Here is a 57,489-nt window from a genome sequence, read left to right on the forward strand (position 1 = left end):
GCTCGTGGACCAGGACCAGTGCCGCGGCTGGCGCATGTGCGTCACCGGCTGCCCCTACAAGAAGGTCTACTTCAACCACAAGACCGGCAAGGCCGAGAAGTGCACCCTGTGCTACCCCCGCATCGAGGTCGGCCTGCCCACCGTGTGCTCCGAGACCTGCGTCGGACGCCTGCGCTACCTCGGCCTCGTCCTCTACGACGCGGACAAGGTCACCGAAGCCGCCGCCGTCCAGGACGAGCACGACCTCCTCGCCTCCCAACGCGCCGTCTTCCTCGACCCGAACGACCCCCAAGTGATCGCCGCCGCACGCGCCGAGGGCATCCCCGAGGACTGGATCACCGCCGCCCAACGCTCCCCCATCTGGGACCTCATCACCCGCTACGAGGTCGCCCTGCCCCTGCACCCCGAGTACCGCACCCTGCCCATGGTCTGGTACATCCCACCCCTGTCCCCCGTCGTCGACGTCGTCGCGGCGTCGGGCAACGACGGCGAAGACGGACGCACCCTGTTCGCCGCGATCTCGAAGCTGCGCATCCCGCTCGAATACCTCGCGGGCCTGTTCACCGCCGGGGACACCGCCCCCGTCGAACGCGTCCTGCGCCGCCTGGCCGCCATGCGCTCCTACATGCGCGACCTCAACCTCGGCCGCGACCCCGACGAACGCACCGCCGCCGCCGTCGGCATGACCGGGCAACAAGTCCAAGACATGTACCGCCTCCTGGCCATCGCGAAGTACGAAGACCGGTACGTCATCCCCACCGCCCACACCGAGATCGCCCGCGAGCTCACGGACATGGCGTGCTCGCTGGACTACGACGGCGGCCCGGGGATGGGTGGCGCGGGACCGACGACGGGCGAGTCGTTCCACGCGGTCGGCGCGCAGGAGCGCGCCACGAGCCCGTACACGCCGTCCACGTCGGGCCGGGTCAACCTGCTCACCTGGGACGGCAGCGGCGCGCCGGGCGGGCTCTTCCCGCCGTCGCGACCAGCGGGCGGCCCCGAGCCCTCGGGGGGTGCGGCATGAGGCGCGCGGCCCGGTCCCGGCCGCCGTCCTCGACGAGCGCGGCGGCGCCCGGTCCCCTGCCGGACGACCAGCGCCGCGCCGCGCACACCGCGATCGCGCTCCTGCTCGACTACCCCACCGCGGAGGCCGCCGCCCACCGGGCGGACGTCGAGGACGTCGTCGCCGGGCTGCCCCCGGACGTGCGGCGACCCCTGCGCGCGTTCCTCGACGCCACGGCGTCCGTGCCCCTCCGCGAGCTCCAGGCCGCCTACGTCACGACGTTCGACCTCAAGCGCAAGTGCTCGCTCTACCTGTCGTACTACGCGGCCGGGGACACCCGGAAGCGCGGGGCCGCGCTCGTCACGTTCGTCGAGGCGTTCCGCGCGGCCGGATGGGAGACGGACGGCTCCGAGCTGCCGGACCACCTGCCCACGGTGCTCGAGCTCTCCGCGCGCACGGACGGCGAGATCGCCGGCATGGTGCTCGACGCGCACCGCGACGGCATCGAGGTCCTGCGCGCCGCGCTCGAGACCGTCCGCAGCCCGTACGCGCACGTGGTCGCGGCTCTCGTCGCGACGCTCCCGGCGATGCAGTCCGCGACCGCCGCACGCTTCCGCGACCTCGTCGCCGCGGGACCGCCCACCGAGCTCGTCGGCCTGAGCGACCTGTCCCACCTCACGCCCTTCGCCACGATCCCGAGCCTGACCGAGGAGACCCGACGATGAGCCCGCTCGACGTCCTGCTGTGGGTCGCCGTCCCGTACGCGGTGGCGGCCGTGTTCGTCGTCGGCCACGTGTGGCGGTACCGCTACGACCAGTTCGGCTGGACCACGCGCTCGTCGCAGCTCTACGAGAACCGCTGGCTCCGCCTCGGCTCGCCTCTCTTCCACGTCGGCATCCTCATGGTCATCGGCGGGCACGTCGTCGGCATCCTCGTGCCGCGCCCGTGGCTCGAGGCCGTCGGCGTGGACGAGCACGCCTACCACCTCGTCGCGACGATCGCCGGGACGTTCGCGGCCGTGCTCACGGTGGTCGGGCTCGTGATCCTCGTCCTGCGCCGGAGGCTCTCCGGCGCGGTGTTCCGCGTGACCACGCGCACGGACAAGCTCATGTACGTCGTGCTCGGCGCCGCGATCGGGTTCGGCACGCTCGCGACGGTGCAGCACCAGATCTTCGGCGGCGGGTACGACTACCGCGGGTCGATCTCGCCGTGGTTCCGTTCGCTGCTCACGTTCCAGCCAGACCCGTCGCTCATGGCCGACGTCCCGCTCGCGTTCCAGCTCCACGTCCTGTGCGGCCTGGCGCTGTTCGCCCTGTGGCCGTTCACGCGCCTCGTGCACGTGTTCTCCGCGCCGCTCGGGTACCTCACGCGCCCGTACGTCGTCTACCGGCGCCGCGCGGCCACGACGACGTCGCGCGCACCGCGCCGCGGCTGGGAGCCCCCGACGGCCCCCTAGCGAGCACCGCCCTCACCCCACGATGCGTCCGCGCCCGAGTGCTGCGTCCCGACACGCAGCGCCCGGGCGCCGGCGCATCGCTCGATCCGGTGAGCGCACGACGACGCCCGGCGGCCATCCCCGTGCCGCCGGGCGTCGTCGCGTGCCAGGGCTTGCCGGCCCCGCTGCTCAGCCCTGCGCGGGCACCGGCCGGCGCGTGAGGCGGATGCTCACCTCGGTCGCCTCGCGCGACAGGTACTCGCGGTCGAACGCGCCGGGCTCCCGTCCCTCGAGCTGTGCGAGCAGCGGGAGCGGGTCGTGCGGCGCGACGAGCACGAGCCCGTCGCCGGGCGCGAGCGCCTCGAGGGCCCCGAAGACGACTCCGTGGCGCACGGCGTGCGGGATCGTGCGGACGTCGAGCACGATCTCGCCGTCGTCGTGGGCGCACCCGCACGTGTGCCCCTCCTCGGGCTCCTCCCCGTGCGCGGCCGCGTGCTGCGGGGGCTCGGTGATCTCGATCGGTTCTGCTGCCATGTGGTCCTCCTGGGTCGTGGCGCGAGCGCCGGGTGGGGTGCGGGGTCTGCGGGCCTGACGGCGCGGGGACGTCGCCGACGGGCGGGCCTGTCAGGGCGTCACGGCGAACGCCCCGGACGCGCCGCGCTCGGCGTCGGACATGGAGTGCGTGACGAACGGGTAGGTCCCGGCCTCGGGGAACGTGAGCTCGACGAACCCGCCCTGCGCGGGCAGCAGGCCGAGCACCTGGCTGCCGCCGGAGCTCCCGGCCGGGAGCGAGTACGCGCCCTCCTGGTAGACGGTGTCGAACTGGCCGCCGACGACGTGGAACGCGCTCGGGCGGTTCGGGCCGGCGTCGAGCACCCACACGCGGACGCGCTCGCCGACGCGGGCCTCGAGCGGGTCGTGCCGGTACTGGTTCGCGTAGCCGTTGAACGCGAGCAGGTCGGGCTCGCCGGCCGCGACCTTCGCGTCGTCTGCGGACGCGCCCTGCGCGCCGAGGTAGAGCTCGGACTGCACGACGACGTACTCGTGGTCCACGGGAGCGAGGTCCGGCGGGTCGACGATCACCGCGCCGAACATGCCGTTCGCGATGTGCAGCGACATGGGCATGGTCGAGCAGTGGTACATCCAGATCCCGGCGCGGGTCGCCGTGAAGCGGTAGACGAGCGACTCCCCGGGCGCGATCGTCCGCATCGGCTCGTCGGGCGCGAGCGCGCCCGCGTGGAAGTCGATCGAGTGCCCGATCGTGCCGTCGTTGACGAGCGTGATCTCGAAGACGTCACCCACCTTCCCGCGCAGCACGGGCCCCGGCGCGGTCCCGCCGAACGTCCACACCGTCTGCTCGACCGCGGGTGCGACCTCCTGGACGGTCTCCGTCACGGTGAGGGTGCGCCGGTGCACGACCGGCTCGCCCGACGGGTCCGTCTCGGCCGGTGCGAGCGTCGCGTCACGCGCGGTGAACCCGTCGCCCGGGTGCGTCATGAGGTCGACGTCGGACGCGGTCAGCGAGGCCGCCCCGCCCGAGCCCGTGCTCGCGTGCCCGCCGTGCGCGTCGTGCACGTCGCGGCCACCGTCGTCCGCCGTGACCGTCCCGCCGGAGCCGTCCGAGCCGCCGGTGCCCTCGACGTCGATCGTGAGCGTCATGCCCATGAGCCGGTGCCCGGCGACGGAGCACCAGCCGTCGAGCGGACCGCTCACGACGCCGACGTCGACCGTGGCGGTCTCCCCCGGTGCGACGCGGCCCGACGTCGTGCTGTCCTCGAGGACGAGGTCGTGCACGTCGTCGTCGGTGTTGGTCAGCTCGACGACGAGCCGGTCGCCCGCGGGCACGGTGATCGTGTCCGGGACGAACCGCATGTCGGTGGCCTCGACCTGCACGGTCGTCGTGCGGCCGGTCGTCGCGACCGGCACGCCGGCCCCTCCGGTCCCGGCGACAGCGCCACCCCCGACGACGCCCGACCCGACGCCGGCCGCCACCGGGTCGGCGGCGATGCCGCCCACGACCGCGAGCGCCAGCGTCGCGACGGCGGCCGTCACCGCGCCCGCGAGGGGTCGGCGCGCCTGCGCGTCCCGGCGTGCGGCGACGGCGCGAGCGGCGTCGCCGCGGCGCGTGCCCGACGGCGGAGCCTCCGTCGTGAGGCTCGTCGCGCCCGGGGCGGGCGGCTGGGCCGGGGATACCGTCGGCTGCGACGCGTCCTCGCGCGAGACCGTGTCGCCCCGCGAGACGATCACGGCGCGCAGCGCGAGGACGAGGAAGGCGAGGAAGGTCGCGAAGACGACGAGCGACAGCCCGACGCGCACCCACGACGGCAGCGGCAGGAGGTACAGCGCGAGACCGCCGTTCGCGACGAGCACGCGGTACGCCCCGCCCGCGCCGACGACGGACTCGGTGCGCCGCCGTCGTGCCGGGCCGCCGCCGAGCACGACGGGGACGAGGTACGTGAGCGCGCCGAGGAGCACCTGCGCGGCGAACCCGACGACGAACGGGAGCAGCAGCCCGCCGATCGCGTCCTGCGCCGCGGCCCACGACGGCGCCGTCGCGACCCGCACCCCGAACGCGGCCACGCTCCCGGCGAACCACGCCACGGACGCGGCGAGGCTCCACGCGGCGAACCCCCAGGCGCCGCGCTGGGCGGCCCGACCCTGCGCCGCGAGGTGCCGACCGACCAGCACGACACCGCCCAGCACGACGGCCGCCCCGGCCGCGACGAGGGGCCGCCAGCCGACCGCGCACGCCGCGACGACGAGCAGGATCCCGGCGGTGAGGACCGGCAGCGCGCGGCGGGCCGCGACGTCGGCGTCGGGCTGGATGCGCGTGCGCAGCACGGTCGGCCACAGCAGCACGAGCGTGCCGAGCACCGTGAGGCCGACCCACCCGAGGACGTTGAGCGTCACGTGCGCCACGTAGAGGCGGCCGTACGCCTCCGTCCCCGCGCCGCCGCGGGCCATGAGGACGCCGAGCGTCACGCCGACGGGCAGGCACGCGGCAGCGACGACGTAGTAGCGGACGAGCCGGCCGAAGCGCGACGGCAGCGCGCCCCGGCCCTGGAGCACGAGCACCGTCGCGTGCGTCACCGCCCCCGCGCCCACGAGCACCCCGCCCGCGACCACGAGGGACCAGACGTCGGTCAGCAGCCCCGCGACGACGAGCAGCGCACCGACCGTGTGCGCGGCGAGCCGCGCGACGTGCAGCGGGCGCCCGCCCGGCGCCTGGCGGCGCAGCATCGTGTCGGCGAAGTGCTGGCTCCACACGAGGACGGCCGTGCTCACGGCACCGAGCATGAGGACGTGGACCATGAGCCACACGGCCTCGGGCACGAACCGGTGCACGACGACGAGCACCGCCTCGGCGACGAACCACCCGAGGACGAGGGCATGGAGCCACAGGTTCCGACCGGTGCCTCCGACCTTCTGCGTACCCGGGAGCGGCCCGACGGGCCGGGCGGTCAGGAGCGAGGGTCGCTCGGGCGAGGCGGGCACGGTCACCTTCCGGGGACGATCGGGAGCACGGCGGACGGGGCCGAAACAGAACCCTGGTCGCGCGAGGTAGAGCCGTGGTCGCGCGAGGTAGAGCCGTGGTCGGCGGCTGCGGCCGCCCGCTCCCCGCGCAGCGCCGACCACAGCGCGACCCCGACGAACCCGAGGACGGCGACGACGTTCCCCGCGCCGCCGACGCGGACGGCCGCCACCGCTCCGGGCCCGTCGCCCGCGAGGTCACCGGCGACCCGGACGGCGAGCGACGCGTGCAGCAGCGCGAGCGGCGCCCACATCGCGGCGCGGTATGGGAGCGGACGGCGCAGCACGGCCGGGAGGATGAGCGGCGCGTGCGCCATGATCATCGACACCCCGAACCCGAGGAACACGGCGTGCACGACGGCGTCGTACGTCGTCCCCGAGCGCAGCGTCACCGCCGGGCCGAGCCCGGAGGGACCGGCCCCCGCCGCGAGGAACACCCAGGCCGCGCCCGCGACGACGAGCCACGCGTAGCCCGCGAGCATCGCCGCCGCAGCGAAGCGCGGCAGGCCTCGGCCACGGACGGTGCGGCGCGCGACGTCGTGCCGCAGCAGCACGAGAGCCGACACCGCGAGCGCCGCCCCGGCCATGGCGTACCCGGGTGCGGGGGCGAGCAGGGCGACGCACGCCGCGCCGACGGAGACCAGCGACCCGGCGAGGACGGTGCGCTCGGTCCGGGCGTCGATCTCGAGCCGTGCGAGCTCGACGCGCTCGCCGAGCACGGTCCAGGCGACGAACCCGACGAGCCACGGAAGAAGGTCCGGCACCGCGACGCCCGCAGCCCAGAGCGCGGCACCCCCGACGGCGAGCACGGCGCCCGTGGCCTGGATCGCCGTCGCGACGGCGGGCTGGCGCCGCCAGAGCGCGGCGTAGATCGCGACGAGTCCGAGCGTCCCCGCGACGAGCAGCCCCTGCCCGACCGCGCGGGGCGCGGGCGAGAGGAGCGCGAGCGCGCCGAGCCCGAGCGCGGCGGGTGCGAGGTAGGCGACCGGGCGCCGCACGGCGACGGCGCGTTCGAGGGTGACGAGCGTGCCGACGAACCCGAGCACCATGAGCATGCCGTGCGCGTCCTGGACCCGCTCGGCAGGGACGGGCGACGGGAGCCCGAGCAGGGCGAGCCCGGTCGCGAGCCCCGTGAGCAGCGCGATCCCGGCGGGGAGCACGAGGAGCGCGCGGAACGGCGTCCGGCTCGTCACGCCCCGAGGGTTTTCCACGGTCCCGACCGTAGGAATCCAGCAGTACGCCCGGACAGGGCCGAAGGTCCCGCCGGGACGCGCCGGTCACGTGGGCTGGGTCACGCCGGCGGTCACGCGGACGAGAGCCCCAGCGCGGGTACGTGGCGGCTCACTCGCGCGCCCGGACGAGGTCGCGCACGGCGGGGCCGACCGTCTCGCCGTACGCGCGCAGGGTCTCGTCCTTGGCGTCGTGCTGGAGGTAGACGGCGAACTGGTCGACGCCGAGCGCGGCGAGCTCGCGCAGCCGCTCGACGTGCCGCTCGGCCGGCCCGACGAGGCAGAACCGGTCGACGATCTCGTCCGTGACGAACGCCGTGTGGGTGTTCCCCGCGCGCCCGTGCTCGTTGTAGTCGTAGCCCTGGCGCCCCGCGACGAAGTCGGTGAGCGCGTGCGGGATCGTCACACCCGCACCCGCCTCCGACCCGCCGGGCCCGTACCGCGCGACGATCTCCGCGACGTGGTTGCCGACCATCCCCCCGGAACCAGCGGCACTGGTCGTAGGCGTGCGCGAGCGCACGACGTCCCGCCTCGCCGTCCGACGGCGCGTGGTCGGTCACGTACGCGGGCGCGGCGACGCAGATGCGCACCGCGTCCGGGTCGCGACCCGCGCGCTCGGCCGCGGCGCGCACCGCGGCGACGGACCACGCGACGACGTCGGGGTCGGCGAGCTGGAGGATGAAGCCGTCGCCGACCTCGCCCGTGAGGGCGAGCGCCTTCGGCCCGTACGCCGCGACCCACACCGGCAGCCGGGAGTCCGGGTTCCACGGCAGGCGCAGCGTCGAGCCGCGGTACTCGACGGCCTCCCCCGACGCGAGGCCGCGGATGACGCCGATCGCCTCGCGGAGCTCGGCGAGCGTGACGGGCCGCCCGTTGATGACGCGTACCGCCGAGTCGCCGCGGCCGATGCCGCAGATCGTCCGGTTGCCGAACATCTCGTTGAGGGTCGCGAAGAGCGAGGCGGTGACGGTCACGTCGCGCGTCGCGGGGTTGGTGACCATGGGGCCGACCGTCACCCGGTGCGTCGCCGCGAGGATCTGGGAGTAGACGACGAACGGCTCCTCCCACAACAGGTGCGAGTCGAACGTCCACACGTGCGAGAAGCCGTACGTCTCCGCCTGCCGCGCGAGGTCGACGACCCGCCACGCGGGCGGGTCGTTCTGCAGCACCACCCCGAGGTCCATGCGCCCTCCCGATCCGGTCCGTGCCCGTCCTTCGCAGCTCGCCGCTCAGCGCAGGTACGCCGACAGCCCGCGGCGCAGGAACTGCCCGTGCCCAGGGCTGCCGTGGTACGTGCCGTCCTCGACGACCACGCGCCCGCGCGACATGACGACATCCACGTGCCCGTCGACCTCGAACCCCTCCCACGCCGAGTGGTCCATGTTCATGTGGTGCGTCTTCCCGTACCCGATCGACGTGCGCCCGGCAGGGTCGTAGACGACGACGTCGGCGTCCGCGCCCGGGGCGAGCACGCCCTTGCGGCCGTCGAGCCCGAACATGCGGGCCGGCGTCGTGCAGCACAGCTCGACCCACCGCTCGCGCGTGATGCGCCCGTCGACGACGCCCTGGTAGAGCAGGTCGAGGCGGTGCTCGACGCCGCCGATCCCGTTGGGGATCTTCGAGAAGTCGCCGCGCCCGAGCTCCTTCTGCTCCTTCATGCAGAACGGGCAGTGGTCGGTGCTGACGACCGACAGGTCGCCGGTGCGCAGGTACCGCCACAGCTCGTCCTGGTGGCCCTCGGCGCGCGAGCGCAGCGGCGTCGAGCACACCCACTTGGCGCCCTCGAAGTCGCCCCACTCGTCGCTGCGCGCGGCGAGCTGTTCCTCCAGCGACAGGTAGAGGTACTGCGGGCACGTCTCGCCGAACACGTTGTGCCCCTCGTCGCGCGCCTGCGCGAGCGTCGCGACGGCCTGCTTCGCGGACATGTGCACCACGTACAGCGGCGCACCGGTCAGGCGCGCGAGCATGATCGCGCGGTGCGTCGCCTCCTCCTCGGTCTCCCACGGTCGGCTCGTGCCATGGAAGTACGGGGCGGTGTCGCCCCGGTGGAGCGCCTCGCGCACGAGCACGTCGATCGCGATGCCGTTCTCGGCGTGCATCATGATCACCGACCCGTTGTCGCGCGCCTTGCGCATCGCGCGCAGGATCTGCCCGTCGTCGCTGTAGAACACGCCCGGGTAGGCCATGAACAGCTTGAAGCTCGTGATGCCCTCGCTGACGAGCTCGTCCATGGCCTTGAGCGAGTCGTCGTCGACGCCCCCGAGGATCTGGTGGAACCCGTAGTCGATCGCGCACTGCCCGTCCGCCTTCGCGTGCCACGCGGCGAGCCCGTCCTGGACGCGCTCGCCGGTGCGCTGGACGGCGAAGTCGACGATCGTCGTCGTGCCGCCCCACGCCGCCGCACGCGTCCCGGTCTCGAACGTGTCGGACGCGTTCGTCCCGCCGAACGGCAGCTCCATGTGGGTGTGGCAGTCGACGGCGCCCGGGATGACGTACATGCCGGTCGCGTCGATGACGCGCTCGGCGGACGCGGCGAGGTCGGCGCCCAGGCTCGTGTCCCCGGGCCGCAGGAGCGCGGCGACCTGCTCGCCGTCGACCAGCACGTCGGCGGGCGTCGAGCCCGTGGGCCCGACGACGGTCCCTCCCCGGATCAGCGTGTGCGGCATCGCGTGCTCCCCTCTCGGGTCCTCAGGTCACGGCCGGGTGAGGTCGTCGTAGGCGTCGGGCCGGCGGTCGCGGTAGAACTGCCACCGGTCGCGCACGACGCGCAGGAGGTCCAGGTCGAGGTCGCGCACGACGAGCTCCTCCTCGTGGTCGTCGGCGGGGTCGCCGACGAACGCGCCCTCCGGGTCGACGAAGTACGACGTGCCGTAGAAGTCGTCGTCGCCGAGGTCCTCGACGCCCACGCGGTTGATCGCGCCGACGTAGTACTCGTTGGCGACCGCCGCCGCCGGCTGCTCGAGCCTCCACAGGTAGTTCGACAGCCCGCGGCTGGTCGCGCTGGGGTTGAGCACGATCTCCGCGCCGTTCAGGCCGAGCGCGCGCCAGCCCTCCGGGAAGTGCCGGTCGTAGCAGATGTAGACGCCCACGCGCCCGACGGCGGTGTCGAACACCGGGTAGCCCAGGTTGCCGGGGCGGAAGTAGAACTTCTCCCAGAACCCGCGCACGTGCGGGATGTGCGTCTTGCGGTACTTGCCGAGATAGCGCCCGTCCGCGTCGATCACCGCCGCGGTGTTGTACAGGACGCCCGGCTGCTCCTCCTCGTAGACCGGCAGCACGACGACGGTGCCCAGCTCGGCCGCGAGCGCCGAGAACCGCTCGACCGTGGGCCCGGGGACCGACTCGGCGTAGGCGTAGTACGCGGCGTCCTGCACCTGGCAGAAGTACGGCCCGTAGAACAGCTCCTGGAAGCACACGAGCTTCGCGCCCTGGTCGGCGGCGTCGCGCAGGTGCTTCTCGTGGACGTCGATCATCGACTCCTTGTCGCCCGTCCAGCGGACCTGGGTGAGCGCGGCACGCACGGTGGTCATGACCCCTCCTCAGTTGTGGGCATGAAATGGGCCTGGTCTGGGGGCGCGAACCGGGCCCTTCTCATGCCCGCACCGCCTCGGCCTGCTCGTCGGCGACGTCGAGAGCCGCGTCGATCGCGGCGAGGCCGTGCTCGAGGTCGGCGGCAGACGTGACGAGCGGCGGCGCGACGTGCATGCGGTTGAAGTGCACGAACGGCCACACGCCGCGCTCCTTCACCGCGGCGACGACGGCGGCCATCGGCGCGGCCGCAGGCCCGCTCGCGTTGAACGGGACGAGCGGTTCGCGCGTCTCCCGGTCGCGCACGAGCTCGACCGCCCAGAAGAACCCGAGCCCGCGGACCTCCCCGACGCTCGGGTGCCGGTCCGCGATCTCGCGCAGCCGCTTCCCGATGACGTCCGCGCCGAGCGTCCGCACCCGCTCCAGGATCCGGTCGTCCTCGAACGTGCGGACCGACTCGACCCCCACCGCGCACGCGAGCGGGTGGCCGGAGTAGGTGAGGCCCCCGGGAAAGACGCGGTCGTCGAACGTCCGCGCGACGTGCTCCCCCAGGACGACGCCGCCCAGCGGCACGTAGCCCGAGTTCACGCCCTTGGCGAAGGTCACGAGGTCGGGCACGACGCCCCACCGGTCCACCGCGAACCACTCGCCCACCCGGCCGAACCCGACCATGACCTCGTCGGTCACCAGGAGGATGCCGTGCTCGTCGCACAGCGCGCGCACGCCCTCGAGGTAGCCGTCGGGCGGGATGAGCACGCCGTTGGTCCCGACGATCGTCTCGAGCAGGATCGCCGCGATCGTCCCCGGCCCCTCGAGCTGCACCACCTCGCGCAGGTGGGCGAGCGCACGCACGCCCTCCTCCGCGTCGTCTCGCGCCCCGAACGCGGAGCGGTACGCGTACGGGCCGAGGAAGTGCCGCACGTGCGGGTCGGGCGAGACCTCGTTGGGCCAGCGCCGCGGGTCGCCCGTGAGGGAGATCGCCGTCGTCGTGTTGCCGTGGTACGACCGGTACGCGGCGAGCACCTTCGCGCGCCCGGTGTGCAGGCGCGCGAGCCGGACCGCGTTCTCGACGGCGTCGGCCCCGCCGTTCGTGAAGAAGACGCGCCACCGTCGCTCGTCGCCGGTCGCCGGCCCGCCGTCCCGCGCGCCCGGGGCGCGCTCCGCGATCAGCCGGGCGAGCTCGCCCCGCACGTCGTTGGCGAACGTCGGGCCGACGGTCGCGAGCCGGCCCGCCTGCGCCTGGAGCGCCGCGACGAGCCGCGGGTGCTGGTGGCCCAGGTTGAGGTTCACGAGCTGGGACGCGAAGTCGAGGTAGCGGTTGCCGTCCTCGTCCCAGAACCACGCGCCCTCCCCGCCGGCGACGGGCAGCGGGTCGATCGCGCCCTGCGCGGACCACGAGTGGAAGACGTAGCGGTCGTCTGCGCGCGTGGTCGACGTGCGCCGGGCGAGCTCCTCCGTCGTCATCGGGCGCTCACCGGGTCCGGGGGAAGCCGAGGTCCACGCCCGCCGTGGACGGGTCGGGCCAGCGCGTCGTGACGACCTTGGTGCGCGTGTAGAACTGCACGCTCTCCGGGCCGTAGACGTGCAGGTCCCCGAAGAGCGAGCTCTTCCAGCCGCCGAACGAGTAGTAGCCGACCGGCACGGGGATGGGGACGTTGACGCCGATCATGCCCGCCCGGGCGTCGACCTCGAACGCGCGCGCGGCGCCGCCGTCGCGCGTGAAGATCGCGGCGCCGTTGCCGTAGGGGTTGTCGTTCACCAGCCCGACGGCCTCGTCGTAGGATTCCGCGCGCACGACCGACAGCACCGGCCCGAAGATCTCCTCGCGGTACACCGTGTGCTCGGGGCGCACGTGGTCGACGAGCGTGGGGTGCAGGAAGAACCCCTCCCCGAGATCCCCCGCACCGTCGGGGGCCTCGCGCCCGTCGACGACGAGCGTCGCGCCCTCCTCGGCGGCGGTGCCCACGCGTGCCGCGACCCGGTCGCGGTGCTCGGCCGTGATGAGCGGGCCCATCTGCGACGCGGGGTCGGAGCCCGGCCCGACGACGAGGCGCGCCACACGCTCGCGGATCGCCTCGACGAGCGAGTCGGCCACCGCTCCGACGGCCACGAGCACGGAGACCGCCATGCAGCGCTCGCCCGCCGACCCGTACGCCGCGGAGACCGCCGCGTCCGCCGCGACGTCCACGTCGGCGTCGGGCAGCACGACCATGTGGTTCTTCGCCCCGCCGAGCGCCTGGACGCGCTTGCCGTGCCGGGTCCCCGTCTCGTAGACGTGGCGCGCGACGGGCGTCGAGCCGACGAAGCTCACGGCCTCGACGTCGGGGTGCTCCAGCAGGCGTTCGACCGCGACGCGGTCGCCCTGCACGACGTTCACCACGCCGTCCGGCACGCCGGCCTCCTGGAGCAGGCGCGCGACGACGAGCGACGCCGAGGGGTCGCGCTCGCTCGGCTTGAGCACGACCGTGTTCCCGCACGCGATCGCGTTGGGGATCATCCACAGCGGCACCATGGCCGGGAAGTTGAACGGCGTGATGCAGGCGACGACGCCGAGGGCCTGCTTCACCTCGTGCACGTCCACGCCCGACGACGCCTGCTCGGTGTACCCGCCCTTGAGGAGCTGGCCGATGCCGCACGCGAACTCGACGCACTCGAGCGCGCGGGCGACCTCGCCCGCCGCGTCGGAGAGCACCTTGCCGTGCTCGGCGCTCACGACCGCCGCGATCTCGTCGCGGTGGTCGACGAGGAGCTGGTGGAACGCGAAGAGGATCGCGACGCGACGCGACACGCTCGTCGCGCGCCACGCGGGGAACGCGTCCCGCGCCGCGGCGACCGCGGCGTCGACGTCCGCGGCGGACGCGAGCGCCACCCGCCCCGTGACGGCGCCCGTCGCCGGGTCGTGGACCGGTCCGTACCGCTCCGCGTCGGGCCGCGCGCGACCCGCGACCCAGTGCCCGATGCGCGCCTCCCCGGCGCGCCCCTGCTCGTCGTCCGTCGCGGTCGGGGCGCTCGTGGCGCCCTGCGCGTGCGGGGAGATCCCAGCGGTCGTCTCCACGTCCTCGCCTCCTCGCGCGCCGAGGTGGTGGCGCGCCGTCGCAGCCGATCCCTCAGTCTGGCACGGAAGACCCGATCGTGTGGTGCGGATCACAGCGCCCGCCCGGTAGCGTCGTGCCTCGTGAGCGCAGCGCAGCCCCCGCCCGTCCGGCCCGTTCCCCGGCCCGCCACCCGGTTCGACCGCGCGGCCCTCCTCCCGCTCCTGCTCGTCGTGACGGTCACCGCGATCGTCGTCGAGCTCGTCCGGTCGAGCGGCCCCCTGCTCGACCACGCGTTCTCCGCCGGCGTCGTCACCGTGGCCCTCACGGCGCTCGCGACGTACGCCGCCCCCGGCGTCCTCGTCGTGATGATCGCGGCACGCCTCGAGCTCACGGGGAGGGTCGTGCTGCTCGCCGTGGCCGCGCTCGTCGTGGCCCGCCTCGCGCTCCAGGGGCTCGGCGCGGCGATCACCGCGGGCGTCGACCTCGGGCTCGTGCGGTACGGCGTCGGGCTCGCGACCGTCGCGCTCGGGATCGGCGTGCTCGTGCTCGTGGCCGCGTTCGCGAGCGGGACGCCGGCCCGCGACGGCACGGACCTCGACGCCGCGCGCGCTCCCGAGGGCGTGCCGGAACCTGTGCCGGCCCGGCCGGACGGGCGCCTCGCGCGCGGGTCCCTCGTCGCCCTCGGCGTCGTGCTCGGCGCCCTGCTCGCCGGGGCGGTGAGCGCCGCCCTCGGCACGTGGGACGCCTACTGGCGGTCCGACGTCGCGGCGTGGGTCGTGACGGTCGCCGTCGCCGCCGCCGCGGTCGCGTGCGCGTGGGTTCTGCGGGGCCGCGCCGCGTGGCCGGGCGCGCGCGGGCTGTGGGTGCTCGGCCCGTTCGTCGCGCTCGCGGTGCAGGTGCTCGCCAACCCGGCGTTCGCCGCGTCCCAGGCGGGCGTCGCGCTGCCGTTCGCCGTCGCCGCCCTGGCCGTCGCGGCCGTGCTCGCCGCGTGGTTCGTCCCATGGGCGGGCCGGTCGACCCGGCCCGGGTCGCCATGGCTGTCCCCCGCCGTGCTCGTCGCCGGCGTCGCGGTGGTGTTCCTCGCCGTGCCGCGCCTCGACGGTCCCGGAACCGTGGGCGGCTGGGCGCTGCTCGCGCTGCTCGTGCTCCTGGTCCCCGCGGCCGCGCGGACGCTCGCCCTCGCCCTGACGAAGACAGCGCGCCCGCTCACATGGCTGCGGCTCGCGGGCGCGGCGAGCGTCGCCGGGCTCACGACCGCCGTGCCCCTGCTCGGGTACCAGCTGGAGTACGACGTCCCGCTCCCCGTCCCCCACACGCTCGTCCCCGTCGCGGCCGCGCTCGCGCTCGCCGTGCCGGCGGTCGCCGCCGGGCTCCGCGCCCGCGGTGCGTCGACGGCCCCGGCCGACCCCGCGGGGTCGGGGACGACGACCGCCGCCGAGGGCACCGGCGTCCCGGCGCTCGCCGTCGGCGGGGCGGTCGCGGTGCTCGCGCTCGTCGGGGTCACCCAGGTCCACGTGCCGACGACGACGTCGGCCGTCGCCGACTACCCGGTCGGTGAGCTGCGCGTGCTCGACTGGAACCTGCACTACGGCGTGAGCGCCGACCCGTCGGTCCGGCTCGACGAGATGGTCGCGACCATCGAGGACTCCGGCGCCGACGTCGTCACCCTTCAGGAGGTCTCCCGCGGCTGGGTGCTCGGCGGGGGCGCCGACATGGCGACCTACCTCGCGCGCGAGACCGGGATGCGCGTCGCCTTCGTCCCCGCGGCCGACCGGCAGTTCGGCAACGCGCTCCTGTGGGACCCGCTGCGCGGCGACCTCGCCGACGTCGTCCGCCACGCCCTGCCGTACGGCGCCGGGCCGCAGGAGCGCTCGGCGATCTCGGCCACGCTCGACGCCGGGGGCGTCCCCGTGCGCGTCACGTCGGTGCACCTCCAGCACCGCCAGGAGAACACGCCGACCCGCCTCGACCAGCTCGAGACCCTCCTCGCCGACGAGCCGGTGGAGGGCGCGTCCGTCCTCGCGGGAGACCTCAACGCCGAGCCCGGCTGGGACGAGATCACCTTCCTCGAGGAGCAGGGCCTCGAGAGCGGTCAGGACGCCGCCGGCGACCCGGACGCGCTCACGTCGCCCTCCATTGCGCCAGCCCATCGCATCGACTGGGTCTTCGGCTCCGACGACGTGACCTTCCGCTCCTTCGAGGTCCTCGACGACACCGCCTCCGACCACCGCCCACTGCTCGCCGAGCTCCGCGCCCGCGACTGACTCGCGGGACCGGCCGCTAGGGTCGAGGGATGCGCATCGAGCTGACCGTGACCGAGGCCGTGGAGATCGCGCGCGCGACGGGCGGGCTGCCGCCGTACGTGCGCTCGGTGACGAGCGAGGGCGACGACGTGCGGGTCGTCGTCGACCTGCGCGAGGTGCCCGACCCGCCGTCGGCGCTCAAGCTCGCCGCCCGGCTGGTCCCCGTGGTGCGGGCGACGCTGCACGTCGAGTCGGTCGTGGCAGGCACCGCCGTGCTCGCGGTCGAGGCCAACGCCGCCGGACTGCCCGCGCACAAGCTGCTCGGGTTCGTCGAGGCGCCGCTCCAGGGCGCGCTCCGCTCGCACGGGCTGCCGCCCCAGGCGGTGCGCGTGCTGCCCGACGCGCGGGTCGCGGTCGACGTGCAGGCGCTGCTCGGCGGCGTGCTCGAGCACACCTTCCCGGGGTTCCAGCTCACCGAGCTCGCCTTCGCGGACGGGACGCTGCGCCTGGACGGCCGGCTCTGAGGTGTCGCGCCAGCAGGCGGACGGCCGGGCCGTCGCGCCGCTCCTCGTCCTGCTCGGCCCCGCGGCCACCGGCAAGTCCACGATCGGCGAGCTCGTGGCCGGGCTGCTCGGGGTCCCGTTCGTCGACCTCGACGCCGTCGCGGACGACTACTACCCGGAGGTCGGGTGGAGCGTCGACCGGCTCGTCGAGCGCATCGCGGTCATCGGCCGGGTCGCGGCGGAGCGGGAGTGGGAACCGGCGCGGGCGCACGCCGTCCAGCGTGCGGTCGCCGAGCACCCCGGCGCGGTGCTCGCGCTCGGTGCGGGGCACGCGTCGTACACGGACCCGGCGTGCGTGGAGCGCGTCCGCACGGCGCTCGCGCCCGTGCCGCACGTCGTCCTCGTCCTGCCCGGCACCGACCGCGAGCACGCCCTGACGGTGCTGCGGGCCCGGTCGGTCGCGTCAAAGGGCACGGACTGGGTCCGCGACGGCCACGACTTCCTCGCCGAGTGGTTCGACGACGTCGGCACGCGCGACCTGGCGCACCGCACGTTCGTCACCGGGGCGGAGGAGCCGGGCGCGAGCGCGCGGAGGCTCGTCGCCCTGCTCGGCTGAGGAGCTCGCTTGAGGCGGGCGCTGTCAGTCCTCGCGGTGGTGCAGCATGCGCGCCACCTCGGCGATGGACCCCGAGAGCGACGGGTAGACGGTGAAGGCCGACGCGACGTCGTCGACCGTCAGCCGGTGGGACACGGCGAGCGTGATGGGGAAGACGAGCTCGCTCGCGCGCGGCGCGACGACGACCCCGCCGAGGACGACCCCCGCCTCGGGGTGCGCGAAGAGCTTGACGAAGCCGTCGCGCATGCCGAGCATCTTGGCGCGCGGGTTGCGCGCGAGCGGCAGCACGGTCGTGACGTACTTGCTGCTCTGCGCCTTGAGCTGCTCCTCGCTGTACCCGACGGTCGCGATCTCGGGCGCGGTGAAGATGTTCGCCGCGACGGTGCGCAGCTTGATCGGCACGACCGCGTCGCCGAGCGCGTGCGACATGGCGACCCGGCCCTGCATCGCGGCGACCGACGCGAGCGGCAGCACGCCGGTGCAGTCGCCGGCCGCGTAGACGCCGCGCACGGACGTGCGCGACACCTTGTCCACCTCCACGTGGCCGCTCGGCGTGAGCCGGACCCCGGCCTCCTCGAGGCCGATGCCGCTCGTCGACGGGATGGCGCCGACGGCGATGAGGACGTGCGAGCCCTCGACGACGCGGCCGTCGGAGAGCGTGACGCGCACGCCGTCCTCGGTGCGCTCGGCGGACTCGGCACGGGACCGCGACATGACGGTCATGCCGCGGGAGCGGAACACACCCTCGAGCAGCTCCGCGGCGTCGGCGTCCTCCCCCGGGAGCACGCGGTCGCGGCTCGACACGAGCACGACGTCGGACCCCAGCGCGTTGTACGCGCCCGCGAACTCGGCGCCCGTGACGCCCGACCCGACGACGATCAGCCGCTCCGGCAGCTCGGACAGGTTGTAGAGCTGCGTCCACGTGAGGATGCGCTCGCCGTCGGGCTGCGCCGTCGGCAGGACGCGCGGCGTCGCACCGACCGCGAGGAGGATCACGTCGGCGTCGAGCACGACGGGCCCGTCCGCGCCGTCGGGCGAGTCGACGACGACGCGCTCGGGGCCGTCGAGGCGACCCGCGCCGATGACGACGCGCACGCCCTCGCGCTCGAGGCGCGCGTGGATGTCCGCCGACTGCGCGGCCGCGAGCGCCATGACGCGCGTGTTCACGGCCTCGAGGTCGACGATGTGGCGGCGCATCGCGGGGTGCTGCGCCTTGGCGGTGTCGACGGGCAGGCGGATCCCGAGCTCGGCGGCGCGCTCGGCGATGGTCATCCAGTCGGCGGTCGCGATGAGGGTCTTGGAGGGGACGACGTCGGTCAGCACGGCCGCGCCGCCGAGGCCGTGGCGCTCGACGACGGTCACGTCGGCGCCGAGCCGGCGGGCGACGAGAGCGGCCTCGTACCCTCCGGGCCCGCCTCCGAGGACGACGATGCGGGTGGCCTGGTGGTCGATGCTCGCGTGCGTCACGCCGGACATTCTGTCAGGCCGTCGCGTCCCGCGGTGTCAGCATGCGAGACGCCGACGCCGGTGAGGGGCGCGCGGTGGCGCCGACCCTCGTCGGGTCGCGTGCCCGGGGACGGACTAGCCTTGCGACCATGACGACGACGCCTGCGAGCACACCCCCGCTCGACGACCCCGCGACCGACCCGTTCCTCGTGGCACGGGCCGCCGCCGACCACATCGCGCAGGCCACGGGGGTCGACGGCCACGACATGGCCCTCGTGCTCGGCTCGGGCTGGGGCGGGGCCGCGGAGCTCCTGGGCGAGGTCGTCGCGGAGGTCCCGACGCACGAGATCCCCGGCTTCTCCGCCCCTGCGGTCGCGGGCCACCTCTCGGTGACCCGGTCGATCCGGGTCGAGCGCGCGGACGGCTCGGTGCGCCACGCGCTCGTGCTCGGCTCGCGCACGCACCTGTACGAGGGCAAGGGCGTGCGCGCCGTCGTGCACGGAGTGCGCACGGCCGCGGCGACGGGCGCGGAGACGCTCATCCTCACGAACGGGTGCGGCGGGCTCAACCAGGAGTGGGGCGCGGGCACGCCCGTGCTGCTCTCGGACCACATCAACCTCACGGCCCGCAGCCCGCTCGAGGGACCGACTTTCGTCGACCTCACCGACGTCTACTCGCCGCGCCTGCGCGAGCTCGCGCACCGCGTCGACCCGACCCTCCCGGAGGGCGTGTACGCGCAGTTCCCCGGGCCGCACTACGAGACCCCGGCCGAGGTGCGCATGGCCGGGATCCTCGGCGCCGACCTGGTGGGCATGTCCACGACGCTCGAGGCCATCGCGGCCCGCCACTGCGGACTCGAGGTGCTCGGCGTCTCGCTCGTGACGAACCTCGCCGCCGGGATCAGCCCGACGCCGCTCTCCCACGCCGAGGTCATCGAGGCCGGCCAGGCCGCGGGACCCCGGATCAGCGCCCTCCTGGCCGACATCGCGAAGCTGGTGTGACATGACGGACCGCACCGCGGGATACCGGACCGACCCTGCCGACGACCCGACGTTCGACCCGGGGACCGACCGCGGCGCCTTCCTCGAGCGCGTCGCCGCGTGGGTCGACGACGACGTCGACGCGGGCGACCAGGACGAGCTGCGGCACCTGCTCGACCTCGCGGACTCACCCGACCCGCGCAAGCACGACGTGCGCGTCGCCGCTCTCGCCGAGCTCCAGGACCGGTTCTCGGGACCGCTCGAGTTCGGCACCGCCGGCCTCCGTGGCCGCATGGCCGCCGGGCCGCACCGCATGAACCGCGCCGTCGTGATCCGCGCGGCGGCGGGCCTCGGGGCCTTCCTCCTCGACACGCTCGGCCCCGCGGGCGCCGGCGGCGGGGCCCGCCCGCGCGTCGTCGTCGGGTTCGACGCGCGGCACCGCTCGCGCGCGTTCGCCGTCGACAGCGCGGCCGTGCTCACGGCGGCCGGTCTCGACGTGCTCGTGCTGCCGTCCGCCCTGCCGACGCCGGTGCTCGCGTTCGCGGTGCGCCACCTCGGCGCGGACGCGGGCGTCATGGTGACCGCGAGCCACAACCCGCCCGCCGACAACGGCTACAAGGTCTACCTCGGCGGGCGCGTCGTCGCGGACTCCGGGCAGGGTGCCCAGATCGTCCCGCCCTACGACGCGCGCATCGCCGCCGCGATCGCGGCCGTCGGCCCGGCGCGGTCCGTCCCGCGCGCAGGCTCGGGGTGGACCGTCCTGGGCCGCGACGTCGTCGACGCGTACGTCCGCTCTGTCCTCGCGCTGTCCGACGGCGCACCCCGCCGGCTCAAGGTCGTCACCACCGCGCTGCACGGCGTGGGCGGCGAGACGGTCGCGCACGTGCTGCGCGACGCGGGCTTCACGACCGTCGTCCCGGTCGAGGAGCAGCTCGACCCGAACCCCGACTTCCCGTCCGTCGCGTTCCCCAACCCGGAGGAGCCGGGCGCGATGGACCTCGCGCTCGCCGTCGCGCAAGACTCCGCGGCCGACGTCGTGCTGGCCAACGACCCCGACGCCGACCGCTGCGCGGTCGCGGTGTTCGACCCGCGCGTCGGCACCTACCAGGGTGCGGAGACCGCGCGCTCCAACGGCTGGCGCATGCTGCACGGCGACGAGGTGGGCGCGCTGCTCGGCGACGACGTCGCACGGCGCGTCGCGGCGTCCGGCGCCGCAGGCGGGGTGCTCGCGTGCTCGGTCGTGTCCTCGCGGCTGCTCGGGAAGATCGCGGCCGCGCACGGCCTCGGCTTCGCGACGACGCTCACGGGCTTCAAGTGGATCTCGCGGGTCGACGGGCTCGTCTTCGGCTACGAGGAGGCGCTCGGGTACTGCGTCGACCCCGCGCACGTGCGCGACAAGGACGGGATCAGCGCCGCGCTGCTCGTCGCGCAGCTCGCGAACCGGCTCAAGGCCGAGGGCCGCTCGCTCGTCGACGCGCTCGACGACCTGGCACGCCAGCACGGCCTCCACGTGAGCGACCAGCTCTCCGCGCGGTTCACCGACCTCGACCGCATCGGCGAGACGATGACGCACCTGCGGGCCGCTCCCCCGCGCACGCTCGCGGGCGCCGGCGTCTCGGACGTCGCCGACCTCTCGGCCGGTCTCGACGGCCTGCCGCCCACCGACGGCGTGCGCATCCTCACGGCCGACGGGACACGCGTCATCGTGCGCCCGAGCGGGACCGAGCCGAAGGTGAAGTGCTACCTCGAGGTCGTGCTGCCCGTCGCCCCCGACGCGTCGCACGACGACCTCACGGCGGCCCGCGCCGCCGCACGCGACCGCCTCGACCGCGTGAAGGCGGACATGCAGCGGGCTCTGGGTCTGTGACGGTCGGTACGACTGGCGGCACGCCCGCCGCGAGGCGTACCGGCGGGTAACCTGGGGCGATGAGCACAACGACACCGACGTCGGTCGCCGAGACCGGCCGGGCGAGCACCGGAACGGCCCCGGCGACCCCGGGTTCCGCCGACCGGTCCGCTGCCGAGATCGCCGATCTCGCGCGCTCCGTGACGGGTTCCGCCCTCCTCGACGACACCGCGTGGCGCCGCTACCTGCACGGGCTGCCGGGGGTGGACAAGGTGGGCGCCGACGGCCGCGCGGCAGCCCTGGGCACCCGCTCGATCAAGACGACGTCCAAGGCCTGGGCGCTCGACACGATCATCCGCATGGTCGACCTCACGACGCTCGAGGGCGCGGACACGCCCGGCAAGGTGCGCGCGCTCGCCGCGAAGGCCGTGCGCCCCGAGCCCGCCGACCCGTCGTGCCCGTCGGCCGCCGCCGTGTGCGTGTACAACGACCTCGTCCCGGTCGCCGTCGAGGCGCTCGCCGGGACGGGCGTCAAGGTCGCCGCCGTCTCGACCGCGTTCCCGTCGGGCCGCGCGAGCCGCGCGGTGCGCCTCGCGGACACGCGCGACGCGGTCGAGGCCGGCGCGGACGAGATCGACATGGTCATCGACCGCGGCGCGTTCCTGTCCGGCCGGTACTCCCAGGTCTACGAGGACATCGTCGCCGTGCGCGAGGAGTGCCGCGCGAACGGGCACCACGCGCACCTCAAGGTCATCCTCGAGACGGGCGAGCTCGCCACGTACGACAACGTGCGCCGCGCGTCGTGGCTCGCGATGCTCGCGGGAGCCGACTTCATCAAGACGAGCACCGGCAAGGTCTCCCCCGCCGCGACGCTCCCGGTGACGATCGTCATGCTCGAGGCCGTGCGCGACTTCCGCGCCCTCACGGGCGTGCCGATCGGGGTCAAGCCCGCCGGGGGCATCCGCACGTCGAAGGACGCGATCAAGTACCTCGTCGCGGTCAACGAGACCGCGGGCGGCGACTGGCTCGACCCGGACTGGTTCCGGTTCGGTGCGTCGTCGCTGCTCAACGACGTGCTCATGCAGCGCAACAAGCTCGCCACGGGTGCCTACTGGGGCCCCGACTACGTGACCGTCGACTGAGCGGGACTGAAGGACACCATGACCACCACAGCCAGCACGGCCGGCTCGCCGTTCGAGTACGCGCCGGCCCCCGAGTCGCGCGCCGTCGTCGACATCGCGTCGTCGTACGGCCTGTTCATCGACGGCGAGTTCACGCCGGCGTCGGACTCCGGCTCGTTCAAGACCGTCAACCCCGCCACGGAGGAGGTCCTCGCCGAGGTCGCGGAGGCGACCGAGGAGGACGTCGACCGCGCCGTCCGCGCGGCGCGCCGCGCGCAGGAGAAGGTGTGGGGCCCGATGCCGGGTCGCGAGCGCGCCAAGTACCTGTTCCGCATCGCGCGCCTGCTCGCCGAGCGCTCGCGCGAGTTCGCGGTGCTCGAGACGCTCGACAACGGCAAGCCCATCCGCGAGTCGCGCGACGTCGACGTCCCGACGGCGGCTGCGCACTTCTTCTACTACGCGGGCTGGGCGGACAAGCTCGAGCACGCGGGCTACGGCCCCGACCCGCGCCCGCACGGCGTCGCCGCGCAGGTCATCCCGTGGAACTTCCCGCTGCTCATGCTCGCGTGGAAGATCGCGCCCGCGCTCGCGACGGGCAACACGGTCGTGCTCAAGCCCGCCGAGACCACGCCGCTCACCGCGCTCCTCTTCGCGGACCTGCTCCGCCAGGCCGAGCTGCCGCCCGGCGTGGTCAACATCGTCACCGGCGCGCGCGCCACCGGCTCGGCGCTGGTCAACCACCCGGACGTCGACAAGATCGCGTTCACGGGCTCGACCCCGGTCGGCAAGCGCATCGCGCAGGAGATCGCGGGCACGCGCAAGCACGCGACGCTCGAGCTCGGCGGCAAGGCCGCGAACATCGTGTTCGACGACGCGCCGATCGACCAGGCGATCGAGGGCATCGTCAACGGCATCTTCTTCAACCAGGGCCAGGTGTGCTGCGCCGGGTCGCGACTGCTCGTGCAGGAGTCGATCGCCGAGGAGCTCGTGGACCGGCTCAAGTCCCGCCTCGGTACGCTGCGCGTCGGCGACCCGATGGACAAGAACACCGACGTGGGAGCGATCAACTCGCCCCAGCAGCTCGCGCGCATCACCGAGCTCACCGACGCGGGCACCGCTGAGGGCGCCACGCGCTGGAGCCCGGACTGCGAGCTGCCGTCGTCGGGCTACTGGTTCGCGCCGACGCTCTTCACGGGCGTCTCGGCCGCGCACCGCATCGCGCGCGAGGAGATCTTCGGCCCGGTGCTGAGCGTCCTGACGTTCCGCACCCCTGCCGAGGCCGTCGCCAAGGCGAACAACACCCCGTACGGGCTCTCCGCGGGGATCTGGACCGAGAAGGGGTCGCGGATCCTCTGGATGGCCGACCAGCTCCGCGCGGGCGTCGTGTGGTCCAACACCTTCAACCGGTTCGACCCGGCCAGCCCGTTCGGCGGCTACAAGGAGTCGGGCTACGGACGCGAGGGCGGCCGGCACGGCCTGGCGCCCTACCTGATCGAGGGGAGCACCTACTGATGGCCCGCACGACGAAGGCGCCCACCGCGACCCGCACGGCGCCCGAGCGCCTCGGGGTGCGCAAGACGTACAAGCTCTACGTCGGCGGGAAGTTCCCCCGCAGCGAGTCGGGCCGCACGTACGAGGTGACGGACACCAAGGGCCGGTTCCTCGCGAACGTCGCCCAGGGCTCGCGCAAGGACGCGCGCGAGGCCGTCGTGGCCGCTCGCGCGGCGCAGGCGAAGTGGGCCGGGGCGACGGCCTACAACCGCGGCCAGGTGCTCTACCGCGTCGCGGAGATGATGGAGGGGCGCCGCGAGCAGTTCGTCGCCGAGGTCGTCGCGGGCGAGGGGCTCACGGCGCGCCAGGCCGAGCTCGCGGTCTCCGAGGCGATCGACCGCTGGGTCTGGTACGCGGGCTGGACGGACAAGGTCGCGCAGGTCGCCGGCTCCGCCAACCCGGTCGCCGGACCGTACTTCAACCTGTCCTCGCCCGAGCCGACGGGCGTCGTCGTCGTCCTCGCCCCGCAGCGCTCGTCGCTGCTCGGCCTCGTCTCGACGATCGTCCCGCCGCTCGTCACGGGCAACGCCGTGATCGTCGTCGCGAGCGAGCAGCGCCCGATCCCGGCCGTCACGCTGTCCGAGGTGCTCGCGACGTCGGACGTCCCGGGCGGCGTCGTGAACGTCCTCACGGGCTTCACCCGGGAGCTCGCTCCCCCGCTCGCGTCGCACCTCGACGTCAACGCGATCGACCTCGCGGGCGCCGTCGGCGCCGAGGGCGTCGCGTGGGGCGAGCTCGAGGCCGCCGCGGCCGACTCGGTCAAGCGCGTCCTGCGCCCCGCTGTCGGCCGCCGCGGCGACGACGCCGAGCCCGACTGGACCGAGGCCCCGCGCCCCCAGCGCATCCTCGCGTTCACCGAGACCAAGACGGTCTGGCACCCCAAGGGCGTCTGACCCCCGGCCGAGCACGACTGTGGTGCCGTGATCGCGTCGATCACGGCACCACAGTCATCGTGCGGCGAGCCGGGTGGGTCGGCAGGTGTGCTCAGAGCTGCGCGCCCTGGACCTCCTGGTAGCCCGGCAGGATCACGTCGTCGACGAGCGCGCGACGCTCGTCGTGGTGGACGAACGCGCTCCACGCGGCGGTCATCGTCACGTCGGCGAGGTCGTCGATCGTCCACCCGGCGTGCTCGACGAGCAGCGCCATCTCCTGCGTCATGGTCGTGCGCGACATGAGGCGGTTGTCGGTGTTGAGCGTGACCGCGAAGTCGAGCTCCTTGAGCCGCGTGATCGGGTGGTCGGCGACCGACGTCGCCGCCCCGGTCTGCACGTTGGACGACGGGCACAGCTCGAGCGGGACCTGGTGGTCGCGCACCCAGTGCGCGAGGAGGCCGAGCGCGGCCGTCCCGGACTCGCCCTCGGCGCTGTGCGGGAACTCGGGATCGAACGTGATGTCCTCGACGATGCGCACGCCGTGGCCGATGCGGCTCGCTTGCCCGAGGTGCACGGCCTCGGCGATCGACTCCGGGCCGGCGGCCTCGCCCGCGTGGATGGTGACGGGGAAGTTCTGGTCGGCGAGGTAGCGCCAGATCTCCGCGTGGCGCGAGGGCGGGAACCCGTCCTCGGCACCGGCGATGTCGAACCCGACGACGCCGTTCGCGCGGTTCGCGACGGCGAGCTCGGCGATCTCCTGCCACCGGTCCGCGTGGCGCATGGCGGTGACGAGCTGCCCGACGCGGATGGTCCGGCCCTCGGCGGCGGCCTCGGCGACGCCCTGCTCGATGCCGGACTGGACGGCGTCGACGGTCTCCTGGAGCGTCAGCCCGCGCTGGAGGTGCTGCTCGGGCGCCCAGCGTTGCTCGGCGTACACGACGCCGTCGCGCGCGAGGTCAAGCACCGCCTCGCGCGCCACGCGGGCCAGCGCCGCGGGGGTCTGCATGACCGCGATGGTGTGGTCGAACGTCTCGAGGTAGCGCACGAGCGAGCCGGAGTCGGCCGACTCGGCGAACCAGGCTCCGAGGGCCTCGGCGTCGCCCGCGGGGAGCTGGTGCCCGACGTCGGCGGCGAGCTCGAGGATCGTGGCGGGGCGGAGCCCACCGTCGAGGTGGTCGTGCAGCACGACCTTGGGCAGCGAGCGGATGACGTCGACCGTCAGGGGGGCGTTCTCGGTGGTCATGCGCTCACGGTACCGGCCGGTACGCCTGCGCTCGCGCCGAGCGGTCGGACGGGCCCGGCCGGTCAGGCGTAGTCGTCCTCCTCGCCCGGCACGGCGGACGCCTGCTCGACGACGTCGGCCTCGTTCGCCTCGCCCTCGAGGTCCGGTCGCGCGGTGCGCGGACGGTACTCGTCGCCCTCGTGCTCGGCGTCGTCGACGCCCGGGCTGTCGTCCTCCGACTCCTCGACCAGGCTCACGACCTCGTCGTCCTGCTCGACGAGGCCGGCGTCCCGCCACGCGTCGTTCCCGGGCACGGTGCTCATCGCGTCTCCTCACCTGACGACTCGGCGCGTTCCACGGACGTGGCGGCCGCTTCCATCCTCGCGCCGCGCGTGGGGGCTCGCCAGCCCTGCCGTCCAGCCGGGAGGAGTGCCCAGCAGACGTGCGGCCAGCCCCCGAGCGCGTGCCGCACCGCGGGCGACCGGGCGCCGTCGAGCAGGTGCACCGCGTCCAGGTCGTGCACGGTGCCCGACGACGGCTCGTAGACCCGGCACCGACGCGCCCGCGCGTCGGCGTCCGTGAGGAGCACGACGTGACGCGGCACCGCCGTCGCGATCCCGAGCGCGAGGTTACCGCCCGTGAAGAGGGGCACCGGCACACCGCACGCGGCCGCGGCGAGGGCGGCCCGGACCACCTGCTCGTCCCGGGCCCCGACGACGACGCGCTCGACGTACCGCACGTCCGCGTGGCGCGCGGCCCGCGCGGCACCCCACGGGGGTGTCCCGAGGGAGGCGGGCCATGGCAGCGGGCCGAGGGCGGCATGGTTGGTGCGCCGCTTCACCGCCTGCTGCAGCTCCCCGAACCGTGCCGCGCCGCCCGACCAGGACCGGCCCCTGGGCCCCGGGTCGTCCTCGGGGTGCAGGCCCGTGGCGAGCCACAGGGCGAGCACCGGGTCGCCTGCCGCGGCGAGCAGGCCGAGCACGGCCGAGCCGCACGTCGTCGCGTCGGTCTGGCGCGCGCGATCCCCGCCGAGCTCGAGCGGACGGACCCGGCCGTCGCGTGACGCCTCGGGGGCGGCACGGCCCAGCGGGTCGACGACGGCGCGCCGGGTCCTCGGGTCGAGCGCACCGAGGGTCGTGGCGAGGGCTCGCACCCTCGAGACGGGGTGGCCCGCGCGCCGGGCGAGGTCGAGCGCGTGCTCCGTGCCGCCGTCGGGCCGGTAGAGGGCAGCGGGTGGTGGTCCCGGCACGGCCCGGGCGGACACGAGCCGCGCGAGGTCGGTGACCCGGAGCGCGCCGAGCGGGCCGGGGACCTTCATGCCGCTCCCAGCGCCCGGCCGAGCGCCCAGACGGCACCCACGACGGCCAGCACGACGACGAGGCTCGCCACACGCACCAGGAAGGACCACGAGTACAGCCGGCCGCTCCCGGGCAGCCCGCCGGTCGGGGGACGCAGGACGGCGGGGACCAGCGCCAGCACGCCGACGGCGACCGCCGCGCACACGGTCACCGTGGACCCGGAGCGGAGACCGGCGGCGGCGAGGACGAGCGACCCGACGACCACGCCGAGCACCGTCCGCTGCCACGCGAGCGCCGTGCGCTCCGGCTGCATGCCCTCGTCCCGGACCGGCGTGGGCCCCTCCCCGGTCGGCAGGCTCACGGACCGGTCGCCGATCCCACGGCGTAGCCCGCGAGCAGCAGCGCAAGGACCACGACCCCCACCACGAGCACGGGCAGCCCGCTCGGGGCGGGCAGCCGCCGGCGCAGGCGGAGCGCGCGCTCGTTGCGGCGCCAGGAGACCAGCGCGTACCCCGCGAACCCGGCGCCCACGAGGCAGGCGACGCCGGCGACGACGTCGAGCACGCCCGGCATGTCGGCGAACGTGGCGAAGGACGTCAGCGCGACGCCCCCCGCGACGAGGCCGAGGCCGGTGCGCACCCACGCGAGCGCGGTGCGCTCGTTGGCGAGGCTGAACCGCGCGTCGGGCTCGGTGCCGACCCCGTACACGGAGCGCGGCCGACGCGTGTCCGCCGGCTCGCCGGCGCCCGGCTCGTCGGGTGCCACGCTCAGTCGACGCGGTCCAGGACGACGGGCCGGCGCTCGACGACGGTCCCCGGGTCCGCGATCGACCACGCCCCCTCGAGCGCCTGCACGGCCCGCTCGAAGCGCTCGGGCGTGTCGGTGTGCAGCGTCATGAGGTGCTGCCCCTTGCGCACGGTGTCCCCCGGCTTGGCGAACAGCTCGACGCCCGCTCCCGCCTGCACGGGGTCCTCCTTGCGCGCGCGCCCCGCGCCCAGGCGCCACGCGGCGACCCCGACGGCGTACGCGTCGAGCCGCTCGAGCACGCCGTCCCGGTCGGCGACGACGTGCTCCCGTTCGCGTGCGACCGGCAGCGGGGCCCGCGAGTCGCCGCCCTGCTCGGCGATCATCTCGCGCCACTTGTCGAGCGCGCGCCCGCCGACGAGCGCGTGCCGCACGTCGTCCTCGTCCTGCGGGCGACCCGCACCGGCGAGCATCTCGAGCGCGAGCGCGACCGTGAGGTCGACGACGTCCTGCGGCCCCGCGCCCTTCATCACCTCGACCGACTCGCGCACCTCGAGCGCGTTGCCCGCGGTGAGGCCGAGCGGCGTCGACATGTCGGTGAGCAGGGCGACCGTGCGCACGCCGGCGTCGGTCCCGAGGTCGACCATGGTCCGCGCGAGCTCGCGCGCCGAGCCCAGCTCCTTCATGAACGCGCCGGACCCGACCTTGACGTCGAGCACCAGGGCCCCGGTGCCCTCCGCGATCTTCTTGCTCATGATCGAGCTCGCGATGAGCGGGATGGACTCGACCGTGCCCGTGACGTCGCGGAGCGCGTACAGGAGGCGGTCCGCGGGCGCGAGGCCGGAGCCCGCCTGGCAGATCACCGCACCGACGTGCTCGAGCGCGTTCATCATCTGCTCGTTCGAGAGCGCCGCGCGCCACCCCGGGATGGCCTCGAGCTTGTCGAGCGTGCCGCCGGTGTGGCCGAGGCCGCGCCCCGAGAGCTGCGGCACCGCGACGCCGTACACCGCGACGAGCGGCGCGAGCGGCAGCGTGATCTTGTCCCCCACACCTCCGGTCGAGTGCTTGTCCGCGGTCGGCCGCGAGAGCCCCGAGAAGTCCATCCGCTCGCCCGAGGCGATCATCGCCTGCGTCCAGCGGCCGATCTCGGTCCGGTCCATGCCGTTGAGGTAGATCGCCATCGCGAGCGCGGCCATCTGCTCCTCGGCGACGACGCCGCGCGTGTAGGCGTCGATCACCCAGTCGATCTGGGCCGGGTCGAGCCGCGCGCCGTCACGCTTCGTCCGGATGACGTCGACGGCGTCGAACGGCTCGGGCGCGGGGCCGTCGCCCTCTGCGGCAGGAGCCTCCGTCGTCGTGTCCTGGTCCTCGGTCCCGCCACCCTGCGGGGTCACGTCGTCGCTGGTCACGACCGCTCCTCCAGATCCTCGGGCCCGAAGGCGTCGGGCAGCACGTCCCTCATCGTCTTGATACCACGCACGGTGTCGACCAGCAGGTCGGGGCCGCCGTGCTCCCACAGGAGCTGTCGGCACCGCCCGCACGGCATGAGCGTCGCCCCGTGCCCGTCCACGCACGCGAACGCCACGAGGCGGCCTCCGCCCGTCCCGACGAGCGAGCTCACGAGCGAGCACTCCGCGCACAGCGTCACGCCGTACGCGGCGTTCTCGACGTTGCACCCGACGACGACGCGCCCGTCGTCCACGAGCGCGGCGGCGCCTACCGGGAATCCCGAGTAGGGGGCGTACGCGCGGGTCATGATCTCGCGCGCGGCGTCGCGCAGCGCGTCCCAGTCGACCGACGGCCCGACGGCGGTCCCGCCCTGGTCCGTCCCCTCGCCCGGCCGGGGCTCGGCGTCGTGCACGTGCGGCAGGTCTGTCATCGGCACCGTGACCTCACTTCACGTAGGGGATGCCCTCGGCGGCCGGCGGGCGCACGCGCCCGACGAGACCGGCGACGGCGAAGATCGTCACGACGTACGGCGTCATGAGCATGATCTGGCTCGGGATCGGCGTGCCGACGATGCCGAGCACCGTCTGGAGGTTGTCCGAGAACCCGAACAGGAGAGCCGCGACGAGCGCGCCGACCGGGTTCCACCGCCCGAGGATCATGGCCGCGAGGGCGATGAAGCCCTTGCCGCCCGTCATCTCCTTGCCGAACGCGAGGCCCGCCGCGACCGTGAAGAACGCGCCGCCGAGGCCGGCGACCGCACCGCCGAGGATCGTGTTGCGCACGCGGGTCGCGTTGACCTTGATGCCCACGGTGTCGGCGGCCTTGGGGTGCTCGCCGACCGCACGCAGGCGCAGGCCCCACCGGCTCCGGAAGAGGAAGACCTGGAGCAGGATCACGACGACGTACATGATGTAGACGAGCAGCGTCTGGCGGAAGAGCACCGGACCCACGACGGGGATCTGCGACAGCACCGGGATCTCGATCACGGGGAGCGGGGTCCGCGTGTTCCACGTGCCCGGGTCCTCGGTGAGCACCGTGGAGTACAGGTAGCTCGTCACGCCCACGACGAGCACGTTGAGCACGACGCCGACGATGATCTGGTTCACCCAGTACTTCACCGAGAAGATCACGAGCAGCACGCCCACGAGGGCACCCGCGATCGGGGCCGCGATGAGGCCGGCGTACGCGGACGACGTCAGCGACGCGACGACCGCGGCGAGGAACGCCCCGGCGAGGAGCTGACCCTCGATGGCGATGTTGATGATGCCGACGCGCTCGCACAGCACGCCCGAGAGCGCGCCGAACACGAGCGGGACCGCCAGGAAGAGCGAGCCCTGCAGCAGCCCCGTGAGCGGGATCGCGGCCTTGCCCGCCCCCGCCCAGCTCAGGAAGGCGAAGACCACGGCGACGCCGAACACGATGGGGAGCCAGACGCCCACCTTGCGCCGGTCGCGCGCCGCCCAGAAGGACAGCCCCGCGAGCAGGAGCGCGAGGATCGACAGGAACAGCGCTGCTCCCGTCGAGCTGACCGTGATCGGCTCGATCTGGAAGAAGTCGTTCGCCGTCGAGAGGCGGAACGTCGTCTGCTGCCCCCCGGCGGGGAGCAGGGCGAAGAAGACCAGCGACAGCAGCCCGATGACCGCGTACGCGACGGGGGCCTTCCAGCTGATGGGCGGGAGCGGCTTGGCCGCGCGCTGGGGCGCGGAGGCCGGCGCCGGGGTGGTGGTCGCGGTGCTCATGCTCCGGCCTCCTGCGTCGTCGTGGTGGTCGTGGCCGCCTCGGCCCGCCGTCTCGCGGCGTGACGCTCGGCGCGCGTCGGGCCACCCGGGGTCGGGAGCCGGAAGATCGCCCGCACGAGCGGCGGGGCGGCGATGAAGAGCACGATGAGGGACTGCACGACGAGCACGATGTCGATCGGCGTCCCGGTACGCGCCTGCATCGCGAAGCCGCCCGCGCGGAGCGCGCCGAAGAGCAGACCGGCGAGGACGGTGCCGAGCGGCCGGGAGCGGCCGAGGAGCGCCACGGTGATCGCGTCGAACCCGAAGCTCGCGGCGATGCCCGCCGTGAGGACCTTCTCGGTGCCGAGCACCTGCGCGGCGCCGCCGAGGCCGGCGAGCGCACCGGCGATGGCCATGACCCAGACGGTCACCCACGCCACGGAGATACCCGCGGTACGCGCCGCGTGCGGGTTCTCGCCGACCGCGCGGAAGCGGAAGCCGAGCGTCGAGCGCTCCATGAGCCACCACACGCCCACGGCCGCGAGCAGGGCGAGCAGGAAGCCGAGGTGCAGGCGGAAGCCCTCGCCGAGCAGCAGAGGGAACGTGGCCGAGCTCGGGATGGGCGGGCTGATCGGGTTGCTGCTGCCCGGGCGCTGGAACGCGGGCGTCGTGAGCAGGTACGCCACGAGGTAGACCGCGATGTTGTTGAGCATGATCGTGACGATCACCTCGTGCGCGCCCGTCCGGGCCTTGAGCACACCCGCGATGCTCGCCCAGATCGCCCCGCCGAGCGCGGCGCCGAGGACCGCGAGCAGCAGGTGCAGGCCGGGAGGCAGGGAGAACGTGAAACCGATGAACCCGGCGAAGATGCCGCCCAGGATGATCTGGCCCTGCGCACCGATGTTGAACAGGCCCGCGCGGAACCCGATGCCGAGGCCGAGGCCCGCGAGGATGAGCGGTGTCGAGACCGTCATGGTCTCGGTCAGCGGGCGGAGGGCCCGCTGGAGGTCGGGTGCCTGGAAGTTGATGACGGCGCCCTGGAAGAGCGCGCTGTAGGCGCCGAACACGGCGTTCCAGACGGCCTCGAAGAAGTCCGCGGGCCGCGCGAAGAAGTAGGTCGCGGCCTCCTGGACCTCCGGGTCGGCCGCCGCGATGAGCACGCCGCCGAGGACGAGGGCCGCGACGATCGCGAGCAGCGAGACGAGCCAGCTGCTCTCGAGCATCTCGCGCAGGATGCTCGCTCCGGCCGGCGGCCGGGGCTTCGTGGTGTCGCTCGGCGGCGCGGGCGTCGGCGGGACGGCCGCCGCGTCGTCGGGCATGGCCTTCTGGGTCACTGGATCTCCTCCTCGCGGGCGTCGGCGTCAGCCAGGTCGACGTCGACCCCGGCGCTCGACGGCGCGTCTCCCGCCTCGATGTCGGCCTCGCCGAGGGTGGTGCGGTGCTCGGCCGCCTGCGTGACGGCCTCGTCGAGCGGGACCCCCGCCATCATGAGCCCCAGCACGTCGCGGTCCGTGTCGCCCGGGACGACGCCGACGATGCGGCCGCGGTACATCACGGCGATCCGGTCCGCGAGGGCGAGCACCTCGTCGAGCTCGGTCGAGACGATGATCACCGGGGTGCCGTTGTCGCGCTCCTCGACGACGCGCTTGTGGACGAACTCGATCGACCCGACGTCGAGCCCGCGCGTCGGCTGCGACGCGATGAGCAGGCGCAGCGGGCGCGACATCTCGCGCGCGAGGACGACCTTCTGCTGGTTGCCGCCGGAGAGGTTCCCGGCGGGCACCTCGACCGTCTGGGTGCGGACGTCGAACTCGACCACCCGCTGCTCGGCGTTGTCGCGGATAGCGGCCCGGTTGAGCGCGCCGCCGCGCGAGTAGGGGGGACGGTCGAAGAGGTCGAGGACGAGGTTCTCCTCGACGGAGAACGTCCCGACGATGCCGTCCGTGCTCCGGTCCTCCGGGACGTACCCGACACCGGCGGCGAGGACGTCCGACACCCCTCGGCCGACGAGCTCCTTGCCGTCGAGCGTGATGGAGCCGGCGACGGGCCTGCGCAGGCCCACGATCGTCTCGGTGAGCTCGGTCTGCCCGTTGCCCTGGACGCCCGCGAGGACGAGGATCTCGCCGCGCGCGACGTCGAGGCTCACGCGGTCGACGACCGCGGTGTCGAGGTCGTCCATGACCGTGAGGTCGGTGACCCGGAACGTCGCGTCGCCCGGCTCGGCGGGCGCCTTCTCCACGCCGAGCGAGACGGACCGGCCGACCATGAGGGAGGCGAGCTCGGTCTCGCTCGCGCTCGGGTCCGCGGTCCCCACGACCTTCCCGCGGCGGATGACCGTGATGCGGTCCGCCACGGCGCGCACCTCGCGCAGCTTGTGCGTGATGAAGACGATCGAGGTCCCCGCGGCCTTGAGCTGGCGCATGATCGCGATGAGCTCGTCGGTCTCCTGCGGGGTCAGGACCGCGGTCGGCTCGTCGAGGATGAGCACGCGCGCGTCGCGCGAGAGCGCCTTGATGATCTCGACGCGCTGCTGCACGCCGACCGGGATGTCCTCGACCATGGCGTCCGGGTCGACCTCGAACCCGAAGCGGTCGGAGATCTCCTGGACGAGCCGGCGCGCGCGCCGGGCGTCGATGAGACCGGCCCCCTTCACGGGCTCGTGCCCGAGCGCGACGTTCTCCGCCACCGAGAAGACCGGGACGAGCATGAAGTGCTGGTGCACCATCCCGATCCCCGCTGCCATGGCGTCGCCGGGGCCCGTGAACGCGACCGGCCGGTCGTCGACGAGGATCTCGCCGTCGTCCGGGTCGTACAGGCCGTACAGCACGTTCATGAGCGTGCTCTTGCCCGCACCGTTCTCGCCCAGCAGGGCGTGGATCTCGCCTGGCTCGATCACCAGGTCGATGTGGTCGTTCGCGACCAGGGACCCGAACACCTTCGTGATCCCGCGCAGCTCCAGCTTCACCGGGCGGCCTCTCTGAGAACAGGGAACTCCATCGAACCGTACTTCCGTCGCGCCGTCGCCTCATGACGACGGTGGCCCGGGCGGGCTCGCCCGGGCCACCGTCCCGCCGGTCCCGGCAGCCGCAGGGGCCGCGGGACCGACGGTCTCAGAAGGTCGTCACGGGGTGTTGGTCGACTCCACGACCAGGTCCCCGGCGATGATCTGCTCCTGGTACTGGGCGAGCATGTCCTGCAGCTCGGCCGGCACCTTGTCCTCGAAGTCGTGGAACGGCGCGAGGCCGACGCCCTCGTTCTCGAGCGTGCCCACGTAGGGCTCGTTGGTGAAGTTGCCGTCGACCGACTCGCTCACGGTGTCGAAGACCGCCGGACCGATCTGCTTCATCACCGAGGTGATGATGATGTCGCCGTACTCCGTCGTGAGGAAGCCGTCCGAGTCGACCCAGATGATCTTCGCGCCGCCGCTCTGCGCGGCGGCTGCCGCACCGAGACCCACCGGGCCGGCGACGGGCATGATGATGTCCGCGCCCTGGTCGATGAAGCCCTGCGCGAGGTTCTGGCCGTTCGCCTGGTTGTCGAAGTCACCGGTGAAGGAGCCCGTCTGGGCCTCCTTGTCCCAGCCGAGGGTCTTGACCTCGGTGCCGTTGTCCTCGTTGTACTTCGCGACGCCGTCGACGAAGCCGTCCATGAAGATGGCGACCGACGGGATCTGGATGCCGCCGAACGTGGCGACGGTGCCCGTCTCGGTCATGCCCGCCGCGAGGTAGCCCGCGAGGAACGCGGCCTCGGCCGTGTTGAAGAGGATCGGCTTGGCGTTGTCGATCTCGACCGGGTTGAAGTCCGCGTCGGAGAACGACGAGTCGATGAGCGCGAAGTTCGTGTCGGGGTTGGCCTCGGCCGCCGCCTGGATCGGGTCCTCGAGGAGGAACCCGACGCCGATGACGAGGTTGCAGCCCTGCTGGACGAGGTTGTCGATGTTCGGCGCGTAGTCCGTGTCCGCCGAGGACTCGACCTCGGTGGCCGTGATCCCGAGCTCGGACTTCGCCTGCTCCAGGCCCTCGAAACCGGCCTGGTTGAAGGACTGGTCGTCGAACCCGCCGGCGTCGGACACCATGCACGCGGAGAAGTCGGAGTTGCCGCCCGCGGTGTTCTCGCCGCCGCCGGTCGTCTCGTCGTCCTCGGGTGCGGCGCCGCACGCGGCCAGCGCGAGCGCGGCGACGGCCGCGAGCGCGGTGACCTGAGTCGCTCTCTTCACCTGATAGCTCCTGTCGTTCTCGTAGCAGGGCCGCGCAGGGAAGGACCCCTGGGTCCTCCCGAGCGTCGTTGCACGGGAGGACCGGTCCGTCGGCCTCTATAGGACCGAACACTAATCAGCCGGAGGGGTCCTGCACGTTACTTGTCGGTAACGCCGCTGCTTCGTTATGCAAGCGTCACTTTGCGTCTGAGGCGTGACACACCCCTGTCCACGGGTCGGGACCGCTTCACCCGTCCTGACCGGCCGCGACACGGGCGAGCAGCCGCATCCCCGCGTCCACCGCGCGCTCGTCGACCTGGAGGTCGCCCTGGTGGATGTCGTAGCTGCGCCCACCGGGGGTCCGCGTGCCCAACCGCGCCATCGCGCCCGGGACCTTCGTGAGGTACCAGGCGAAGTCCTCGCCGCCGAGCGACTGCTCGGTCAGGAGGATCGAGTCCGGGCCGAGGACGTCGCGCGCCGCCGCCTCGAGCAGGCCCGTGCAGCGCTCGTCGTTCTCCACGGGCGGGACGCCGCGCGTGTGGTGCACGGTCACCTCGACCTCGTAGGGCGCGACGACCTGCTCGACGGCGTCGTGCAGCACCTGCCCCGCGAACTCCCACGCGCGCACGTCCAGGCAGCGCAGCGTCCCGCGCACCGTCCCGGTGCTCGGGATCGCGTTGTGCGCGGACCCCGCGTGCACGGCGCCCCACGTGAGGTTCACGCCCGAGCGGGGGTCGAGGCGCCGGCCCAGCACCGCCGGGACCTGGGTGATGACCTGCCCCAGCGCGTAGACCACGTCACCCGTGAGGTGCGGTCGCGAGGTGTGCCCACCGGGGGACGCGATGGTCACGGAGACCTCGTCGGACGCCGAGGTGATCGGACCGATGCGCGTCCCGATGCGGCCCACGTCGACCTTGGGGTCGCAGTGCACCGCGTAGATCTCGTCCACGCCGTCCATCGCGCCCGCGGCGAGGACGTCGAGCGACCCGCCGGGCTGGACCTCCTCCGCGGGCTGGAAGACGAGCCGCACGCCGCGGCGCAGCTCGCCCTGCGCGTGGAGGTCGGCGAGGACCAGGCCGGCCCCCAGCACCACCGCGGTGTGCACGTCGTGGCCGCAGGCGTGCGCCACGCCGGGGACCGTCGAGGCCCACGGGAGGTCGCACCTGTCCTGGAGCGGCAGCGCGTCGAGGTCGGCGCGCAGGGCCACGCGCCCGGGCGACGACGCGTCGTCGGGCGTCCCGGTGGCCGTCACGCCCCCCGGCTCGGGGCCGACGTCGCACACGAGGCCCGTGCCCGGCAGGAGCCGCGGCTCGAGCCCCGCGGCCCGCAGCCGCTCCGCGAGCAGCGCGGTCGTCCGCGTCTCGGCGCGCGAGACCTCCGGGTGGGCGTGGATGTCGCGGCGGATCGCCACGACCTCGTCCACGTGGCGCGCGGCGGCGGCGGCGATACGGGAGGCGAGGGTCACGTCGGCGGTCACAGGAGCTCGTCCATCCCGAGCTCGCGCACCGTCTCGACCATCGACTTCACCTGCTGGGCCCGGGCGCGCGTGGTGACGAGCAGCGCGTCCGGGGTGTCGACGACCACGACGTCGTCCAGGCCGAGCACCGTGACGACGCGATCGCTCGCGGGCACGACCACGGACCCGGCGCTCTCGCGACGGACGACGCGACCCGTGTCGCCGAGGACCTTCGATCCGGCGCCGTCGACCGAGGGCAGCAGCGCGGCGAGCGAGTTGAAGTCGCCCACGTCGTCCCACCCGAACGTGCCGGGCACCACCGCCACGCCGCCGACGGCGGCGACCGGCTCCGCGACGGCATGGTCGATCGCGATCCGCTCGAGCGCGGGCCAGCGCTCGGCGAGCACGCGGCCGCGGTCGGGACCGTCCCACGCCGCGGCGATCGCGCGCAGGCCGTCGTGCAGCTCCGGGCGCTGGTCCGCGAGGTGCCCCAGGAGGACGGACGACCGGACGATGAAGATGCCGGCGTTCCACCGGTACTCGCCGGACGCGAGGTAGCGCTGCGCCGTCGTGGCGTCGGGCTTCTCCGTGAACCCGCGCACGTGCTGCGCGCTCGGCGCCCCCGTGACGCCGAGCGGCGCGCCGCTGTGGACGTACCCGAACGCCGTCGACGGTCGGGACGCGGCGATGCCGATCGTGACGACGTAGCCCGCGCGGGCCGCCTCCACCGCCTCGCGGACCGACGACTCGAACGCGTCGCGGCCCGTGATGACCTGGTCCGCGGCGAACGACCCCACCACCACGTCGCCGTGCCGCTGCTCGAGGACCGCTGCGGCGAGGCCGATCGCCGCCATCGAGTCGCGGGGCGACGGCTCCGCCAGGACGTTCTCGGCCGGGAGCCCCGGGAGCTGGGTGCGCGCGGCGGCGACGTGCCGGTCCCCGGTGACGAGGACCACGCCCTGCTCCCCCGCGAGCGGGACGAGCCGGTCGACCGTCGCCTGGAGCAGCGAGCGGCCCGAGCCGGTGAGGTCGAGGAGGAACTTGGGCGAGCCCGCGCGCGAGAGCGGCCACAGCCGCGTGCCCGCCCCTCCCGCCGGGACGACGGCGTGGAAGCCGGGGATCGGCGACGCGGCCGCGGCGGACGAGGGGTGAGGCGAAGAGGCCATGGGGGCAGCATAGTGAGGCGCGCAGTTCCCCCGCGGGCTGTGGGATCAGTCACAAACCCCCCGCGCAGGGCCGTTCCGCCGCCCCGGGCGGTCCGCATCATGACGCCGATGTCACTATGGTGGAAGCCCAGAGACCGATGCCGACGACGGTCCCGCGGTCCGGACTGAGGGAGTTCCGGGCCACGTCCGGAACGTGACATCTCCCCCTGATCTCGCCACAGGAGGCCCCCAAAGTGCCCAGTGCACCAGCTGGCACGCTCTACCGCGGCCGTGAAGGCATGTGGTCGTGGGTCGCGCATCGCGTGACCGGCGTGCTCATCTTCTTCTTCCTGCTCGTCCACGTGCTCGACACGGCGCTCGTCCGGGTGTCGCCCGAGGCCTACAACGCCGTCATCGGGACGTACCAGACGCCGATCATGGGCCTGGGCGAGGCGGGACTGGTCGCGGCCATCGTGTTCCACGCCTTCAACGGCATCCGCATCATCCTCGTCGACTTCTGGGCCAAGGGCCCGCGGTACCAGCGCACCATGCTCTGGATCGTCGTCGGCCTGTTCGTCGTGACGATGGCCGGCTTCCTGCCGCGTCACCTCATGAACGTCTTCGGAGGGGGGCACTGATGTCGACCACGACCACGGCCTCGGCGGTAGCGAGCCCGCGCGACCCGTACAAGCGCCGCAAGGCCACGCGCAGCAACTACGAGCTGTACAGCTGGATCTTCATGCGCGCCTCCGGCGTCGTGCTGATCGTCCTCATCTTCGGGCACCTCTTCGTCAACCTCATGGTGGGCGAGGGCGTGCACGCGATCGACTTCGGCTTCGTCGCCGGCAAGTGGGCCTCGCCGTTCTGGCAGATCTGGGACCTGCTCATGCTGTGGCTGGCCATGTTCCACGGCACCAACGGCGTCCGCACGATCATCAACGACTACGCCGAGCGTGACGGCACTCGCCTCGTCCTCAAGCTCGCGCTGTACCTCGCGTTCACGATCGTCACGGTCCTCGGCACGCTCGTGATCTTCACGTTCGACCCGTGCCCCGCGAACGCGCCGGCCGAGCTGCTCGCGTCGTTCTGCACGGCCTGAGCACACCCCGCAACTCGCCCCCGTCTTCACGCTCCACCCGGCTCTCTCCCAGGAGGCATCGACCCCGATGCAAACCCATCAGTACGACGTCGTCATCGTCGGCGCAGGCGGCGCCGGGATGCGCGCGGCGCTGGAGTCGTCCGGCAAGGTCCGCACGGCCGTCATCTCCAAGCTCTACCCCACGCGCTCGCACACGGGCGCCGCGCAGGGCGGCATGTGCGCCGCCCTCGCGAACGTGGAGGAGGACAACTGGGAGTGGCACACGTTCGACACGGTCAAGGGCGGCGACTACCTCGTCGACCAGGACGCCGCGGAGATCATGGCGAAGGAGGCCATCGACGCGGTCCTCGACCTCGAGCGCATGGGCCTGCCCTTCAACCGCACCCCCGAGGGCCGCATCGACCAGCGCCGGTTCGGCGGGCACACCCGCAACCACGGCGAGGCCGCGGTGCGCCGCTCCTGCTACGCCGCGGACCGCACCGGCCACATGATCCTCCAGACGCTCTACCAGCAGTGCGTCAAGCAGGACGTCGAGTTCTTCAACGAGTTCTACGTGCTCGACCTCATCACCGACCACGACCTGTCCACGGGCGAGATCCCCGACGGCGAGACCGTCACCGCGACCGGTGTCGTCGCCTACGACCTCGCGACCGGCGAGATCCACGTCTTCCAGGCGAAGGCGATCATCTTCGCCACCGGCGGCGCGGGCAAGATCTTCAAGACGACGTCCAATGCGCACACGCTCACGGGCGACGGCATGGCTCTCGCGTACCGCCGCGGCCTCCCGCTGGAGGACATGGAGTTCTTCCAGTTCCACCCGACGGGCCTCGCGGGCCTCGGCATCCTGCTGTCCGAGGCCGCGCGCGGCGAGGGAGGCATCCTCCGCAACGCCGACGGCGAGCGGTTCATGGAGCGCTACGCCCCGACGATCAAGGACCTCGCACCGCGCGACATCGTCGCCCGGTCGATGGCGAACGAGGTCCGCGAGGGCCGCGGCGCCGGGCCGAACAAGGACTACGTCCTGCTCGACCTCACGCACCTCGAGCCCGCGCACATCGACGCGAAGCTCCCGGACATCACCGAGTTCGCCCGGACCTACCTGGGCATCGAGCCGTACACCGAGCCCGTGCCCGTGTACCCCACCGCGCACTACGCGATGGGCGGCATCCCGACCAACGTCGAGGCCGAGGTCCTGCGCGACAGCCACAACGTCGTCAAGGGCCTCTACGCCGCCGGCGAGGTCGCGTGCGTGAGCGTCCACGGCTCCAACCGCCTCGGCACCAACTCGCTGCTCGACATCAACGTCTTCGGCAAGCGTGCCGGCCGCACGGCCGCCGCGTACGCCGCGACGGCGTCGTACACCGAGCTCCCGGAGAACCCCGCCGCGGCGGTGATCGCGCAGCTCGAGGAGATGCGCAACCGCCCCGACGGCGAGCGCGTCGCGGACGTGCGCAAGGCCCTCCAGGAGACGATGGACGCCAACGCCCAGGTGTTCCGCACCGGCGAGTCGCTCAACCAGGCCCTCGCGGACATCCGCGACCTCCAGAAGCGGTACAAGAACGTCTCGGTCCAGGACAAGGGTCGACTGTTCAACACCGACCTGCTCGAGGCCATCGAGCTCGGGTTCCTCCTGGACATCGCCGAGGTCACCGTCGTCGCGGCCATCAACCGCAAGGAGTCGCGCGGCGGCCACTACCGCGAGGACTTCCCGGACCGCGACGACGCCAACTACATGCTGCACACGATGGCGTACCGCCGCCCCACGTCGGCCAGCGACGTCGCCGACGGTCACGTCGCCGGCTACTTCGACCACGTCGAGGCGTTCGACGGCTACAAGGTCGCCCTGGGCTCCAAGCCCGTCACCCAGACCCGGTACGAGCCCATGGAGCGGAAGTACTGATGACTGCCACACTCGAGAGCCCCGCCCCCGAGGCCAAGGCCGGCGAGATCCCCTCGTTCGAGGTCACGCTCCGCATCCGCCGCTACTCCCCCGAGTCGGAGCACGGCGAGGACGCGTACTGGGACGAGTTCACCGTCCTGGCCCACGGCACGGACCGCGTGCTCGACGCGCTGCACAAGATCAAGTGGGAGCACGACGGCTCGCTCACGTTCCGCCGCTCGTGCGCGCACGGCGTGTGCGGGTCCGACGCGATGCGCATCAACGGGCGCAACCGCCTCGCGTGCAAGACGCTGCTGAAGGACGTCAACCCCGACAAGCCCATCACGGTCGAGCCCATCAAGGGCCTGCCCGTGGTCAAGGACCTCGTCGTGGACATGGAGCCCTTCTTCGCGTCCTACCGCGAGATCATGCCGTTCCTCATCACGTCCGGGAACGAGCCCAGCAAGGAGCGCCTCCAGTCCGCCGAGCAGCGCGAGCGCTTCGACGACACCACCAAGTGCATCCTGTGCGCGGCGTGCACGTCGTCGTGCCCCGTGTTCTGGACCGACGGCCAGTACTTCGGCCCCGCCGCGATCGTCAACGCGCACCGGTTCATCTTCGACAGCCGCGACGAGGGCGCCACGCAGCGCCTCGAGATCCTCAACGACAAGGAGGGCGTGTGGCGCTGCCGCACGACCTTCAACTGCACCGAGGCCTGCCCGCGCGGCATCGAGGTCACGAAGGCGATCCAGGAGGTCAAGCGCGCGATGATCACGCGCGCCTTCTGACCCCCCGCATGTCCCGCACGCAGGGCGCCGACCGTCACGGTCGGCGCCCTGCGTCGTCCCACCCCGGCTCGGGCGCGCGGCTCGGCGCCGCACGCGTCGGTCGGCTAGGTTCCGCGCGGGAGGCGGGCCCGACGGACCCCGCGGACGATCGGGCTCCAGGGCTTGCCGGACCCCTGGCCGGCACGGAGAAGCTCCTCCGTCGACGCGGTCACGGCGACGGAGCCCCCGGCCTCCTCGGTCGCCGCGTGCCGGGCGACCCGCACGTGCCGGGCGTCGGTCGTGGAGGTCCCGTCGACGACGGGGAGCTCGGGGCGGCCGTCACGGGCGTGCCGAGGGCCGTCGGGCTCGGGGTCGGGCGGGCGGGGCGGGTCCGCCATCCACGCGCACACCGCGAGGAGGATGCGCGCGGTGAAGTTGACGAGGACGAGGAGCGTGACGAGGACGGCGAAGGACGCGAGGAGCGCGTTCCGGCTGGCGCTGCCGGCGACGAACGACGACCCGAGGTAGCGGAGCACCCCGAACGCGACGGCGGCGGTGAGCGACCCGACGAGGAGGTCGCGGCGGCGTACGTGGACGCCCGCCAGGAGCGTGACCACCACGACGACGACCAGGGCGTCGAGCAGGATGCTCACCACCAGGCCGGCCCCGGTGACGAGGATCGCGGGTCCGCCGGAGAGCCCGAGCGCCTCCAGGAGCTGGTAGCCGATCGAGGAGACGGCGATGCTCGCGACGGCGGAGACGAGCATGCTCAGCGCCAGGAGGAAGAAGCCGAGGAGGGCGCGCGCCCGGGCGAGGACGGGGCTCTGGCCGACGTCGCTGACGCCGAACATCGTCCGGACGGCGCCGCGCAGGTGGTACATGAAGGAGACGACGGAGAAGAGGAGCACGACGCCGGCGACGATGCTCGTGACGCTCAGACCGGGCGGGAGGAGGAGGTCGTCGGGGTCGATCACGCCCTTCTCCCCGTCGACCGCGATGAGGCCGGGGACGAGCTCGTTGATCTCGCCGAACACGGCGTCCATGAGCTCCTGGCTCCCGCCGAGGACCTGCATGAAGACCGTGTAGCCGATCGTCAGCGCGGCGAAGAGGGAGAACAGGGCCGAGTAGGCGATGCCGCCGCACAGCAACGCACCGCGGGAGTAGAGGTAGCGGTAGGTCGCGCGACCGGGACGGCTGTCCTTCCACCACTCGACGAGCGTCTCCACGCGCTCCCTCGTGCGCCGGACGACGCTGGGGGCGGCGGAAGGGGGCGACGTCACGCCCCGAACCTTACGAGGCGGTCGCGGTCCCGGCATCCGCGGTGAGCGGGAAGACCTGCTCCGGACGCCACACGCCGTCGTCGCCGTGCTCGTAGAGGGAGAACCCGGCGACCTCGAACCGCGCCTCGTAGGTGGCCATCTCGTCGAACGCGGCGTCGAGCGCGGCGTCCGGCACCTCGTGCGCGACGGTCACGTGCGGGTGGTAGTTGAACCGGAGGTCCTGGGCGAGCGGACCGGTACGGATGGTGCTCTCCAGGTGCTCGCACTCGGCGATGCCCTCGACCACCTGGATGAAGACCACGGGTGAGATCGGCCGGAAGGTGGCGCTACCGCGCAGGTGGACCCGGAACGGTGCGGCGGTGGCGGCGACCGCGGTGAGGTGCGCCCGTGCCGCGTCGAGCTCGGCCGGGTCGAGCACCGTCGGCCCGAGGAGCGTGACGTGGGGCGGGATCGACCGTGCGAGCGGGTCGCCGAACCGTGCGCGCGCGTCCTGGAGCTGCGTCGCGAAGGGTTCGGGCACCTCGATCGCGATGCCGATCCGCACCTGGTCCGGCCCACGCTCCGGGAGGTTCACGCGGTCGGCCCTCCGACGGGCAGGAGGCCGACGCGGTCGTAGATGCGCGCGAGCGTCCCGGCGGCGATGTCGCGCGCCTTCTGGGCGCCCCGCGCGAGCACCGCGTCGAGCTCCGCAGGGTCGGCGAGATACGTGTTGGCGCGCTCCTGGAACGGCACGAGGAAGTCGACCACGACGTCCGCGAGGTCGACCTTGAGCCGCCCGTACCCCTGGCCGTCGTACTCGGCAGCGATCGCCTCGACGTCGCGGCCCGTGAGCGCGGAGTAGATGGTGAGGAGGTTGGACACGCCGGGCTTGGCGACCGGGTCGTACCGGATCTCGGTGTCCGAGTCCGTCGCGGCGGACCGGATCCGCTTCGCGGCGACCTTCGGGTCCTCCAGGAGCCAGATGACGCCCTTGCCGTTCGACGACGACTTGCTCATCTTCGCCGTCGGTTCCTGAAGGTCGTAGATCTTCGCGACCGAGCGCACGATGTGGGCCTCGGGCACGACGGCGGTCCCGTCGCCGAAGCGGGCGTTGAGGCGCTCCGCGAGGTCACGGGTGAGCTCGAGGTGCTGGCGCTGGTCCTCCCCGACCGGCACGAGGGCCGCGTCGTACAGCAGGATGTCCGCCGCCATGAGGACGGGGTAGGTGAACAGTCCCACGGTCGTGCCGTCGGCACCCTGCTTCGCGGACTTGTCCTTGAACTGGGTCATGCGACCGGCCTCGCCGAAGCCCGTCTGGCAGGACAGCACCCAGGAGAGCTCCGCGTGCTGCGGCACGTGCGACTGCACGAACAGTGCGGACCGCTCCGGGTCGACACCGCCGGCGAGGTACTGCGCCGCCGTGCGGCGTGTGCGCTCGCGCAGACGCTCCGGGTCAGGGTTGACCGTCAAGGCGTGGAGGTCGACGACGCAGTACAGCGCGTCGTAGGAGTCCTGGAGCGCGACCCACTGGCGCAGGGCACCGATGTAGTTCCCGAGCTGGAGCGAGTCCTCCGTGGGCTGCATGCCGGAGAGGATCCGGGGCTTGGTGCTCGTCGGGTTCCCGGTCGCCTGCGTGGTCTCCCGGACCGGTGCCGGACCGGTGTGCGTCGCCTCGATGGACATTGCCCCATTCTGACAGGTGGTACCTCGCCGGAACGAATCGCTGCCCGTCGCGCGGGCGGTCGGCGACGGCCTCAGGTGGCCTCGTCGTCGAACGGCGCCGGGCCGCCCTGCGGCACGGACGAGGCGGCCGGAGGCGGGGGCGGGGCGACCCGCTCGCGCACGGGCTCGTCGTCGAGGAGCGCCTCGCGCACGATCCGGCGCGGGTCGTACTGGCGGGGGTCGAGCTTCGACCAGTCGACGTCCCCGATCTCGTCCCCGATCTCGGCGTCCACGCGGGCCTTGGCGTCCCGCAGGTACCCGCGGGCGGACCGGACGAACGACCCGAGCTGCTCCGCGTAGCGCGGCAGACGCTCAGGACCGATGACGACGACCGCCACGACGAGGAGCACGACGAACTCGGCTCCGTTGATCCCGAACACGCCGACAGACTACTCGCTCGTGGCCTCGTCGAGGACGACGCGGACGTCGCGCTCCCGGTCGCCCGTGCGGACCCGCAGGGTCACGGCGTCCCCCGGAGCCTTCGCCCGGATGGCGACGATGAGCTCGTCCGACTCCGTGACGGGCCGGTCGTCGATGGAGAGGATCACGTCCCCGGGCCGGATCCCCGCGGCGTCGGCCGGTCCGTCGGGCGTCACCGCGGGGTTGCCGGCCTGGGCCTGCGTCGAGACCTGCACGCCCTCGCCCTGGTACCCCTGGTCGAGCAGCACGCCGATCACCGGGTACGTCGCGACGCCGTCGGCGATGAGCTGCTCCGCGGTCCGGCGCGCCTGGTTGGACGGGATGGCGAAGCCGAGCCCGATGCTCCCGGTCGCCGACTGGCTGCCCGGGGGCTGCGCGATGGCGGAGTTGATGCCCACGACCTCGCCGCGCCCGTTGACGAGCGGGCCTCCGGAGTTGCCGGGGTTGATCGCCGCGTCGGTCTGGATCGCGTTGATGAACGCGGTCTCGGCCGCGGCTCCGGCCTGGACCGGCCGGTTGAGCGCGCTGATGATGCCCGTGGTGACGGTCCCGTTCAGGCCCAGCGGGGCGCCGACGGCGACCACGGGATCCCCGACGACGACGTCGTCGGAGTCGCCGAGCGCGAGCGGCGTGAGCCCCGTGTCCTCGACCTTGACCACCGCGAGGTCGTAGTCGACGGTCCGCCCGACCAGCTCGGCCGGGCTCTCGTGCCCGTCGGAGAACAGCACGACGACGTCCCCGCCGTCGGCGGCCGACGCGACCACGTGGTTGTTCGTGAGGATGTACCCGTCCTCGCGGAGGACGAAGCCGGACCCCGTGGCGACGCCGTCGGTCCCGCGGACCTGGAGCGAGACGACGCTCGGCAGCACCGTGGCGGCGATGTCCGCCACCGAGCCCGCAGGGCGGTCGGCCCCCGGCTCGACGCTGGCGGGCGGAAGGGCCGACGTGTAGGCGCCGGGCGAGTCCTGCCCGAGGAGCCGGTCGGCCGCGACCCCGCCCAGCGCGCCCGCCACGAGGGCGAGCACGGCGACGCCCGCCACCACGGCGGGACGCAGCCCGCGCCCGGGCGGCGGGCCGGCAGCGCCCCGCGGGACCCCGACGAGCGTGGGGTCGACCGACCCGCCGGGTCGCGTCGGCGCCGACACCGGCTCGGGCTCGCCGAACGAGCGCAGGGTCTGCCACGGGTCTGCAGGCCCCGCCGCGCCAGTCGGCCCCGCGACGGGGACCGGCGGCTGCGGGGCCGCGCTCGAGGGCGGGACGGTCGCGCCCGGCGGGGGCGGGACCGGGCCGGGCCCGACCGGCGCCGACGGCGGGACGGGCGGCACGCTGCGGTACGCCGACGGCGGTGCGAACGGGTTCCGTGCGGCGTCGGGCGCCCCGGCATGCTCCGGGCCGGACTGAGGGCCGGTCTGGGGGTCGGTCATGAGGTGCCGAGCGCTCCTGTCATGGTCGTCCAGCCCCGGGAGATGCGCGCCGGGACCCCGGCATCGTAGTCACGCGCCGGGAAGGCCGCCACGAGGGCGGCGAGCGTCTCCCGCTCGGTGTCGGCGACGACGTCGATCACGGTGTCGCCGGACTGCCAGACCACGTGCCACGGTTCCTCGGACAGCACGTGCACCCGGCGGTCGCCGACGTCCCACGTCTCCGCGCCCGCGAGCGCGGCGGTGTCCAGGAGACCCGACTGCTCGCGCACCACGGCCTCGCCGCCCGGCGCCTCGAGGTCGATCTCGACGGTGCCGCGGGCCGCGTCGTCCCGGACGTCGACGACGCTGAAGCCCTCCGGGAGCGCCGTGGGGCAGGTCCAGCCCTTGTCGTCGAGCGCCGCGAGCGCCGCGGTGCCGTCGAGAGCGGCTCCCTCGCCCTCGGCCTGGTCCGCCGTGCGCACCCCTCCCACGACGAGCGCCCCGGTGGCTCGGGGCGCTGCCTGTGCCAGCACGCTGAGCGGGTCGCTGCGGTGGAGCTCCGGGGTGACGAGCGGGCTCTCCCCCAGCGCGAAGAGGCCGACCGCCGCGACGCCGACCCCCCCGACGACGAGACCGACGACCCGGCGACGCACCGCTCCCCGGCGCACCTCCCCGCTCCACGCACCGCGCGGAAGCGGGACCGGCTGCGTCCAGGGGTCGCCCGTCACGGGCGCCGAGCGGAGCGGGTCGCCGTCGGTCGAGGGGATCTGGGCCGACAGGGCGAGCAGGCGCGCCGCGAGGTCGGGTGCGGGCTCGACCGGGCCGGCGCTGCTCAGGGCCCGCCGGGCGGCGCGCGCCGCAGACAGCTCGGCGGCGCACCGCGGGCAGCACGCCACGTGCTCGAGCGCACGCTCCGCCTCGGCGGGCGTGAGCTGCCCGTCGACGAGAGCGGAGAGGCGGGAGCCGAGGTGCGTCACGCCACCCCCCGGGCGGCCACGGGTGTCGGGACGTCGTCCGACGCCGGGCGGTCCGCGGGGTCGCGGTGCGGCAGCGCGGCGCGGAGCTGGGACCGCGCGCGGTGGATGCGGGAGCGGACCGTGCCGAGCTTGATCCCCAGCGTCACGGCGATCTCCTCGTAGGACAGGCCCTCGATGTCGCACAGCACGACCGCGGCCCGGTACTCGGGCGAGAGCGCGTCGAGCGCGCGCTGGACGTCGTGGTCGAGGTTGGCGTGCTCGAAGCCGCGCTCCGGCTGGGCCTCGGAACGGGCCGGGTACTGCCCGTCGTCGTCGCCCATGGCCTCCATGCGGATGCGCTGCTTGCGCCGGACCTGGTCGAGGAAGAGGTTCGTCGTGATGCGGTGCAGCCAGCCCTCGAACGTGCCGGGGGTATAGCTGGACAGCGAGCGGAACACCCGGACGAACGTCTCCTGCGTGAGGTCCTCGGCGTCGTGCCGGTTCCCGGTCAGGCGGTACGCGAGCCGGTACACGCGCGCCGAGTGCTCGCGGACGATCTCGTCCCACGACGGCGGCACCCACGCGCTCCCGTCCTGCGTCACGTGCGTGCTGGTTCCCGGTCGTGCGTCGTCCACGTCGTCCATCGTCCCAGAAGAACGCCCGGCACCGTCCCGGTGTTCCCCCTCTCGCGCGGGACGTGCGCGCGACGTCCACGGCCCGTGCACACACGCGCGGCGCGGGAGCGGGCCGCCGTGGGAGGGGCCGGGTACGATCCGAGACAGCGCACCGCCAGGGGAACCCTCCCCGGGGCGCAGGCGCGGACGACGGACCACCAGGAGGCACCGATCACCAGCGACGTCGGCACCCACCGCAGCGCGAAGGCGGCGAGCTGGGTGTACAGCGAGGAGTTCGTCCCCGAGGACGAGGTCCTCCTGCGTGCGCGCGACCGAGCCGCCGAGCTCGGCTGCCCGACGGTGCTCCCCGGCGTGGGGGCGGTGCTCCAGGTGCTCGCGGCGTCGCTGGCCGCCCGCGCGGTGGTCGAGATCGGCACCGGCACGGGCGTGGCGTCGCTCTGGCTCCTGCGCGGCATGCCGGCCGACGGCGTGCTGACGACGATCGACGTCGAGGTCGAGCACCAGCGCGCGGCCAAGGAGGCCTTCGCGGAGGAGGGCGTGCCCTCGGCGCGGACCCGCACCATCCCGGGTCGCGCGAGCGAGGTCCTCCCCCGGCTCACCGACGGCGCCTACGACCTCGTCCTCGTGGGCGCGGACAAGCACAGCTATCCCGAGTACGTCGAGCAGGGCCTGCGCCTGCTGCGCCCGGGCGGCGTGCTCGCGGTCGACGGCGCGCTCTCGCACGACCGGGTCGCCGACCCGGCGCGGCGCGACGAGGTGACGACGATCGTCCGCGAGGTCGGCCGGTCGCTGCGGTCGGACGAGCGCGTCCTGCCCGCGCTGCTCCCGAGCGGCGACGGCCTGCTGCTCGCCGTGCGCCGCTGAGACGTCCCGGCGGGCGAGGGACTCGACGGTCAGAGCCGGTCGAGCGCCTCGAGGAGGAGCCTGGCACCGTATCCCGTGGCCCCGGCGACGACCTCGTGCCGGTCGGCGGTCGCCCGTGCGGGTCCGGCGATGTCGAGGTGCGCCCAGGGCACGTCCCCGACGAACTCGCGCAGGAACAGCGCGGCCGTGATCGACCCGCCGCCCGGGCTCTCGACGGGCACGTGCCGCAGGTCGGCGACGTCGGAGCGCAGCGCGTCCGCGTAGTCCTCGACGAGCGGCATGCGCCACACCCGCTCGCCGGTGGAGAGCGCGGCGTCCTCCAGGGCGTCGGCGACGGCGTCGTCCGTCGCGAACAGCGCGCCGTGCCCGCGGCCCAGGCCGAGGCTCGCCGCGCCGGTGAGGGTCGCGACGTCGACGAGCACGTCGGGCGCGAGCTCGGCCACGGCGTACGCGACGGCGTCGGCGAGGACGAGACGGCCCTCCGCGTCGGTGTTCGCCACCTCGACCGTCCGGCCCGACCAGGTGCGCAGCACGTCCCCCGGGCGGTACGAGGCGGCGCCCACGTGGTTCTCGGCCAGCGGGAGCACCGCGGTGACCCGGCGGTCGGAGCGGGCGCGGGCAGCACCGAGCACGACCGCGAGCGCGACGGCCGCGCCCGCCATGTCGGTCTTCATCGGCACCATCGCCTCGCGCGGCTTGATGGAGAGTCCGCCGGTGTCGTACGTGATGCCCTTGCCGACGACGACCACGTGCCGGACGTCGGCACCGGCACCCGCAGGGAGGACCCCGTGGTCCGCCGGGTCGTAGGTGACGGTCACGAGGCGCGGTGGTCGTGCCGAGCCCGCACCTACGGCCAGGATCGCCCCGAAGCCCTCCGTGCCGAGCTCGGCGGGGCCGCGGACGGCCGTGTCCAGCCCGATCGCGTCGGCCAGCTCGACCGCGCGGTCGGCGAACCACGCCGGGTCCTTGACGTCGGACGGGACGTTGGCGAGGTCGCGGACCAGCCAGGTCGCCGCCGCAGCGCGGTGCGCGGCCTCGATCGGCGCCGTGACGTCGGGCCGGTCCTCGGGCGCGAGCAGGACGAGCTGCTCCGCGGCCGCCTCGGTCGCGGACGGTGAAGCCCCGCTCTGCCGGGGCTGGTCGTACGCGGCGAGCAGGTAGCCCTCGACGAACGCGCGGACCGCGTCGGGACCCGCGTCGGCGGTGGCGGCGCTGACGACGCGCTCCAGGCCGCGCGCCGCACGAGCGAGGGCCGCACCGGCGCGCCGCAGGTCCGACGCCGTCCCGCCGCCGACCCCGAGCAGCAGGATCCGCGGGGGCAGGCCCGCCCAGGGGAGCCGCGCCCCCGACCCCGCGTGCGCGCGCGGCAGGTCGACGCGCACGACCTCGCCGGACGCACCACGGAAGCTCCGCCCGCCCGCACGCTCGGCGAGCTCCGCGAGGTCGACGCCGTACCGCACCGTCGCGTCGACGGTGCCGGCACGAGGCTGCAAGCCGTCCTCGGCCTCGCGCGGAGGCGCGACGGCCACGACGACCGCGTCGACCTGCGCGTCGTCGAGGAGTGCCGCATCGCTCAGAGCGCCCCGGGCACCGACCACCTCGGGCAGCGTGCGCGGCAGCCCGGGGAGACCGGAGGCCCGGCGCTCACGTGCGGGCAATCAGCCCACCACGGCCTGGAGCGCCTCACCCAGCTCGCTGGCCTCGGTCGCGTTGAGCTCGACCACCAGGCGTCCGCCACCCTCGAGCGGGACCCGCATGACGATGCCTCGCCCTTCCTTGGTGACCTCCAGCGGCCCGTCACCCGTCCGCGGCTTCATCGCAGCCATCGATGGCACTCCATTTCCGTTGTCCCGAGTCCACCCCGCACGCGCGAGGAGGGGCGTCCGACCTCGGACGACGCCCGGGGACAGTCTAGTTCACCCGTACCGACATCCCGGGCGTCCGGGTCACGGCGGCCAGCCGGACGGCGGGACGAGCCGCCAGAGCGACCACACCCACCACACCTGACCCGCGACGCCGGCGACGGTCACGGCGGCCAGCCACAGACGAGACCGCGTCCATCCGACGGTCATCGCCGCGAGCGGGAAGGCGAGCAGCAGGAACCGCACGAGCGACGTGCCGGGCTGGATCGCCGCGACCAGGTAGGCGAGGTACGCGCCGGACCACGCGTGCATCTCCGGTCCGAGCCGCGCCGCGCCGGGGTTGAGCACGAGGGCGGCCGTCGCGAGCAGCACGAGCACGAGGACCCACGGGCCGGCGTCGCCCATCAGCCAGCGCGACACGTCGACCCACGGGACGACCGGCACGACCTCCGCTCCGCCGCGCCACGCCTCCTGCGTGCGGAAGTACCCCTGGTGCACGCCCGTGACGACGCTGCACGCCCACGGCCACACGAACCCGCTCGCCAGGGCGACGGCGAGGAGACCGCTCACCCGCGCGGCGTCGGGCCCGCGCAGGTCGCCGCGCCGCCAGCGCACGATCCCGTGCCACAGGACGACCGCCGCCATCGGCAGCGCGACGGCGCGGGAGAAGCCGAGGAGGACGACGACGAGCGTGGCCCACCCGTAGCGGCGCCGCGCCAGCAGCAGGAGCGCCGACGCCACGAGGAGGAGCGCGAGGGACTCCGTGTACGCGACCTGGAGGACGGGGCTGGACGGGAAGACGCTCACGAGCAGGACGGTCGCCAGCGGCAGGCCCGGCCTGCGCTCGACGGCCGCGGCGCCCGCCGTCGCGACCAGCCGGTGGATCACGAGGACGGCGCCGGCACCGCACACGAGCGCGACCGTGGGCGCGAGCACGTCCCACCCCAGACCGGTGACGGCGTCGAGGGCACGGACGAGCGCCGGGAAGAGCGGGAAGAAGGCCCAGACGTTCTGCTCGACGGCGCCGTCGGGACCCACGGGGAGCGTGTCGGGGTAGCCGGACGCGTAGATCTGCTCGTACCAGCTCGCGTCCCACATGCGCGCGACGTACGGCAGGTACGACGGCGCGGCGTCCGTCCAGGGGTTCGCCTCCTGGGACCTCGCGACGACGAGGAGGATCACCGCGCTCACCGCGCGCGCGAGGCCGTACACCGCGAGGACCTGCACCCACCACGGCCACGAGGTCGGGCGGAGCAGCCGCGGACGCTCGCCCGGACCGGCCGCGACGCGCCGCGTGGTCACGCGAGGCCCCGCAAGGCGACCGCCGGAGGGATCTCGTCGCGCACCGCGGCGACGAGGTCCAGGACGCGCCGGGTCGCCGCGACGTCGTGCGCGCGGAAGACGCGCGCGCCGAGCCACGCGGCGAGGGCCGTCGCGGCGAGGGTGCCCTCCAGCCGCTCGTCGGCCGGGAGGTCGAGCGTCTCGCCCACGAAGTCCTTGCGGGACAGCGCCATGAGGAGCGGGAACCCGAGGCCTGCGAGGACCTCTGTCCGACGCAGGAGGTGCAGGGAGTGCCACGTGTTCTTGCCGAAGTCGTGCGTGGGGTCGACGAGGACCGACGCCCGCGGGACCCCGCACGCGACCGCCCGCTCGGCCGCCGTACGGAGGGTCGCCACCACGTCCTGGACGACGCCGTCGCGCGGGTCCGCGGCGCCGGGCCGGGCGGGGTACGCGACGCGGAACGGGTCGGTGCGAGGAGTCGCGCCCCCCGTGTGCGAGCACACCACCCCGACGCCGTGCTCGCCCGCGACCTCGACCAGGCGGGGGTCGTGGCCCGCCCACGTGTCGTTGATGAGGTCGGCGCCCGCGAGCGCCGCCTCGTGCGCCACCTCGGCCCGCCACGTGTCGACGCTCACGAGCAGGTCGGGGAACTCCGCACGGACCCGCGCCACGAAGGGCACGACGCGACGGACCTCCTCGTCGGGCGTCACCACGGGACCGACGCCTGCCCGCACTCCCCCCACGTCGAGGATCTCGGCGCCCTGGACGACAGCGCGCTCGACCGCCGCGAGCGCGTCCCGGTCGTCGAGCTGGCGCGCGCCCGCGTAGAACGAGTCGTCGGTGCGGTTGACGATCGCCATCACCGCGGGCCGCTCGAGGACCCGCCCGCGCAGCACGAGCGACGTGCCACGAGGTGGGACCCCGAGGGGAGGCAGCGGTTCGGGTGCGTCGTCGGAGTGCCCGCCCGACGGCTCCGCGGGCGCGTCGGGGGCGGGTGGGGTCATCGCGCCGCGGCCCTCAGCTCGCGTCGCCGGCCTGCGCCCGGGCGAGCTCCTCGGTGGCCTCGAGCTCCTCGGCGCGCAGCTCGGCGCCGCGGTCGCACACGTACTCGACGGCCTCGGCGGGGTCGTCGCACAGGTGGACGAGGTCGAGGTCGTGCGCGCTGATCATGCCGCGTCCGGCGACCGCCGTGCGGGCCCACTCGAGCAGCCCGCTCCAGTAGTCCGTGCCGACGAGCGCCACCGGGAACTCGGTGATCTTGTGCGTCTGGACGAGCGTGAGGGCCTCGAACAGCTCGTCGAACGTGCCGAACCCACCCGGGAGGACGACGAAGCCCTGCGCGTACTTGACGAACATCGTCTTGCGGGCGAAGAAGTAGCGGAAGTTCACGCCGAGGTTCACGTACCGGTTCATGCCCTGCTCGAACGGGAGCTCGATGCCCAGACCGATCGACAGCCCGCCCGCCTCGGACGCGCCCTTGTTGGCCGCCTCCATGATGCCCGGGCCCCCGCCCGTGATGACGGCGAAGCCCTCGTCGACGAGGCGACGGCCGACGTCCTCGGCGAGCGCGTAGTCCGGGTGGTCCGGCTTGGTCCGGGCCGACCCGAACACCGACACGGCCGGGCCGACCTCCGCCAGCGCGCCGAAGCCCTCGACGAACTCGCTCTGGATGCGCATCACGCGCCACGGGTCCGAGTGGACCCAGTCCGCGCTGCCCCCCGTGTCGAGGAGGCGCTGGTCCGTCGTCTGGCGGGGGATCTGGTCCCCGCGCAGCAGCACCGGCCCCTTGCGGTACCCCGTCCCCGCCTGGGGCAGGCCGTCGTCGGAACCCTGGTCACGCACCGTGTCGCTCATGGTCACGAGCCTAAGCCGCAGGGGTGGCCGTGAGCCACGCACGCAGCGCGTCGCGGCACAGCGCGAGCTCGCCGACCGGGCAGCGCTCGTCGTCCTTGTGCGCGAGCAGCGGGTCCCCCGGGCCGAAGTTCACCGCGGGGACGCCCAGCTCGGCGAAGCGCGCGACGTCGGTCCAGCCGTACTTCGGCGCCGGCGCGCCGCCCGTGACGCCCAGCACCGCGGCGGCGAAGTCCGCGGCGAGCGGGTCGTCGAGCCCTGGTCGCGCGCCCGCTGCGACGTCGGTGAGGACGACCTCGAAGCCGGCGAAGAGCTCGCGCACGTGCTGCTCCGCCTCGACGACCGTGCGCGAGGGCGCGAACCGGAAGTTCACCGTGACGACGCACTCGTCCGGCACGACGTTGCCCGCGATCCCCCCGGCGATGCCGACCGCGTTCATGCCCTCGCGGTAGACCAGACCGTCGACCTCGATCTGCTGCGGGACGTACGCGGCCAGGCGGTCGAGCACCTCGTGCGCCGCGTGGATCGCGTTGGCGCCCGTCCAGGAGCGCGCGGAGTGCGCCGCGACCCCGGGGACGCGCACGTCGACCCGCAGCGTGCCGTTGCACCCGCCCTCGAGACCGGCGGACGTCGGCTCGCCGAGGACCGCGAAGTCGGCCGCGAGCAGGTCGGGACGGTTGCGCGCGAGGCGCCCGAGCCCGTTGAGGTCGGACGCGACCTCCTCGTTGTCGTAGAACACCCACGTCACGTCCTGCGCCGGGGCGTCGAGCTCGGCCGCGAGCGCGAGCGCGACCGCGACGCCGCCCTTCATGTCGACCGTCCCACGGCCCCAGACCTCGGCGTGCGCACCCTCCCCCACGACTCGCGTGGGCAGGTTCGGCGGGTCCGTGAGGGGCACCGTGTCCAGGTGGCCCGCGACCACGACGCGCCGCTCCCGGCCGAGCGACGTGCGCGCGACCACCGTGTCGCCGTCGCGCACCACCTCCAGGTGCCGGTACGCACGCAGCGCCGTCTCGACCGCGTCCGCGAGCGTCCGCTCGTCGCCGCTCACCGACGGCGTGTCGCACACGGCGCGGAAGAGCGCGACGAGGTCGCCGCGGAGGTCGAGCACGGGCAGGGCTGCAGCGGTGGGAGAGGTCACGCCAGCACCCTACCGGCGGCGGATAGGGTGGGGCGCATGACTTCTGCGACCCCCGCGACCGCCCCCTCGGCGGCCGCGTCCGAGCCGCGTACGGCGTGGGGCTACGGCCTGGCGACCGTCACCGACGACGGCACGACCCTCGACGTCTGGTACCCGGCCCCGGCGCTCGGCGCCGCGCCGGCGGACACGACCGTGCCCGCCTCGCTCGACGCGCTCGCCGAGCGCGACGAGCTGCGGGGCGTGGACGTCGTCGTGGTCCGGACCGAGATCGACCTCGACGCCGCCCCCGCCGACACCGCCGACGCGTACCTGCGCCTCCACCTGCTCTCCCACCGCCTCGTCGCCCCGCACGGACAGAACCTCGACGGGCTCTTCGGCGTGCTGACGAACGTCGTCTGGACCAACCACGGCGCGTGCGCGGTCGACGGCTTCGAGGAGACGCGACTGCGCCTGCGCGCGACCGGGCAGACCGTGACGGTGTACGGCGTGGACAAGTTCCCGCGCATGGTCGACTACGTCGTCCCCTCGGGCGTCCGCGTCGCCGACGCCGACCGGGTCCGGCTCGGGGCCCACCTCGCTCCCGGCACGACCGTCATGCACGAGGGCTTCGTCAACTTCAACGCCGGGACGCTCGGCACGTCGATGGTCGAGGGCCGCATCTCGGCCGGCGTCGTCGTCGGCGACGGCTCGGACGTCGGCGGCGGCGCTTCGATCATGGGCACCCTCTCCGGGGGCGGCCGCGAGGTCATCTCCGTCGGGCAGCGCTCGCTCCTCGGCGCCAACGCGGGCCTGGGCATCCCCCTGGGCGACGACTGCGTCGTCGAGTCCGGCCTGTACGTCACCGCCGGGACCAAGGTGACCGTCGTCGGTCAGACGGACGCCGCGGGCGGGCCCCTCGTCGTCAAGGCGCGCGAGCTCTCCGGCCGCTCCGGCATCCTGTTCCGGCGCAACTCGCTCACCGGCGGCGTCGAGGCCGTGTCCCGCACCGGCGCCGGCGTCGAGCTCAACGCCGCGCTGCACGCGAACTGACCCACCACCGACGAGCCCGACGGCGTCCCGCATGACCACGACCCGAGCCTCCCGTCCCCGGGACCTGCCGGACGTCGGCCGTGCGCGCTCCCGGCGCCGCCCGCTCCGCACCGTCGCCACCCTCCTCACGGTGGCCGCGGTCGGGGTGGGCGGCGTCGTCGTCGCGCTCAACCGGCTCGACGACGAGACGCCCGTCGCGGAGCGGTGCGCCGCGACCGCGGACGGCCGCACGTGGTACCTGTCCGTCACGCAGGCGGACAACGCGGCGCTCGTCGCGGGCACCGCCGTGCGCCGCGGGCTCCCGGCCCGCGCCGCGACGATCGGGCTCGCCACCGCGCTCCAGGAGTCCCGGCTCGTCAACATCGACTACGGCGACCGCGACTCCGTCGGCCTGTTCCAGCAGCGTCCGTCCCAGGGCTGGGGCAGCGTCGAGCAGATCATGGACCCCGTGTACTCCGCCAACGCGTTTTACGACGTGCTCGAGACCGTCGAGGGGTACGAGGGCATGGAGGTCACCGTCGCGGCGCAGACCGTCCAGCGCTCCGCGTTCCCCGACGCGTACGCGCAGCACGAGCCCCGGTCGCGCGCCTGGGCCTCCGCGCTCACGGGTTGGTCGCCCGCCTCGCTGACGTGCGACCTCGCCCCCGTGGCCGCCACCGAGGTCCCCGCCGACGGCGACCCCGCGCAGCCGTTCCGAGACCGCCTGGCCCGCGACCTCGGCGACGGGGCCCAGGTGTCCCCGTCCGACGGCGGAGACGGGGGCACCGTGCAGGTCGACGCCTCGGGCCTGCCCGCCGCGGGCGAGGACGGCGGTCCGGACCGCGCCGCGTGGGCCGTCGCCCAGTGGGCCGTCGCCACCGCGAACGCGACGAACGTCGTCACCGTCGAGGTCGGTGACCGCCGCTGGTCCCGCGAGGACTCGACGTGGAGCCCGATCGACCCCGACGAGCTCGCCCCGCTCGACGCGGGTCTCCTCCGCGTCCACGTCGCCGTCCCCGACGAGGCGTGACCAGCCGCTACCGGAGACGACGGACGCCGCGCCACTCACCCCGTGGGGTGAGCGACGCGGCGTCCGGAGGAACGGGTGTCAGCGGTCGGAGACCGGGACGTAGTCGCGCTCGGTCTCGCCGACGTAGACCTGGCGCGGGCGGCCGA

53 protein-coding genes and 1 pseudogene (1 of these 54 only partly in view) are annotated in these 57,489 nt (G+C 74.1%); 18 read left to right on the forward strand and 36 right to left on the reverse strand.

Annotated elements, in window-relative coordinates; genetic code table 11:
* The 3 genes from FB00_RS13680 to narI all read left to right on the forward strand — a co-directional run.
* Positions 1-1,024: 4Fe-4S dicluster domain-containing protein (locus tag FB00_RS13680; protein ID WP_047233486.1), on the forward strand; the 1,024-nt coding region annotated here is incomplete at its 5' end.
* Positions 1,021-1,728: a nitrate reductase molybdenum cofactor assembly chaperone gene (gene narJ, locus FB00_RS13685; protein ID WP_047233487.1), complete on the forward strand. Its 708-nt coding sequence runs from the start codon at positions 1,021-1,023 to the stop codon at positions 1,726-1,728. The genes FB00_RS13680 and narJ, both read left to right, overlap by 4 nt.
* Positions 1,725-2,459 (forward strand): respiratory nitrate reductase subunit gamma, encoded by a 735-nt coding sequence (gene narI / locus FB00_RS13690; protein WP_047233488.1) that lies wholly within the window; start codon positions 1,725-1,727, stop codon positions 2,457-2,459. The genes narJ and narI overlap by 4 nt, the downstream gene beginning before the upstream one ends.
* A gap of 168 nt (positions 2,460-2,627) precedes the next feature.
* Here narI and FB00_RS13695 read toward each other — a convergent pair whose 3' ends face one another.
* The 8 genes and pseudogenes from FB00_RS13695 to FB00_RS13730 form a co-directional block, all read right to left on the reverse strand.
* Entirely contained in the window at positions 2,628-2,972 is a 345-nt protein-coding gene (locus FB00_RS13695) for a DUF2249 domain-containing protein (protein ID WP_047233489.1), read from the reverse strand.
* A gap of 90 nt (positions 2,973-3,062) precedes the next feature.
* The gene (locus FB00_RS13700; RefSeq protein WP_231581854.1) at positions 3,063-5,939 is read right to left on the reverse strand and encodes a multicopper oxidase domain-containing protein; all 2,877 of its coding nucleotides are present in this window, start codon (positions 5,937-5,939) and stop codon (positions 3,063-3,065) included.
* The gene (locus tag FB00_RS13705; RefSeq protein ID WP_047233490.1) at positions 5,936-7,180 is read right to left on the reverse strand and encodes a hypothetical protein; all 1,245 of its coding nucleotides are present in this window, start codon (positions 7,178-7,180) and stop codon (positions 5,936-5,938) included. Before FB00_RS13705 ends, FB00_RS13700 begins: the two co-directional genes overlap by 4 nt.
* Before the next feature lie 130 nt (positions 7,181-7,310).
* Positions 7,311-8,382 (reverse strand): annotated as a pseudogene (locus FB00_RS13710) (TIGR03842 family LLM class F420-dependent oxidoreductase).
* A gap of 45 nt (positions 8,383-8,427) precedes the next feature.
* Positions 8,428-9,864 carry a dihydropyrimidinase gene (gene hydA, locus FB00_RS13715; protein ID WP_047233491.1) on the reverse strand — a complete coding sequence of 479 codons (1,437 nt, stop codon included), beginning with the start codon at positions 9,862-9,864 and terminating at the stop codon, positions 8,428-8,430.
* A 27-nt stretch (positions 9,865-9,891) separates the two neighbouring features.
* Entirely contained in the window at positions 9,892-10,728 is an 837-nt protein-coding gene (locus FB00_RS13720; RefSeq protein WP_047233492.1) for a nitrilase-related carbon-nitrogen hydrolase, read from the reverse strand.
* Between the two features lie 61 nt (positions 10,729-10,789).
* A complete protein-coding gene (locus FB00_RS13725) occupies positions 10,790-12,190 on the reverse strand; it encodes an aspartate aminotransferase family protein (protein WP_047233493.1) in 1,401 nt (466 codons plus the stop codon).
* 7 nt (positions 12,191-12,197) lie between these two features.
* Entirely contained in the window at positions 12,198-13,685 is a 1,488-nt protein-coding gene (locus FB00_RS13730) for a CoA-acylating methylmalonate-semialdehyde dehydrogenase (RefSeq protein WP_047233527.1), read from the reverse strand.
* A 216-nt stretch (positions 13,686-13,901) separates the two neighbouring features.
* Between FB00_RS13730 and FB00_RS13735 the strand changes: the two genes are divergently transcribed.
* Genes FB00_RS13735 through FB00_RS13745 form a run of 3 tightly spaced genes read left to right on the forward strand, consistent with a single transcriptional unit; the run spans position 13,902 to position 17,123 of the window.
* Complete coding sequence (locus FB00_RS13735) at positions 13,902-16,025, forward strand: endonuclease/exonuclease/phosphatase family protein (protein ID WP_052877678.1); 2,124 nt, start codon at positions 13,902-13,904, stop codon at positions 16,023-16,025.
* A 29-nt stretch (positions 16,026-16,054) separates the two neighbouring features.
* Positions 16,055-16,528 carry a hypothetical protein gene (locus FB00_RS13740; protein ID WP_047233494.1) on the forward strand — a complete coding sequence of 158 codons (474 nt, stop codon included), beginning with the start codon at positions 16,055-16,057 and terminating at the stop codon, positions 16,526-16,528.
* A 1-nt stretch (position 16,529) separates the two neighbouring features.
* Complete coding sequence (locus FB00_RS13745; protein WP_052877679.1) at positions 16,530-17,123, forward strand: shikimate kinase; 594 nt, start codon at positions 16,530-16,532, stop codon at positions 17,121-17,123.
* Between the two features lie 24 nt (positions 17,124-17,147).
* Here FB00_RS13745 and FB00_RS13750 read toward each other — a convergent pair whose 3' ends face one another.
* Positions 17,148-18,599, reverse strand: a complete 1,452-nt coding sequence (locus FB00_RS13750) for an NAD(P)H-quinone dehydrogenase (protein WP_047233495.1) — start codon at positions 18,597-18,599, stop codon at positions 17,148-17,150.
* Between the two features lie 119 nt (positions 18,600-18,718).
* Between FB00_RS13750 and FB00_RS13755 the strand changes: the two genes are divergently transcribed.
* Genes FB00_RS13755 through FB00_RS13775 form a run of 5 tightly spaced genes read left to right on the forward strand, consistent with a single transcriptional unit; the run spans position 18,719 to position 24,960 of the window.
* Positions 18,719-19,570: a purine-nucleoside phosphorylase gene (locus FB00_RS13755; RefSeq protein ID WP_047233496.1), complete on the forward strand. Its 852-nt coding sequence runs from the start codon at positions 18,719-18,721 to the stop codon at positions 19,568-19,570.
* Between the two features lies 1 nt (position 19,571).
* A complete protein-coding gene (locus tag FB00_RS13760; RefSeq protein WP_047233497.1) occupies positions 19,572-21,416 on the forward strand; it encodes a phospho-sugar mutase in 1,845 nt (614 codons plus the stop codon).
* A gap of 59 nt (positions 21,417-21,475) precedes the next feature.
* Positions 21,476-22,537 carry a deoxyribose-phosphate aldolase gene (gene deoC / locus FB00_RS13765; RefSeq protein WP_082141311.1) on the forward strand — a complete coding sequence of 354 codons (1,062 nt, stop codon included), beginning with the start codon at positions 21,476-21,478 and terminating at the stop codon, positions 22,535-22,537.
* A gap of 18 nt (positions 22,538-22,555) precedes the next feature.
* Positions 22,556-24,028 (forward strand): aldehyde dehydrogenase family protein, encoded by a 1,473-nt coding sequence (locus FB00_RS13770; RefSeq protein ID WP_047233498.1) that lies wholly within the window; start codon positions 22,556-22,558, stop codon positions 24,026-24,028.
* Positions 24,028-24,960 carry an aldehyde dehydrogenase family protein gene (locus tag FB00_RS13775; protein ID WP_047233499.1) on the forward strand — a complete coding sequence of 311 codons (933 nt, stop codon included), beginning with the start codon at positions 24,028-24,030 and terminating at the stop codon, positions 24,958-24,960. Before FB00_RS13770 ends, FB00_RS13775 begins: the two co-directional genes overlap by 1 nt.
* A gap of 91 nt (positions 24,961-25,051) precedes the next feature.
* Here FB00_RS13775 and FB00_RS13780 read toward each other — a convergent pair whose 3' ends face one another.
* From FB00_RS13780 to FB00_RS13840, 13 genes are all read right to left on the reverse strand, one after another.
* Complete coding sequence (locus FB00_RS13780) at positions 25,052-26,182, reverse strand: adenosine deaminase (protein ID WP_047233500.1); 1,131 nt, start codon at positions 26,180-26,182, stop codon at positions 25,052-25,054.
* 62 nt (positions 26,183-26,244) lie between these two features.
* Positions 26,245-26,484: a hypothetical protein gene (locus tag FB00_RS13785; protein ID WP_047233501.1), complete on the reverse strand. Its 240-nt coding sequence runs from the start codon at positions 26,482-26,484 to the stop codon at positions 26,245-26,247.
* Positions 26,481-27,479 carry a hypothetical protein gene (locus FB00_RS13790; RefSeq protein WP_047233502.1) on the reverse strand — a complete coding sequence of 333 codons (999 nt, stop codon included), beginning with the start codon at positions 27,477-27,479 and terminating at the stop codon, positions 26,481-26,483. The genes FB00_RS13785 and FB00_RS13790 overlap by 4 nt, the downstream gene beginning before the upstream one ends.
* Complete coding sequence (locus FB00_RS13795) at positions 27,476-27,820, reverse strand: DUF202 domain-containing protein (protein ID WP_052877680.1); 345 nt, start codon at positions 27,818-27,820, stop codon at positions 27,476-27,478. Before FB00_RS13795 ends, FB00_RS13790 begins: the two co-directional genes overlap by 4 nt.
* Entirely contained in the window at positions 27,817-28,224 is a 408-nt protein-coding gene (locus FB00_RS13800) for a YidH family protein (RefSeq protein WP_047233503.1), read from the reverse strand. Before FB00_RS13800 ends, FB00_RS13795 begins: the two co-directional genes overlap by 4 nt.
* A gap of 2 nt (positions 28,225-28,226) precedes the next feature.
* Positions 28,227-29,492, reverse strand: a complete 1,266-nt coding sequence (locus FB00_RS13805; RefSeq protein WP_047233532.1) for a thymidine phosphorylase — start codon at positions 29,490-29,492, stop codon at positions 28,227-28,229.
* Between the two features lie 116 nt (positions 29,493-29,608).
* Positions 29,609-30,082, reverse strand: a complete 474-nt coding sequence (locus FB00_RS13810; RefSeq protein ID WP_082141312.1) for a cytidine deaminase — start codon at positions 30,080-30,082, stop codon at positions 29,609-29,611.
* A gap of 13 nt (positions 30,083-30,095) precedes the next feature.
* Positions 30,096-31,391 carry an ABC transporter permease gene (locus tag FB00_RS13815; protein WP_052877681.1) on the reverse strand — a complete coding sequence of 432 codons (1,296 nt, stop codon included), beginning with the start codon at positions 31,389-31,391 and terminating at the stop codon, positions 30,096-30,098.
* A complete protein-coding gene (locus FB00_RS13820; protein ID WP_047233535.1) occupies positions 31,388-32,689 on the reverse strand; it encodes an ABC transporter permease in 1,302 nt (433 codons plus the stop codon). The genes FB00_RS13815 and FB00_RS13820 overlap by 4 nt, the downstream gene beginning before the upstream one ends.
* An 11-nt stretch (positions 32,690-32,700) precedes the next feature.
* Entirely contained in the window at positions 32,701-34,335 is a 1,635-nt protein-coding gene (locus FB00_RS13825) for an ABC transporter ATP-binding protein (RefSeq protein WP_047233504.1), read from the reverse strand.
* A 156-nt stretch (positions 34,336-34,491) separates the two neighbouring features.
* The gene (locus FB00_RS13830; protein ID WP_047233505.1) at positions 34,492-35,586 is read right to left on the reverse strand and encodes a BMP family lipoprotein; all 1,095 of its coding nucleotides are present in this window, start codon (positions 35,584-35,586) and stop codon (positions 34,492-34,494) included.
* Between the two features lie 226 nt (positions 35,587-35,812).
* Positions 35,813-37,042, reverse strand: coding sequence for an amidohydrolase (locus FB00_RS13835; protein WP_047233506.1), 1,230 nt, complete (start codon positions 37,040-37,042; stop codon positions 35,813-35,815).
* Positions 37,039-38,187, reverse strand: coding sequence for a mannose-1-phosphate guanylyltransferase (locus FB00_RS13840; protein ID WP_047233507.1), 1,149 nt, complete (start codon positions 38,185-38,187; stop codon positions 37,039-37,041). The genes FB00_RS13835 and FB00_RS13840 overlap by 4 nt, the downstream gene beginning before the upstream one ends.
* A 233-nt stretch (positions 38,188-38,420) precedes the next feature.
* On the opposite strand from FB00_RS13840, the gene sdhC reads away from it, so the two are divergent.
* From sdhC to FB00_RS13860, 4 genes are all read left to right on the forward strand, one after another.
* A complete protein-coding gene (gene sdhC / locus FB00_RS13845; RefSeq protein WP_081772373.1) occupies positions 38,421-38,804 on the forward strand; it encodes a succinate dehydrogenase, cytochrome b556 subunit in 384 nt (127 codons plus the stop codon).
* Positions 38,804-39,265, forward strand: a complete 462-nt coding sequence (locus tag FB00_RS13850; protein WP_047233508.1) for a succinate dehydrogenase hydrophobic membrane anchor subunit — start codon at positions 38,804-38,806, stop codon at positions 39,263-39,265. The genes sdhC and FB00_RS13850 overlap by 1 nt, the downstream gene beginning before the upstream one ends.
* A gap of 67 nt (positions 39,266-39,332) precedes the next feature.
* Positions 39,333-41,165 carry a succinate dehydrogenase flavoprotein subunit gene (gene sdhA / locus FB00_RS13855; RefSeq protein WP_047233509.1) on the forward strand — a complete coding sequence of 611 codons (1,833 nt, stop codon included), beginning with the start codon at positions 39,333-39,335 and terminating at the stop codon, positions 41,163-41,165.
* The gene (locus tag FB00_RS13860; RefSeq protein ID WP_047233510.1) at positions 41,165-41,932 is read left to right on the forward strand and encodes a succinate dehydrogenase iron-sulfur subunit; all 768 of its coding nucleotides are present in this window, start codon (positions 41,165-41,167) and stop codon (positions 41,930-41,932) included. Before sdhA ends, FB00_RS13860 begins: the two co-directional genes overlap by 1 nt.
* 104 nt (positions 41,933-42,036) lie before the next feature.
* Here FB00_RS13860 and FB00_RS13865 read toward each other — a convergent pair whose 3' ends face one another.
* The 7 genes from FB00_RS13865 to sigE form a co-directional block, all read right to left on the reverse strand.
* Positions 42,037-43,191: a YihY/virulence factor BrkB family protein gene (locus FB00_RS13865; RefSeq protein WP_047233511.1), complete on the reverse strand. Its 1,155-nt coding sequence runs from the start codon at positions 43,189-43,191 to the stop codon at positions 42,037-42,039.
* 10 nt (positions 43,192-43,201) lie between these two features.
* Positions 43,202-43,765 carry a 2'-5' RNA ligase family protein gene (locus FB00_RS13870; protein WP_047233512.1) on the reverse strand — a complete coding sequence of 188 codons (564 nt, stop codon included), beginning with the start codon at positions 43,763-43,765 and terminating at the stop codon, positions 43,202-43,204.
* A complete protein-coding gene (gene trpS, locus FB00_RS13875; RefSeq protein ID WP_082141314.1) occupies positions 43,762-44,853 on the reverse strand; it encodes a tryptophan--tRNA ligase in 1,092 nt (363 codons plus the stop codon). Before trpS ends, FB00_RS13870 begins: the two co-directional genes overlap by 4 nt.
* 71 nt (positions 44,854-44,924) lie before the next feature.
* Positions 44,925-45,272, reverse strand: coding sequence for a twin-arginine translocase TatA/TatE family subunit (locus FB00_RS13880; RefSeq protein ID WP_047233513.1), 348 nt, complete (start codon positions 45,270-45,272; stop codon positions 44,925-44,927).
* Between the two features lie 9 nt (positions 45,273-45,281).
* Positions 45,282-46,736: a S1C family serine protease gene (locus FB00_RS13885; RefSeq protein WP_047233514.1), complete on the reverse strand. Its 1,455-nt coding sequence runs from the start codon at positions 46,734-46,736 to the stop codon at positions 45,282-45,284.
* Entirely contained in the window at positions 46,733-47,692 is a 960-nt protein-coding gene (locus FB00_RS13890) for a zf-HC2 domain-containing protein (protein WP_047233515.1), read from the reverse strand. Before FB00_RS13890 ends, FB00_RS13885 begins: the two co-directional genes overlap by 4 nt.
* Entirely contained in the window at positions 47,689-48,315 is a 627-nt protein-coding gene (gene sigE / locus FB00_RS13895) for an RNA polymerase sigma factor SigE (protein ID WP_047233516.1), read from the reverse strand. The genes FB00_RS13890 and sigE overlap by 4 nt, the downstream gene beginning before the upstream one ends.
* Positions 48,316-48,564: 249 nt before the next feature.
* Here sigE and FB00_RS13900 point away from each other — a divergent pair, with 249 nt between their 5' ends.
* Positions 48,565-49,170 carry an O-methyltransferase gene (locus FB00_RS13900; protein WP_269430019.1) on the forward strand — a complete coding sequence of 202 codons (606 nt, stop codon included), beginning with the start codon at positions 48,565-48,567 and terminating at the stop codon, positions 49,168-49,170.
* Positions 49,171-49,199: 29 nt separating this feature from the next.
* On the opposite strand, the gene FB00_RS13905 is transcribed toward FB00_RS13900, so the two are convergent.
* The 6 genes from FB00_RS13905 to dapE all read right to left on the reverse strand — a co-directional run bounded on the left by FB00_RS13905 (position 49,200) and on the right by dapE (position 55,305).
* Positions 49,200-50,768 (reverse strand): leucyl aminopeptidase family protein, encoded by a 1,569-nt coding sequence (locus tag FB00_RS13905; protein ID WP_231581856.1) that lies wholly within the window; start codon positions 50,766-50,768, stop codon positions 49,200-49,202.
* Between the two features lie 60 nt (positions 50,769-50,828).
* Complete coding sequence (locus FB00_RS21730; RefSeq protein WP_064506638.1) at positions 50,829-50,996, reverse strand: DUF3117 domain-containing protein; 168 nt, start codon at positions 50,994-50,996, stop codon at positions 50,829-50,831.
* A gap of 120 nt (positions 50,997-51,116) precedes the next feature.
* Positions 51,117-52,334, reverse strand: a complete 1,218-nt coding sequence (locus tag FB00_RS13910) for a hypothetical protein (RefSeq protein ID WP_052877682.1) — start codon at positions 52,332-52,334, stop codon at positions 51,117-51,119.
* On the reverse strand, positions 52,331-53,317 hold the full coding sequence (gene folP / locus FB00_RS13915; protein ID WP_082141315.1) for a dihydropteroate synthase: 987 nt from the start codon (positions 53,315-53,317) through the stop codon (positions 52,331-52,333). Before folP ends, FB00_RS13910 begins: the two co-directional genes overlap by 4 nt.
* A 13-nt stretch (positions 53,318-53,330) precedes the next feature.
* Entirely contained in the window at positions 53,331-54,167 is an 837-nt protein-coding gene (locus FB00_RS13920; RefSeq protein WP_047233518.1) for a TIGR00730 family Rossman fold protein, read from the reverse strand.
* Between the two features lie 10 nt (positions 54,168-54,177).
* Entirely contained in the window at positions 54,178-55,305 is a 1,128-nt protein-coding gene (gene dapE / locus FB00_RS13925; RefSeq protein ID WP_047233519.1) for a succinyl-diaminopimelate desuccinylase, read from the reverse strand.
* A gap of 36 nt (positions 55,306-55,341) precedes the next feature.
* Here dapE and dapD point away from each other — a divergent pair, with 36 nt between their 5' ends.
* Together dapD and FB00_RS13935 are read left to right on the forward strand one after the other, a co-directional pair.
* On the forward strand, positions 55,342-56,334 hold the full coding sequence (gene dapD, locus FB00_RS13930) for a 2,3,4,5-tetrahydropyridine-2,6-dicarboxylate N-succinyltransferase (protein WP_047233520.1): 993 nt from the start codon (positions 55,342-55,344) through the stop codon (positions 56,332-56,334).
* 31 nt (positions 56,335-56,365) lie between these two features.
* Positions 56,366-57,343, forward strand: a complete 978-nt coding sequence (locus FB00_RS13935; protein WP_047233521.1) for a hypothetical protein — start codon at positions 56,366-56,368, stop codon at positions 57,341-57,343.
* Between the two features lie 78 nt (positions 57,344-57,421).
* On the opposite strand, the gene FB00_RS13940 is transcribed toward FB00_RS13935, so the two are convergent.
* On the reverse strand, positions 57,422-57,489 hold the 3' portion of the coding sequence (locus tag FB00_RS13940) for a citrate synthase (RefSeq protein WP_047233522.1). 1,231 nt of this gene lie beyond the right edge of the window; the window shows 68 of its 1,299 coding nt (coding positions 1,232-1,299); the start codon falls outside the window, past its right edge; its stop codon occupies positions 57,422-57,424.

Origin of the sequence: Cellulosimicrobium funkei, from assembly GCF_001019615.1 — a bacterium.
GTDB lineage: Bacteria > Actinomycetota > Actinomycetes > Actinomycetales > Cellulomonadaceae > Cellulosimicrobium > Cellulosimicrobium cellulans_E.

Excerpts from the sequence above, each read along its gene's own strand:
- FB00_RS13860 (WP_047233510.1), top strand. The coding sequence starts at position 41,165 with ATGACTGCCACACTCGAGAGCCCCGCCCCCGAGGCCAAGGCCGGCGAG.
- FB00_RS13785 (WP_047233501.1), bottom strand. The coding sequence starts at position 26,484 with ATGAGCACCGTGCCCGGGAACGACGCGTGGCGGGACGCCGGCCTCGTC.
- sigE (WP_047233516.1), bottom strand. The coding sequence starts at position 48,315 with ATGGACGACGTGGACGACGCACGACCGGGAACCAGCACGCACGTGACG.
- FB00_RS13740 (WP_047233494.1), top strand. The coding sequence starts at position 16,055 with ATGCGCATCGAGCTGACCGTGACCGAGGCCGTGGAGATCGCGCGCGCG.
- sdhA (WP_047233509.1), top strand. The coding sequence starts at position 39,333 with ATGCAAACCCATCAGTACGACGTCGTCATCGTCGGCGCAGGCGGCGCC.
- FB00_RS13780 (WP_047233500.1), bottom strand. The coding sequence starts at position 26,182 with ATGACCACCGAGAACGCCCCCCTGACGGTCGACGTCATCCGCTCGCTG.
- FB00_RS13750 (WP_047233495.1), bottom strand. The coding sequence starts at position 18,599 with ATGTCCGGCGTGACGCACGCGAGCATCGACCACCAGGCCACCCGCATC.
- deoC (WP_082141311.1), top strand. The coding sequence starts at position 21,476 with ATGAGCACAACGACACCGACGTCGGTCGCCGAGACCGGCCGGGCGAGC.
- narJ (WP_047233487.1), top strand. The coding sequence starts at position 1,021 with ATGAGGCGCGCGGCCCGGTCCCGGCCGCCGTCCTCGACGAGCGCGGCG.
- folP (WP_082141315.1), bottom strand. The coding sequence starts at position 53,317 with ATGACCCCACCCGCCCCCGACGCGCCCGCGGAGCCGTCGGGCGGGCAC.
- FB00_RS13790 (WP_047233502.1), bottom strand. The coding sequence starts at position 27,479 with ATGAAGGTCCCCGGCCCGCTCGGCGCGCTCCGGGTCACCGACCTCGCG.
- FB00_RS13755 (WP_047233496.1), top strand. The coding sequence starts at position 18,719 with ATGACGACGACGCCTGCGAGCACACCCCCGCTCGACGACCCCGCGACC.
- FB00_RS21730 (WP_064506638.1), bottom strand. The coding sequence starts at position 50,996 with ATGGCTGCGATGAAGCCGCGGACGGGTGACGGGCCGCTGGAGGTCACC.
- FB00_RS13760 (WP_047233497.1), top strand. The coding sequence starts at position 19,572 with ATGACGGACCGCACCGCGGGATACCGGACCGACCCTGCCGACGACCCG.
- FB00_RS13770 (WP_047233498.1), top strand. The coding sequence starts at position 22,556 with ATGACCACCACAGCCAGCACGGCCGGCTCGCCGTTCGAGTACGCGCCG.
- FB00_RS13775 (WP_047233499.1), top strand. The coding sequence starts at position 24,028 with ATGGCCCGCACGACGAAGGCGCCCACCGCGACCCGCACGGCGCCCGAG.
- narI (WP_047233488.1), top strand. The coding sequence starts at position 1,725 with ATGAGCCCGCTCGACGTCCTGCTGTGGGTCGCCGTCCCGTACGCGGTG.
- FB00_RS13935 (WP_047233521.1), top strand. The coding sequence starts at position 56,366 with ATGACCACGACCCGAGCCTCCCGTCCCCGGGACCTGCCGGACGTCGGC.
- FB00_RS13815 (WP_052877681.1), bottom strand. The coding sequence starts at position 31,391 with ATGAGCACCGCGACCACCACCCCGGCGCCGGCCTCCGCGCCCCAGCGC.
- FB00_RS13725 (WP_047233493.1), bottom strand. The coding sequence starts at position 12,190 with ATGACGACGGAGGAGCTCGCCCGGCGCACGTCGACCACGCGCGCAGAC.
- FB00_RS13820 (WP_047233535.1), bottom strand. The coding sequence starts at position 32,689 with ATGCCCGACGACGCGGCGGCCGTCCCGCCGACGCCCGCGCCGCCGAGC.
- FB00_RS13885 (WP_047233514.1), bottom strand. The coding sequence starts at position 46,736 with ATGACCGACCCCCAGACCGGCCCTCAGTCCGGCCCGGAGCATGCCGGG.
- trpS (WP_082141314.1), bottom strand. The coding sequence starts at position 44,853 with ATGTCCATCGAGGCGACGCACACCGGTCCGGCACCGGTCCGGGAGACC.
- FB00_RS13840 (WP_047233507.1), bottom strand. The coding sequence starts at position 38,187 with ATGGCCTCTTCGCCTCACCCCTCGTCCGCCGCGGCCGCGTCGCCGATC.
- dapD (WP_047233520.1), top strand. The coding sequence starts at position 55,342 with ATGACTTCTGCGACCCCCGCGACCGCCCCCTCGGCGGCCGCGTCCGAG.
- hydA (WP_047233491.1), bottom strand. The coding sequence starts at position 9,864 with ATGCCGCACACGCTGATCCGGGGAGGGACCGTCGTCGGGCCCACGGGC.
- FB00_RS13920 (WP_047233518.1), bottom strand. The coding sequence starts at position 54,167 with ATGAGCGACACGGTGCGTGACCAGGGTTCCGACGACGGCCTGCCCCAG.
- FB00_RS13810 (WP_082141312.1), bottom strand. The coding sequence starts at position 30,082 with ATGACAGACCTGCCGCACGTGCACGACGCCGAGCCCCGGCCGGGCGAG.
- FB00_RS13850 (WP_047233508.1), top strand. The coding sequence starts at position 38,804 with ATGTCGACCACGACCACGGCCTCGGCGGTAGCGAGCCCGCGCGACCCG.
- FB00_RS13720 (WP_047233492.1), bottom strand. The coding sequence starts at position 10,728 with ATGACCACCGTGCGTGCCGCGCTCACCCAGGTCCGCTGGACGGGCGAC.
- FB00_RS13695 (WP_047233489.1), bottom strand. The coding sequence starts at position 2,972 with ATGGCAGCAGAACCGATCGAGATCACCGAGCCCCCGCAGCACGCGGCC.